This window comes from Kitasatospora sp. NPDC101801 (assembly GCF_044766665.1).
Classification (GTDB): Bacteria; Actinomycetota; Actinomycetes; order Streptomycetales; family Streptomycetaceae; genus Kitasatospora.
Map to the genome: position 1 here is coordinate 1 of NZ_JBIWML010000016.1, position 56,958 is coordinate 56,958.

Below are 56,958 nucleotides of genomic sequence, written 5' to 3' on the forward strand. Positions count from 1 at the left end.
GCCGAAACCCGCACCGTCCTCGCCTCCGCCCTCGCCATGCTCCGCACCAAACACGCCGACCTGCCGAGCCGCAAGCACGGCAACCCGCCGATGTAGTCGAGGAGACCAGCCATGACCATCACTGTCACCCGGGGTTCGCTGACCGACGAGGAGATCGCCGCGCTGACGACCGCCCTCCTCAGCCGGAGCGCGGCTGCCCGGGCGGCCGCCCCGGCGGAGGCCGTCGTCGAGCGGCAGCGCGCCTGGCACCGCACCGACTACGCGCCGCCGTCCAGTTGGCAGACGGCGGCCTGACGTGCGGGGCCGCGCTCCGCGGAGGGTGTCCAGGATTGTTCGAGCGGCTCTTTAGTGCGCCGGTGCACCCTGCGGCGAGACGCCACTGCGAAGGAGCATCTGATGACAACCTCAGGTTCGGTTGATCGAGAGCAGGACATCAAGAGCTGGCTGACCGAGCGGCTCGCCAGCCACCTTTCCCGACCGGAGTCGGAAATCAACGCGGAGGTGCCGTTCGTGGAGTACGGCCTCGACTCCGTCGCCGCGCTGAGTCTGTTCGGCGACATCGAGGAGAAGTTCGCCCTCTACCTCGAGCCGGCGGTGGCCTGGGAGCACCCGACGGTCACCGCGATGGCCGCATTCCTGGACCAGGAGCAGCGGGCCTCCGCCAACGTCGGCTGACCCGTACGCCAAGGCCCGTTCACCCCGTCCTCGGACGGGGTGAACGGGCCTTCTGGGTATGCCTTCCGACACCGGGCCGGCCTGACGGGTCAGGCGTCCACCGACTCCCCGGTGGTGCGGCCGCCGAGCAGCAGCACGGTGGCGGTCAGCAGCCCCATCGCGGTGGCGATGACGGCGAACAGCGGGCCCGCGCCGTGTGACTGGAGGACGGGCAGCAGGACGAACGGAAGCGCGGCCGCGCTGAGCTTCGACAGCGAGTACGCCGCACCGGACGCGGCGGCGCGGATCGCGGTGGGGTACTGCTCGGCGAGGTACACGTGGGAGACGGTGGAGAAGACGTTGCTCGCGACGGTGTAGCCGAAGCCGAACAGCACGACGAGCTCCACCGAGCCCGCGTAGGCGAAGCCCAGCCCGGCCAGCGCCATGGCCACGGCCGAGAGCGCCACCAGGACCTTCCGCTCGACCCGGTCCATGATCGGCACGGACAGCAGCGAGCCGATCGGGTAACCGACGAAGGAGAGCGCGGTGTAGCCGAGGCCGGCCACGATGCCGTAGCCCTTGGCGGCCAGGATCTGCGGGGCGAGCGCGCCGAAGCCGTAGTAGCCGATCACCGACAGGATGCAGAAGATCCAGAGCATCGCGGTCCGTCGGAGGTACGGCGGGCGGAAGATCTCCCGCACCCGGGCCCGGACGGTGAGCGGCTCGGCCTGGACCGGACCGACCACCACCTCGGTGGCCGGACGTCCCTCCAGGCGGGCGACCAGCAGCTCGGCCTCGGCGTGCCGGCCGACCGAGGCGAGCCAGCGCGGTGACTCGATCAGGTTCCGCCGCAGGACCCACACCACGGCCGAGCCGAGCGAGCCGAGGATGAACAGCCAGCGCCAGCCGGCGATCCCGAGCGGCGTCAGCGGTACCAGCCAGAGGGCGGCGAAGCCGACGGCCGGCACGCCGCAGAACGCGATGGTGTAGGCCCAGGCGGTGTACCTGCCCCGCTTGCCGGCGGGCAGTACGTCCGCCAAGTAGCAGTCGGAGAGCGCCTGTTCGGCGCCGATGCCGATGCCGGCCAGGAACCGGGTGGCGATCAGCCACTCGGCGTCGGGGGAGAAGGCGCCGAGCAGCGAGAACCCCGAGTACAGCGCCAGGTTGATCAGGAAGGCGCGGCGCCGTCCGATCCGGTCGGCCACCCGCCCGAGGACCAGGGCGCCGATGAACTGGCCGACGAACGCCGAGGCCAGTACCAGCTTCAGGGTGTTGCCGCCGAACGCGAACTCGTGCTGGAGGACCTTCGAGATCGTCCCGGAGAGGTTGTTCTCGAAGGTGTCGAAGAGCAGGCCGACGCCGACGATGGCGGTGAGCCTGCGGTGGACCGGGGTGATCGGCATCCGGTCGAGCCGGGTGCCGATCGAGGGCCGGGCCGCCGGCCCCGCCACGCGGATGGATTGGTCGAGCATGGGAACGTACCGGCTCCTCTGCTGAACCGCCCCGGCACGTCGGCCGGGGCGGTGGGTGGTCGGGGTCGAAGGACGGGTACGGTCAGGCGGCCCGCAGGGCCTCGGCCGCGAGCGCGTCGCCCTCGCCCCGTCGGACGGGTGCGCTGACCTCGTGCAGGAAGCTCGCGACCTCGCGGTACGAGGCCCAGAAGCCGACCTCGCGGTACGGCACGCCGCGCTCCGCGCAGTACTGCATGGTCAGCTCCCGCGCGCGGGCCAGGTGCTTCTGCGCCATGGCGGGGAAGAGGTGGTGCTCCACCTGGTAGTTGAGGCCGCCGTAGAGGAAGTCGATCAGCGGCGAAGGGTTGATGTTGCGTGAGGTGAGGACCTGGCGCTCCAGCCAGTCGAGCGTCTCCTCCTCGCCGTCCCGGACCTCCATGCCCTTGTGGTTGGGGGCGAAGAGCATGCCGAAGTACACGCCGAGCACGGCCGTCTGGACCAGGATGAAGGCGACGCCCAGCGCCGGCGGCAGCACCACGAACACGGCGCCCAGGTAGAGCGCGGCCCGCAGCGCGATCAGCGCGGACTCCAGCACCGGGTACTTGGTCTCGCCCTTCGCGATCGCCTTGACGGCGGTCCGCTGCATCTTGAAGCCCTCGAGGGTCAGCAGGACGAAGAACAGCACGCTCTGGTAGCGCACGATGAAGCGCTGCACACCCCGGCGGGTGGCGTACTGCTTGATGTCGAAGATGGCCGTGCGGCGGCCGATGTCGGGGTCGAGCTCCAGGTGGTTGGGGTGGCTGTGGTGCCGGTTGTGGTGGTTGACCCACCAGCCGTAGCTGACCCCGTTCACGAAGTTGGCGTGGAAGTAGCCGACGATCGAGGCGGCCTTCTTGCTGCGGAACATCGACTTGTGGCCCGCGTCGTGCCACATGAACGAGCTCTGCGCACCGCACAGGCCCATCCAGGCGGCGACCAGCAACTGCCACCAGGAGTCACCGAGTTCGAAGAAGGCGACCAGGCCGCCCAGGATCATGGTGGTGTTGAGGACCAGCCGCCGGACGTAGTAGCGGGGGTCGAAGTCCAACAGTCCCTCGGCCTTCACCCGCTTCAGCAGCTCGGAGAAGGTGGCGGAGGCCCCGGCCCCCGCCGCAGCGGCCTGCTTCGGGGCGCCGGGAGCGTCGAGGGTGTCGAGGGCGCCAGGTTCGGCCTGGCTGACGTGCGGAGACTGCATGCCGTGAGCTCCTTGGGGCAGGCGCCCGGTCGTGGCTGACGGCGCTGCCGTCAAGTGACGCGAGGCGCGGCGGGAAGGTGGGATCCGCTGGCGGCGTACGGGCTCGGGTGGCCGAGAGGCGCGAAGATCGCGGTGCCGGACGCCGGACAGGGCCCAGAATCCGGCACCGCGCTGATGCGGTGCTGATCTGTCCCTGACCCGGCGTCACCATCCGTGCCGGTAGCCGCTGGTGGGGCGGGGGGACGTTCAGGCCGCGACCGACTCGGCGGCGAGCCGCTCGTCGAGGGTGCGGACCACCCGGTCGGCGGCCCGGGCGACCTCCAGGTCGTCCGGTGCCCCGATGATGGCCATGAACGCCTCCACCAGGGACTGCTTGAGCGTGTCGGTGTCGGGTGCTTGCTGCTCGGACATCCGGGGTTCTCCTCTTGGGGTGCGATCGGAAGGCGTCGGGTCAGAAGGCGTTGCAGGCACGGAAGATGTGCGCGAAGGAGGCGAGCGAGGCCGGCCCGTCGAACGCGACGTACTCGGGAAGCAGCACGTCCGGTGCCCACTTGTCCTTGTAGGCGAGCTGGGTCTGGGCCGGGTAGATCGCCTCGCCCTCGGCCCACAGGAAGTGCATCAGCCACTGGAACGAGGCGCTGTGGCCCGGGAGTTCGTGGGCCGCGTCCAGGCCGGTGAACGGGGTGAAGCCGAAGTGCAGCCAGTCCACCCCCTCGCTGCGGAAGACGTCGATGGCGGAGGAGTTGATCGCCTCCATCAGGCCGGGCGAGCCGCCCGGGATCCGGCGGCTCAGGTCGTGCATCCAGCCGGCCCGGCTTCCGTACACCGGCGAGTACGAGATGTAGCCCACCGGGGCGCCGTCGATGGTGCCGACGAAGAGCCGGCGGTGCGACTGGACGGGACCGCCGATCTGGCCGACCAGGAACTCCAGTTGACGGGCGTGGTCGCCCTTGGAGCCGAGCCAGGCCCCGTCGATCTCCTGCAGCGCGCCCTCCCACTGGTCGGCCGGGACCTCCTGCACCTGCAGGCCGTTGCGGAAGGCCCGGGAGATCTTGTTGCGCAGCTGCATGAACCGTGAGCCGCGCAGGGTGAAGTCGGGCAGGTGGACGGCCCAGGACGCCCCGAGCTGGTTCACCGTGAAGCCGCGAGCGGCGTAGTGGTCGGCGTCCTGGCGCTGCAACTGGACGCTCACCAGCTGGAGTTCCTGCTCCCGGGCGAAGGCGGTGAAGCGGTCGAGCAGCGGGCCGTACGCCTCGGGGGAGGCGAACGGGCCGCCGAACTGGACCAGGTGGCGGCCGGTGCGGCGGTAGACGATGACGCCGTCGGTGCCCGGGACGGTGAACACGCTGTTGCCGCTGTTGAGGGCGAGGAAGGCGCTGGGGTTCTCGGAGCCGGTGTGGCTGCGAACGGCCTGGAGGACCGGATTGTCGGTCTCGGTGGCGGTTGACATCAGGCGTCGGTCCCTTCCGGATCGAATGTGCGGTGAGAGAGAGTAGAGCACCTGGAAATGGCGTCGGGAAAGGGGTGGAAATGTCTTCCGCGGTACGTCAGCAGGGCGTCAGGGGGATATCAGGGACGGCAGGCAGTGTTATCCCTGTGAACGGCACGGGGAACCGGGTCGGGAACAGGGAGAGGTGCCCGGAGTGGTTTATCGGGGGCCGGGGCTTCGGCTCCGGTCGGGTTTCTGCCCGCGCAGGTTCGAATCCTGCCTTCTCCGCGTCCGAATCGGCCGTCGGCTCCCGCCGGCGGCCGATTGAGGCTGTCGGCATCGTGTCTGGAGACTTGTGAGCATGGGATCCGCAGCTGTCCGGCAGCCCCGGCAGGCCCTGATCATCGCCAACCCGACCGCGGGGACCACGCATGCGGCACTGCTCGAAGAGGTCACCGGGCTCTGCGCGGCCCGGTTCGACTCCGTCGTCCTGCACCACACCACGCACCGGGGCGACGCCACCGACACGGTGCGGGCCGCGCTCCGGGGCGAGAGCGACCTGGCGGTCCCGGACCTGGTGGTCGCGGTGGGTGGCGACGGCACGGTGCGTGAGGTGGTGGAGGGGATGACCCGGCCCGGCCACGGGACGGCGGCCGCCCTCGCCATCGTCCCGGCCGGCACCGGGAACTCCGACTACCGGATGCTGTGGGGCGAGCGCCCCTGGGCCGAGGCGCTCACCGCGGCGCTGGACGGCGCGGGCGAGGCGGAGCTGCGCCGGATCGACCTGGCCCGGCTCGCGGAGACCGACGAACTGGTCCTGCTCGGGGCCTGCTCCGGGGTGATCGCCGAGGCGCTGGTCACCGCGCGGGGCATCCCGCTCACCGGACGGGCCCGCTACGCGAGGGCCTTCGCCGACACCGCCGCGGCGTTCACCCCCTACCCGGGCCGGGTCACCGTCGACGGAGTCGTGCTGCACGAGGGTGACACCGTGCTCGCCAACGTCGGTGGCGGCCGCTACCGCGGTGGCCAGTACCAGGTCCTGCCGCACTCGGAGCTCGACGACGGCCTGCTCGACGTCTGCGTGATCGGCGCCGAGGTGCACCCGACCCAGGTGCCCGAACTGACCCGGGAGGCCCGCCACCTCGATCTGCCGGGGGTCGCCTACGGGCGGGGCCGGAAGATCGTGGTCGAGCGACTGGACGCCACGCCGCTCTGCTTCGAGCACGACGGCGAGCTGCAGGAACGCCGCTGGCCCTCGATGACCCTCGAAGTCCTGCCCGGCGCCCTCCCGGTCTGGGGCTCGACCCGGCGGTAGACCTCGACAGTGCAACTGGCTGCGGCCCCGGGGCCGTTCAGTGCCGGGCCGCCCGATCCTCAGGGAGCCCCACCGTGCCCGTCCTCAAGGAACTCGCGACATGGGCGGCCTGGCTGCGCCCGGAAGACATCCCCGACCGGGTGCGCTCGCTGGCGGCCAGTCAGGTGCTCTCCCAGCTGGCCTCGATCCGGGCCGGCGCCGAGCATCCGCTCGGCCGCCGGATGATCGAGGCCTTCGGCCCGCCGCTGCAGCACGACGCCCGGCTGTCCGCCTGTGTGCTGTCCGGGCTCGGGTCGTTCCTCAACCTGGACGACACCGCGTACGCGGGCCATCTCTCCAACTCCACCGTCGCGGTGCCGCTCGCCTACGCGTACGACCGTCGGCTGGACGGCGCCGCGCTGGTCGCCGCCGTGGTCGCCGCCAACGAGTGCGCGGCCAGGATCACCGCTGCCGCCACCCTCGGACCGCTGCGTGGCCACAGTGCGGTCCACACCCACCTGGCCGGGGCGGTCTGCGGCCGGCTGCACTGCGAGGGCGCCGACGACGTGGTGTGGACCAGTGCCGTCGGCCTGGCCTTCGCGATGCCCAACTGGCCGCTGATGCGGGCCTTCCTGGCCAGTGACGCCCGACTGTTCAACTCCTTCACCCCCGTCCGCACCGCGATGGACGCCTGTGACGCGGCCCGGGTGGGCCTGCGCGGTGCGACGGACATCCTGGAACACCCGGACGGCTTCCTGGACCGGTTCTCCGCCGTCCCGCTGCCGGACGCGGTCAACGCCGGTCTCGGCGAGCGGTGGCACACCGAGACCCTCTCGTTCAAGATGCACCCGGGCGGCCCCGGCGTGGACGCCGCGGTGGACTGCGCTGCCGCCCTGCGCCGGGAGTTGGGCCCGATCCGCCCCGACGAGATCGCCGAGGTGGTGGTCGAGGCGTCGCTGTACACGCTGTTCGCCGGCCGCAAGGCCGCCTCGTACGTGGTCGGCCCCGGATCACCGCTCGGCGCGCTGGTGCTGCACACGCCGTACCCCGTGGCCACCGCGCTGCTCACCGGCGGGCTCACCGTCAACGACTTCTCGGCGCCGCTGCTGAACGACCGGGGCCGCTGGCAGGTCGCCGAACGCGTCCGGCTGGTCCACGACCCCGAGTTCACCAGGGCGCTGTTCGCCTCCGAGGCCCCGTTCGGCGAGGCACTGCGGCAGGCCGGGGACGCGGCCGAGCCGTGGCTGCGCGAGTTCGCGGGCGAGGCGGAGGCGAAGCTCGCGGTGGACGCGGCGAACAGCCGGGAGTCGGGCGACTTCTCGGCGTCCACCAAGGCCACCGGAGCCCGGGTGACGGTCCGGCTGACCGACGGTCGTACGGCCTCCCGGGAGCGCCTCGTCCCGCTGGCGGCGGCCGGCCCGCACACCCGGGCGAACCACGCCGAGCTGATGCGGGAGAAGTTCGTCGAGTTCGGCGGCGCCAAGGACGTCGCGGCCGCCGCCGACCGGCTGGACGCGATGACGGCCGACGAACTGCAGGAGTGGATCTCCGCGGCCCTGCGCTGATCAGCTCCGCGTCAGCGGGGGGTCAGAATGCTCTGTCACCATCAATTCGCTTCAGCCAAAGAATTCCTCGGAAAGGCCTGATGATGCTTCTTGACGAATCGGCGGTGGGAATCGTCTCCGGGAATTCCGGTGCTCCTGGTGCCGCTGCCGAAAACGGGCGGGAAAAGCCGCTCCGCAGCTATCCGCTGTATATCGCCGGAAAGGACATCGACGGCGACGGATGGGTCTACACGGTCAGTGCCAGGTCGCTGCTGGAGGACGTCTTCACCAGCGTCAGCCTGAAGCGCGCCCTGGAGCAGGACCCGGACTCGGACGCGGCGGACCACCCGTACGTGGTGGGCCGGTGCGCCATCGCGAGCAACGAGGCGATCGACCTGGCGACCGAGGCGGCCGCCGCTGCCGCGCCCGGTTGGGCGGCCGTGCCGCTGGAGCGCCGGATGCGGCTCGGCACCCTCTTCCGCGAGGAACTGATCCGCCGTCAGGACGAGTTCATCGACATGCTGGTCTCCGAGGCGCACCCGGTGCGGCTGGCCCGCTGGGAGCTGAGCTGCCTGCTGCAGGTCTACAGCGAGGAGAGCATCTACTGGTACCGCCAGCGGATGCACACCGAGTTCGAGCACGCCGGCCGCCGGCTGATCGTCCGCCGCCAGCCCGACGGTGTGGTGGGCTTCAACCCGCCGCAGAACGCCCCGGCGCCGAGTGCCGCCCTGGCCGTCCTCGCGCTGATGGCCGGCAACGCCGTCGTGGTGCGCGCCCCCCGGAGCATCCCGCTCAGCACCATGTGGATCCTGCGCGACGTGGTGGCGCCGCTGCTGGACGAGGTCGGTGCTCCCCCCGGTGTGCTGAACGCGGTCTGCAGCAACCCGAAGCAGACCCTGGACCGCTGGGTGGAGAGCCCGCTGGTCAACGACATCTTCTACATCGGCGGCAGCCAGGAGGGCCTGCGCTTCCAGGAGCAGTGCGTGGCGCACGGCAAGAAGCCGATCCTGGAGCTGGCCGGGAACGACGGCATCATCGTCTGGGAGGGCGCGGACCTCAAGTACGCGGCCGAGGCGATCGCCGAGTCCTTCTACGGCTCCGGCCAGATCTGCATGGTGCCCAACTACGTGCTGGCGCACCCCGCGATCGCGGACGAGCTGATCGAGGAGGTCAAGAAGCAGGTCGCGACCGTGCTGCCGGGTTACCCGGAGGACGAGAACGTGCTGCTCTCCCCGGTCCGGCGGAGCGAGAAGTTCTTCGCCCTGCTGAAGCAGTCGCTGGCCCGGGGCTCCGAGATCGTCACCGGCGGCGAGCGCACCGAGCTGGACGGGACCCCGTCCGAGACCGGCGTCTTCCTGCAGCCCACGGTGCTCCGGGTGAACGGTCTGGCCGGGGCGCGTGAGCACGACGTCGTCCGGCACGAGACCTTCTTCCCGCTGCTGCCGATCGTGGTGCCGGACGCGGGCGACAACGACGAGTTGCTCGACAGCTTCATCTCCTTCGTCAACAGCAACGAGTACGGCCTGCGCAACTCGCTCTGGGCCAAGTCCGCGCGGGTGATCAACGCCTTCGTGCAGCGCGTCACCAACGGCGGCCTGCTGAAGATCAACGACTCGCACATCGGTTTCCTGCCGTACCTGCCGAGCCACGGCGGCACCGGCCTGACCGGCGGCGTCTACGGCGAGGCGAACTACCCGATGCTCAAGACCTCCCACATCCAGGGCGTCAGCATCGCCCACGACGTGAGCCCGCGTGAGGCGGTCTTCGGCTCCACCCCGTCCTGATCACCCACGACCGGAGGTTCTCTGCCGTGCGCTCCCTCGATTCCGCCCGCGAGACCTGCGAGCGGTACCACCCCGGGCTGATCAAGGCCCTGGCCGACATCCCCTACGCCGAGCGGGAGGCACCGGGCAGCCCGGTGATCGACCTGTTCCGGGCCCATGGCGGGGTCGCCCTGCTGGTGCCGACCCAGTACGGCGGCCACGGGGCCGACCCGGTCGAGGCGGTCCGGGTGCAGCGGGCGGTCGGATCGCTCTCGCCCTCGCTGGCCGCCGCGGTGACGATGCACCACTTCACCGCCGCGATGCTCTACTCGCTGGCGGACGACACCGGCCGGCTCACCCCCGCGCAGCTCGACCTGCTGCACGGCGTGGTGCCCGACCAGCGGGTGATGGCGTCCGGCTGGGCCGAGGGCCGGACCCAGCAGAACATCCTCACCCCGGTGGTCGCGGCGGTCCCGGTCGACGGCGGCTACCGGCTGGGCGGCTCCAAGAAGCCGTGCAGCCTGGCCCGTTCGATGGACCTGCTGACCGCGAGCATCACCGTCCCGGGCGCGGACGGCAGCCCGGAGATGGCGCTGGCCCTGGTGCCGGTGGGGTCCCCTGGGCTCACCGTCCACCCGTTCTGGGCCAACGACGTGCTGGCCGCGGCGGAGAGCGACGAGATCCGCTTCGACGACGTCTTCGTGCCGTCCGACCTGGTCATCCGCACCTCCGAGGCCGACCCGCACCGGATCGACGATCTGCAGACGGCCGGCTTCGTCTGGTTCGAGATGCTCATCTCGGCCGGTTACGCGGGCACCGCCTCCGCACTGGTCGAGCACGTGCTCGAACGGGAGAAGGGCGGGACCAGCGAGCGGGCTGCCCTCGCGGTCCGGGTGGAGGCCGCGTTCGCCCTGCTGGAGGGCACGGCCCGCGCGGTGCGGGACGGAGTGGCGGGTGAGGAGGCGGTCGCCCAGGTGCTGGTGGCCCGGTTCGCCGCCCAGGAGGCGTTGTCCGAGGTCGCCGCCCAGGCCCTCGAACTGCTCGGCGGGCTGGACTTCATCCGCTCCTCCGAGCACGCCCGACTCGCCACCGCGGTACGGCCGCTGGCCTTCCACCCGCCGTCCCGGAGCGGCGCGGCCGAGCCGCTGCTGAAGTACTTCGGCGGCGGCCCCCTCGAACTCTCCTGACCGACGTACGCCCTGAAAGGGAGTCATCCGTGACCGTGATGCAGACCGCCCCGATCAACGCCGGAAGGGTCGACGCCGGCGGCGTCGACACCGAGGAGAGCATCCTCAACCTCTACCGGGCCCACCTCAGCAAGGGCCGGGCGACCCTCGCCGAGCTGTTCGGCAGCCACATGGAGGTCGAGTCCTCCGGCGCCTGGGTGACCGCCAGCGACGGTGAGCGCTTCCTCAACGCCGGCGGCTACGGCGTGTTCATCATGGGTGCCAGGCACCCGATCGTGATGGAGGCGGTGCTCCGTCAGCTGACCACCCATCCGGTGGCCACCCGCATCCTGCTGGAGCCGACCGTGGCCCGCGCCGCCGAGGCGCTCACCTCGATCACCCCGCCAGGACTGGACCGGGTGCACTTCGCGCTCTCCGGTGCCGAGGCGGTGGAGACCGGCCTCAAGCTGGCCCGCGCCAACGGCTACAAGCGCACCGTCTCGATGCGCGGCGGCTACCACGGCAAGACCCTCGGCGCGCTGTCGGCGACCGCCAAGGAGGTCTACCAGGCGCCGTTCCGCCCGCTCATCCCGGACGTCTCGCACCTGCCCTTCGGCGACCCGGACGCGTTGCGCGACGAGCTCCGCGCGCACCCGGGCCAGGTCTGCGTGATCCTGGAGCCGGTCCAGGGCGAGGGTGGCGTGATCATCCCGCCGAAGGGCTACCTCAAGCAGGTCGAGGAGCTGGTCCGGGAGTTCGACGGTTTCCTGATCCTGGACGAGGTGCAGACCGGCTTCGGCCGGCTCGGCGAGTGGTGGGGCGTCGACACCGAGGGCGTGCAGCCGGACGTGCTGCTGGCCGGCAAGGCGCTCGGCGGCGGTGTGGTGCCGGTGTCGGCGGCCATCGCCACCCGGAAGGCGTTCAAGCCCTTCGACAAGGACCCGTACATCCACACCGCCACCTTCTCCGGACAGCCGCTGCTGATGGCCGCCGTCCAGGGCGCCGTCCAGGCGATCAAGGAGGAGCGGCTGGTGTCCAGGGCGATGGACCTCGGTTCCCGGCTGCTGCCGCGGATCGCCGAGATCGCCTACCGCAACATCCCCGAGCTGGTCGTCGACGTCCGGGGCCAGGGTCTGCTGATCGGGGTGGAGCTGGTCGAGGCGGGCCTGGCCGGAGAGCTCCTGATCGAGCTCTTCAACCACGGCGTGGTGGCCAACCACTCGATGAACGGCAGCTCGGTGGTCCGGTTCACCCCGCCGGCGATCCTGACCGACTCGGAGGTCGAGTTCCTGCTCGACTCCTTTGACAAGGCCACCCTGGACCTGGTCCGGGGCTCGGCCAAGATGCCGGAAGGCGGTAACTGACCGTGCGACACGTCGAACTCGACGCCGTAGTGCGCAACGACAAGGCCGAGGACGTCTTTACGGCCGTGGCGAAGTGGGAGCGCTACCCGGAGCTGGCCCCGCACGTGCGGGCCACCACCGTGCACTCCACCCTGCCCGAGCCGGTGGGCAGTTCCAGCTGGGAGCTGCACTTCCGCAGCGGCCTGCTGCGCTGGACGGAGACGGACACCTTCCACCAGGACCGGCTGGAGATCCACTTCGAGCAGACCGACGGCGACTTCGACAGCTTCGTCGGCAGGTGGGTGCTGCGCCAGGACGGCGCCGACGTCGCGGTGCACTTCGAGGCGGACTTCGACTTCGGCATCCCGAGTCTCGAGGGCATCCTCGACCCGATCGCCGAGCGGGTCATCAAGGAGACCGTGGCCTGGGCCGTCACCGGCCTGTTCGCCGACACCGCCGTCCTCGGCGACCACGGGCTCGCCGAGCCCCAGCCGGTGGCCGCCGCGGGCTGACCGACCGGCGGCGGTGCCGGGACCCCGCCCGGCACTGCCGCTCCCGCCCACGACCCTTCCCCGCACCTCGAACCCGCCACGCTGCTCCAGGAGTTGAAACAGTGGACCAGGCCAATCCCTTCGAGACCCCGAGCACCTTCTCCCTGCACCGCGCCGAGTACCTGGTCGGCTTCGCGGTCAGCACCGGGCTGCTCGCCGCGCACCTCGGCGAGATCCGCTGGCTGCCGGCGATCGGGCTGTTCCTCTACATCGACCTGATCGGGTACATCCCGGGCGCGCTCGCCTTCAAGAAGGCGGGCGGCCGGCCGATCTCCAAGACGTACTACGTGCTCTACAACGTCATGCACAGCCTGATCACCCAGGCGGCGGTCGCCGCGCTGTGGTGCTGGCTGGTCGAGCCGGAGTGGGCGCTGCTGGTGCTGCCGTTCCACCTCTTCGGCGACCGGGCGCTGTTCGGCAACTTCATGAAGTCCTTCGCGCTGCCCTTCGAGCCGGTCCGCCAGCAGGGCTACCTGCGGCTGCTGGACGACCTGGGCCTGCCGCACCCCAAGCCGGTCGGCCACGCGATGACGCCGACCCCAGTCGGGCACGTCCCGGCAGCCGCCGCACCGCAGGTCCGGGAGGCCAGGGAGCTGGTCGCCCAGGAGGTGGTCCGGTGAGCACCACGGCCGAGCCGATCCGGCGGACCACCGCCGACCCGGTCCAGCGGCGCCGCGCCCTGCGTCATCTCGCCTGCCCCGTCTCGGTGCTGACGGTCAGTCATCAGGGGCGGCTGCACGGCACCACGGCCAGCCAGGTCACCACCGTCTCGCAGCGACCGCTGATCGTCGGCGCCAGCCTGAAGGCCGGCTCGGTGCTGGCCGAACTGGCGGCCGGGGCGGGCCGGTTCGGGATCAACGTGGTCGGCGGCGGCCAGAGCGGCACGGCCCGCTGGTTCGCCGACAGCTCCCGCCCGGACGGCGCCGCGCAGTTCGCCGGGCTCGACTGGCGGCCGGCCCGGTACTCCGGGGCGCCACTGCTCGACGGCGCACTCGCGCACATCGACTGCCGGGTGGCCGGCCGGATCCGGGTCGGCGACCACGAGGTGCTGCTCGGCCGGGTGGTGCACGCCACCGCGGGCGAGGGCGAACCCCTGCTCAGCTTCGCCGGCGGTCTGTACGTCGGCGCGCTCCTGCCGGTCCCCGTCCAGGGGCCCGGTGTCAGCGGAACCAGGAAGGAGAACGTGGGACTATGACCAACACCGTGGCGCACGAAGCCGGTTGGGACACCGCACCCGGGCTGCTGGACGGGGCGAAGCACCTCACCCTCGGCCCGGAGCAGTGCAATCTGGCCTACTGGTTCACCGAGGTCGCCCAGGGCACGCTCCGCGACCGGGGCGAGACCGGGCACCACAAGGACGCCGGTGTGCCCGACTTCCTGAAACAGCCGGGCCCGCTGCGCGACGCCCTGGTCCTGGAGTTCGGCTACCGGAGCCTCTCCGAGGAGATCGCCACCCGGCTGCTGGCCCACTACGTGGCCATCGCGCCCGGCATCCCGGAGCTGGAGTTCTACGCCACCCAGCTGATCGACGAGGCCAGGCACGCCCGGGTGTTCCGCAACCACCTGGTGGAACTCGGCCTCCCCGCCGCCACCCTGGTCAAGGACATCGACGAGATGGCCGCCGACTACCGGCGCCGGGTGCTCCAGCCGGTGGAGGACTTCACCCTGGAGATCGTCCGCGACCAGGCGGACTTCATGGGCGGCGTCGCGGTCTTCGCCATCGTCATCGAGGGCGTGCTCGCCCCCGCCGCCGAGCTGAGCGAGCGCAAGTGGACCCCGCTGTCGCCCGCCACCGGCGAGATCTCCCGGGGCACCGCGATCGACGAGATCCGCCACCTCACCGTCGCCAGCACGATCCTGAAGGACCATCTGGCGGCCGAGCCCGGGTACCGGCCGAGGCTGCTGGAGATCCTGCGGGCCGGCGTCAAGCTCTGGGACGAGGTGCCCGACAAGGAGTTCGTGATCCACCGGGAGGAGCTCTTCCAGCAGGGCATGGCGGAGCACGCCGACCGGATCGGCGACCACGAGATCTGGCCCGGCGTCCGGATGCTCGACACCACCCCCGAGCAGCGCTACGACATGGCCGAGCAGTGGACCGACGAGATGGCCGCCGAGCGGATGGCGTACATGGGCCTCCCGGTGGAGGTTCTCAGCAGCACCGGGGGTGACGCGGTATGACCATCGGCCTGGCGGACCCGAGTCTGCGCCCAGGACCGCCGCAGGGCCGCGCCGCGGTCATCGTCGGAGTCGGCGCCTACGTCCCACCGGACCTGGTCAGCAACGCCGACCTGGAGTCCCGGCTGGACACCTCGGACGAGTGGATCCGTACCCGCACCGGGATCTCCACCCGGCACGTGGTCTCGCCCGGTACCGCCACCTCCGACCTCGCGGTGGAGGCCGGCCGGCGGGCCCTCAAGTCGGCCGACGACTCGCAGGTCGACGCGGTGGTGCTGGCCACCACCACCCCGGACCGCCCCTGCCCGGCCACCGCGCCGGAGGTGGCGGCCAGGCTCGGCCTCGGCGGTGTCCCGGCCTTCGACGTCTCCGCGGTCTGCACCGGCTTCCTGTACGGGCTGGCCACGGCGGCGGGCCTGATCGCCTCGGGCATCGCGGAGCGCGTCCTGCTGATCGCCGCCGACGCGTTCACCACCATCATCGACCCGACCGACCGCACCACCGCCGTGATCTTCGCCGACGGCGCGGGCGCGGTGGTGCTCCGGGCCGGCGAGAGCTGGGAGCCCGGCGCGGTCGGCCCGATCGTGCTCGGCAGCGACGGCGACCAGAGCGATCTGATCACCGTCCCGGCCGGCGGCTCGCGCCAGCGCTCCTCCGGCGAGCCCGCCAAGCCCGGTGACGAGTTCTTCCAGATGGCCGGCCGGGCGACGTACCGGCACGCCGTCGAGCGGATGACCGAGGCCTCGCTGCAGGCCGTCGCCGCAGCCGGCTGGGCCATCGAGGACGTGGACCGGCTGGCGGCCCACCAGGCCAACGCCCGGATCCTGGAGGCGGTCGCCGACCGCCTGGCCGTCCCCGCCGAACGCAGGCTCTCCAACATCGCGCGGGTCGGTAACACCGGCGCCGCCTCGATCCCGCTGCTGCTCGCGCAGGCGGTCGAGAACGGCGGGTTGGAGGCCGGTCAGCGCGTGCTTCTCACCGCGTTCGGCGGCGGGCTCGCCTGGGGCGCCGCCACCGTCACGTGGCCCGCACTCGGCTGAGCTCCACCCCACCAGCAAGCTCCCGAACGACCCCAACTCCCGAAAGGCCCTGATCATGTTCGAGATGCTCAAGGAAATCCTGGTCAGCAAGCTCAAGGTGATGCCGGAGCAGGTCACCCCCGAGGCCACCAAGGAGGACGTCGAGCTCGACTCGCTCGCCGTCGTCGAGCTGTCGCTGCTGCTGGAGGCCGAGCTCGGCATCTCCATCAGCGACGACCAACTGCTGGAGGCGGAGACCATCGGTGAGATGGCCGCCCTGATCGAGGAAGCGGGCGCACGGGTCTGATGGCCGGCATCGACGTTGCAGTGACCGGCCTGGGGCTGGTCACCCCCGCCGGCATCGGGGTCGCCGCGAGCTGGGCGGGCGTCTGCGACGGCCGTCCGACGGCCGCGCTCGACCCGGTGCTGGACCGGAACCCGGTCCGGATCTCCTGCCGCGTCCCGGGCTTCGACGCCGCCGAGCTGCTCGGCGGCCGTCGGGCCCACCGGCTGGACCCGTTCACCCAGTTCGCCCTGGTGGCCGCCCGGGAGGCGATCGCCGACGCCGGACTCGACCCGCAGACCTGGGACGGCGCCCGGGTGGGCGTCGTCCTGGGGTGCGCCGACGGCGGCCCCGGGACGGTGGAGGCGCAGCACCGGGTGCTGGTGGAGCAGTCCGCCGCCCGGGTCTCCCCGCTGCTGCTGCCGATGCAGCTGCCCAACATGCTGGCCGGGCAGACCGCGATCGAGTTCGGCGCCACCGGCCCCAACCTGGTGGTGGCCACCGCCTGCGCCTCGGGCGCCACGGCCATCGGCACCGCCCGCGACCTGCTGCTGCTGGACCGCTGCGACATCGTGATCGCGGGCGGCAGCGAGGCGATGATCACGCCGCTGGTGATGGCCGGCTTCGCCCAGATGGGTGCGCTCTCCCGGCGCCAGGACGACCCGGCGGGTGCCTCCCGGCCGTTCGACGTCGACCGCGACGGCTTCGTCGCGGGCGAGGGCGCCGGCGTGGTGGTCCTGGAGCGGGCGGCCGACGCCCGGGCGCGCGGCGCGCGGATCCGGGCCCGGATCGCCGGGTACGGGGCCACCGCCGACGCCCATCACATGACCACCCCGCACCCGGCGGGCCTCGGCATCGAGTCCGCCGTCCGGGCGGCGCTGGCCGACGCGGGGGCCGGCCCGGGCGACGTCCGGCACGTCAACGCGCACGGCACCTCCACCCCGCTGAACGACCTCGCCGAGGCCCGGATGATCCGCCGGGTGTTCACCGACGACCCACTGGTCACCTCCACCAAGGGCGTCACCGGCCACCTGCTCGGCGCGGCGGGTGCGGTGGAGGCGGTCTTCACGGTGCTCTCGGTGGAGCAGGGCGTCGTCCCGCCCACCGCCAACCTGCGCACGCTCGACCCCGAGATGGAGATCAAGGTCGCCACCTCGGCCACCGGGACCCGGGTGGAGTTCGCGCTGAGCAGCTCGCTGGGCTTCGGCGGACAGAACGCCGTCCTGGCGATCGCCGCCGCCTGACCAACCCTCCGGACGGGCCTGCGCCCGGGGCCCCACACCCGGCCGCAGGCCCGTCGTCATGCCCTCCCCGATCCACCGTCCTTTGGCGCCCTCCCTCCTAGGAGCCCCGATGACCGTCACCAGGCCCTCGGCCAGATCAGCGAGCGCGGCCGCTGCGGCCGGTTCGCCCTCCTCCGGACGTCTGACCACCAGTCACATCGTCTTCCTGATCGTCGCCGCCGCCGCACCGCTCTCCGCCATGGTCGGCACCGTCCCGCTGGCCTTCGCCATCGGCAACGGCGCCGGCGTCCCCGCCGCGTTCGCGTTCGCCGGGGTGACCCTGCTCTGCTTCTCGGTCGGCTACGCGGTGAGCGCCCGCCGGACCGGCGGTTCCGGCGGTTTCTACGCCTCCATCGCCGACGGGCTCGGCCGCCCGCCCGCGGTGGGCGGCGGCTTCATCGCCCTGCTCGCCTACAACTGCGCGACCATCGGTCTGGTCGGCGCCCTGGGCTACTTCACCCAGCTCGTGCTGGCCGACCACGGCCTGGACCTCCCGTGGGAGCTGTGCGCCGCGGTCGGGCTGGCGGCCGTCGCGCTGCTGGGCTACCGCGACATCGCGGTGAGCGCCCGGGTGCTCGCCGTCCTGATGATCGGTGAGATCGGCGTGCTGGCCGCGCTGGACCTCGCCGTCCTCGGCCGGCACGGCACCGCCGCCCTGCCCACTGCCTCGTTCTCCCCGGACGTCGTGTCCGGCCCCGGGCTCGGGGTCTCCCTGATGTTCGCGTTCGTCTCCTTCATCGGGTTCGAGTCCGCCGCGCTGTACGGCAAGGAGGCCAAGGACCCGCGGCGCAGCGTGCCCCGTGCCACCTACCTGGCCGTCCTGCTGATCGCCGGGTTCTACGCGCTGACCAGCTGGGCGGCGGTGGGCGCGATCGGCGCCGACCAGGTCCGCGAGGTCTCCTCCGACCAGTTGGGGGAGCTGTTCTTCACCCTGGGCACGGACTACCTCGGCTCGACCGGCGCCACCCTGCTCCAGATCATGCTCTGCACCAGCCTGTTCGCCGCCACCCTGGCCCTGCACAGCGCGGCCAACCGGTACACCCAGGTGCTGGCCGCCGACGGGCTGCTGCCGGCCGGGCTGGCCGTGGTGCACCGCAGGCACGCCTCCCCGCACCGGGCCAGCGTGGTCCAGAGCGTGGTCAGCGCCGTCGCGGTGACCGGCTTCGCCCTCGCGGGCCTCGACCCGTACGCGGACCTGACCACCAGCATGCTCGGCCTCGGCACCCTGGGCATCGTGGTGCTCCAGGCCCTGGCCGCGCTGTCGGTGCTCGGCCTGGCCCGGAAGGGGCTGCGGCTCGGCTGGTGGCAGGGTGCCGTCGCCCCGCTGCTCGGCTTCCTGGGGCTGGCGGCCACGGTCTGGCTGGTGGTCGGCAACTTCGAGCTGCTGACCGGCACCGGGAACTCGCTGGTCGCCGCGCTGCCCTGGGTGGTCCCGGTGGTGGGCGCGCTGGGGCTCGGCTACGCCTGGTGGCTGCGGTCCGCGCAGCCGGCCCGGTACGGGCGGCTCGCGCAGAGCCACCGGGCCGTGGCACCGCTCACGGAGCCCGTCCAGCCGGTGAAGGTGCCCGCTTCCGTCTCCTGAGAACACCCCCAGACGTCGCAACGCTCCGAAGGAGAGTGCCGTGCACGATGTACGTGAGCTGATCGAGCTGGGCCCGGAGGCCGTCCGCCGGCTGGCCCGCCGCCGGTACCAGCTGGAGCTGGACCCGCTGGCGGCCGCGCACCGGCGCAGGTCCGCCGCCGTGGAGACGGTCGCCCGGCTGCGGGCCGAGCTCAAGCGGGCCTCGCGCGGGAGTGGGGCGCCCACCGAGCAGGCGCGGGAGGAGTCGCGCCGGCTGCGGGAGGCCGTGCAGCAGGCCGAGGCCGTGGTCCGGGAGGTCGAACTCGACCTGGAGCAGCGGATGTCGGGCATCCCGAACTTCCCGCTGGACGAAGTCCCGGACGGCGACAGCGAGAAGCAGGCGGTGGAGATCCGACGGGGTGGCCCGGCACTCCGGCCCGCCGCCGGCCAGGCCAGGCACCACGCGGACCTCGGCGAGTCGCTCGGCATCCTGGACGGGCCGAGGGCGGCCCGGCTGTCCGGTGCCCGCTTCACGGTCAGCCGGGGCGCGGGCGCGCGGCTGGAGCGGGCCCTGACCTCCTTCCTGCTCGACCTGCACACCGAGGAGCACGGCTACACCGAGTACTCCGTGCCGCACCTGGTCAGCCGGGAGACCATGACCGGCACCGGCCAACTGCCGAAGTTCGAGGAGGACTTGTTCGCCACCAGGGTGGGGGACCGGGAGCTCTTCCTGATCCCGACCGCCGAGGTCCCGCTGACCAACCTGGTGGCCCGCGAACTGCTGGACGAGAGCGCCCTGCCGCTCGCCTTCACCGCCCGGACGCCGTGCTACCGCGCCGAGGCGGGCTCGTACGGCCGTGACACCCGGGGCATCCTGCGGCTGCACCAGTTCGAGAAGGTCGAGCTGGTCCGGATCTGCGCGCTGGAGGACGCCCAGCGCGAGCTGGAGCTGATGGTCGGTCAGGTGGAGGAGTGCCTCCGCAGGCTGGAACTCTCCTACCGGGTGGTCCTGTTGCCGGCCGGGGACATGGGCTTCTCGGCCCGGATGACGTACGACATCGAGGTCTGGCTGCCCGGCAGCGACTCCTACCGGGAGATCTCCTCGGTCTCGGACTGCGGCAGCTTCCAGGCCCGCCGGGCGGGCATCCGGCACCGGGTGGGGGGTGGCGGGAAGCTGCCCGCCGCCACCCTCAACGGCTCGGCGCTGCCGGTGGGCCGGACCATCGCCGCCCTGCTGGAGCAGGGTGTCCAGGAGGACGGTTCGGTGCTGCTGCCGGACGCGCTCGTCCCGTACGCCGGATTCCGGCGGATCCTGCCGGGGGGTGCCACCAGCGGCAGCTGAGTGGTGCCGCCCGAGGGGCGGGGGGGGGGGGGGGGGGGGGCGGGGGGGGGGGCCCCCCCCCCCCGCGCCCCCCCCCCCCCCCGCGCCCCCCCCGGCCCGCCCCCCCCCCCCCCCGCCCTTCAGGCCGATTTGAGCTGCTGCAGCGGGTTGGGGTGGTAGAGACCGGGCGCCTGGTTGAGGACCTCCCGGAAGAGGTTCTTCAGCTGCGGGGAGGGCTCCATGCCGAGCTCGTCGACCAGCCGCTCGCGGGCGGTGTTGTAGGCCTCGATCGCCTCGGCCTGCCGGCCGCTGCGGTACAGCGCCAGCATCAGCATCTCGGTGATCCGCTCGCGCCATGGGTGGGTGATACTCATCCGCTTCAACTCGCCGATCACCAGCGACGGTTCGGGGCAGCAGGTGCCGAGCCAGAGCTTGTCCTCGAGCGCCGCGAGGTACTCCTCCTCCAACTGGAGCGCCTCGCTCTGGCAGAGCGGTCCTGCGGCCACGTCCTGCAGCGGGGAGCCCTGCCAGAGTGCGAGGGCCTCCTCCAGCAGCTCGCCCGCCACCTCGCTGTCGACGGTCATCGCCCGCCTGGCCTGGGCCAGCCGTTCCCGGAACAGGTTCACGTCGATGTCCTCGGGGGCCGCGTCCAGGATGTACCCCGACGCCTGCGTGATCAGCGGAGGTACGTCCCCGTGCGGGCCGCCGAGTTTGCGCAGCGTGCGGCGCAGGCGGGAGACATGGGCCTGGAGGGAGTTCTCCACGGTCGCGGGCGGGTTGTCGCTCCAGAGCTCGGTGTAGAGCTGTTCGGCGGGCACCAGGCGCCCGGGCCGGGTCAGCAGGGTGGCCAGCAGGGTGCGCTGCCGGGTTCCCGGGACCGTGCAGAACCGGCCGTCGACGACTGCCCCGACCGACCCGAGAATCCTGAACTGCATTGTTGTCTCCCTGTGGTGAGGAACCGTTGATCCTTCACTCGTACGAGGTGAACCAATCCCGACTGGATTGGGTGTTCGGATTGTCGGTCCGTCAACTCGACTACCACTGGAGCGATTTCGTCACGTCGGGTGGCCGGCGGCCGAAGGCTCCGGACAGCCCGAAGCCCCGCCCCCGGTGTGCCGGGGCGGGGCTTCGGGGCCGGTACGCCTACCAGGTGACGAGCAGCTTGTGCACGCCGTAGAGCAGCATGTCGTCGCGGAACGGGACCTCGTCCAGACCGGTCGCCAGGCTCAGCCCGGGGAAGCGGTCCAGCAGCGCGCCGATCGCGGTCTCCAGCTCCAGGGTGGCCAGCGGGGCGCCCACGCACTTGTGGATGCCGTGACCGAAGGCCAGGTGCTGGTGGGCGTCCCGGGTGATGTCGAGGCGGCCGGGGTCGGGGAAGGCCGTCTCGTCGTGGTTCGCCGAGGGGAGCGCGAAGATGATGCCCTCGCCCCTGGCGATCGGCACGCCGCCGATCTCCATGTCCTCGGCCGCCGTCCGGATGAAGTCGTGCTGCTTGATGGACGCGAAGCGCAGCAGCTCCTCGACGGCGCTCGGGATCAGGCTGCGGTCCGCCCGCAGCAGTTCCAGCTGGCCGGGGTTCTCCAGTAGGAACAGCACGCTGATGGCGATCTGGTTGGCGGTGGTGTCGTGACCGGCGAAGAGCAGCAGCCGGGCCATCGCCAGCAGGTCGTCGTGGCTGATCTCGCCCGGGATCAGGTACTTGACGCAGAGCCGGCTGATCAGGTCGTCCTGCGGGTCCTTGCGCTTGTCGTCGATCAGCCGGCTCATGAACTCGGTCAGCGTGACGAAGGCGGCGCCGGCCTCCTCCGCAGTGGCGGTCGGCGAGGTGACGATCCGGCCGTTCTCCTGGAAGACCTCGTGGTCCTGGTACGGCACGCCCAGCAGCCGGGCGATCACCAGCGTGGGCAGCGGGTCGGCGAACGCGGCCATCAGGTCGGCGGGCTTGGGGCCGGCGGCCAGCGCGTCGAGCAGGTTCCCGGTGATCCGCTGCACGTCGGGCTGCATCGCCCGGGTGGCCCGGGCGGTGAACTCCGGGATGACCATCCGGCGCAGGGTGGCGTGGTCGGGGTTGTCCATCCGGAACATCGACAGCGCCCGGGGGCTCGGCGGCAGCGGGATGAGCGCCGGGAAGTTCGGCGCCATGTCGTCCGAGCTGACCCGGGGGTCGGCGATCGCGGAGCGGACGTCGTCGTACTTGGTCACCAGCCAGGCCCGGCGGCCGCCGTTGACCCTGACCAACTTCGGCGGGCCGTTGCGCAGTTCGGTGTAGGCGGGCGGCGGGAGCAGCGGATCGGTCCGCGGCAGCGGGTAGTCCAGGAGCGTCTCGGTGTCGGTCACGGCTCTTCCTCGGGGCGTGGTCGTGCGGGACGGATGAGTGGGGTCTCGCCGGTGACGGAGGGTCAGGCGGGCAGGTCGGTGATCTCGATGACGGCGGCCGCCATGGTGAACCCGACCCCGACGCTGTAGAGCAGGACCCGGTCGCCGACGGCGAGCGCCCCGTCCTGGAGCAGCCGGTCGAGCCCGGCGAACGGGTCGCCCGCGCCCAGGTGCCCGACCTGCCGGCCGAGCTCGCGCCAGACGGTCTGCTCCTCGGTGAGGCCGAGCAGGTCGTGCAACTCGGCCTGGCCGCCGCCCCGGTGGACGAACGGCAGGACGGCCCGCGTGATGTCGCCCAGCTGCACCCCGGCCTCGGCCAGCACCTGGTCCCGGGCCGCCAGCACGGCAGCCGTCCACCGTCCGAACTCGGCCTCGGCGCCCGGGGTGGCGGCGTGCTGCTCGAACCGCTTCTCGACCTGGACGGGCTTCTCCTGCAGCGGCCCGGCGGCGAACGGGGTGGCGCCGCGGTCCCACCGCTCCAGGCTGTTGTCGCTCACCACGACACTGGACAGCAGCCTGGCGAACCCGGCCTCGGTGGAGAGCGCCAGCGCGGTGCCGCCGTCGCCCCAGATCGCCTGGACGTAGGAGTTCCAGCGGTCGATCGCGGGGCCGTCGAACCGGTCCCCGGTGGTGATCAGGGCGTTGCCGACGGTGCCGCAGGTCAGATAGGCGGCGGCCAGGTGCAGTGCGCCGAGACCGCCCGCCGACCGCTGGTCGACGCTGTACGCGATGGCCTGCGGGCCGACCGAGTGGTTGGCCACGTACGCGGCCGGGGCCCAGCAGTCCAGGCCCTGGAACCACACGCTGGCGTGCAGGTGCAGGCCGAACTCGGCACCGGCCCGGCCGGACCGGTGGACGGCCTGCCGGGCCGCCGCGACCGCCATGTCGACCGGCGCGGTGCCGGACTCCTCGACGGCGATGGACTCGTAGCCGAGGTCGCGGTGGCTCTCGCCGACGAGTCCGGCGGCGACGGCGTCGGCCAGCGGCCGGCGGTGGTCGGGCAGCCAGGTGCCGGTGGCCGTCAGATAGATGTCCGTGGTGTGACGCATGATGGGGTCTCCGGAGTCAGACGGTGCGGATGCCGGTCGGTCTGGCGCAGATCCGGGTCACCAGGCGGGAGTTTCGGTGATCTGCAGGACGGCGGCGGAGAAGTTGAAGCCGACGCCGCAGCCGTAGGCGAGCACGTGGTCGCCGGGCGCGACCAGCTTGTTCTCCAGCAGGTGGTTGATCCCCGCGAACGGGTCGCCGGCCCCGATGTGGCCGGTGTGGCGGCCGAGTTCACGCCAGACGGTCTGCTCCTCGGTGAGGCCGATCAGGTCGTGCATCTCGGCCTGGCCGTCGCCGCGGTGCTGGAAGGGCATGGCGGCGCGGACGATGTCCTTGATCCCGATGCCGGCCTCGGCCAGCACCTCGTCCTTGAGCCGCACCATGCTGTCGACCCACAGCTTCCAGTCGTTGGCCGCCTCCGGCGCGGTCATCCGGGCCTCGACGCGCTCGAAGACCGGCACCGGGGAGCTCTGGCCGGGGAAGTCGAGGAACGGCTCGTCACCGCGGGTCCAGGTCTCCATCTCGTTCTCGCCGAACGCCACGGTGGCCACCAGCTTGGCGACCCCGCCGGTGCGGGACAGCACGGCGGCGGTGGCGCCGTCACCGAAGATCAGCTGCCGCTGGGTGTTCCAGCGGTCGATCATCGGGGCGGTGAACCGGTCGGCGGTGGTGATCATCGCGGTGGAGGCGGCGCCCGAGCTGAGGTAGCCGGCGGCCAGGTGCATCCCGCCGAGCGCGGTCAGCGAGCGCTGGTCGAGGGCGAAGGCGACGGCCTGGTTGCCGGACGACCGGGCGGCGACGTAGTTGGCCGCCGACCACCAGTCGTGACCCTGGAACCAGAGGTGCGCGTGCAGGTGCAGCCCGTACTCCTCGGTGGGGATGCCGGCCCGCCGCAGGGCCTGCCGGGCGGCGTGCACGGCCATGTCCGGGGCGGCCGTACCGCTGCGCTCGATCAGTACCGACTCGTAGCCGAGGCCGCTGTTGAAGTCACGGACCAGACCCTGCTCGATCGCGTCCGCCACCGGGAACCGCTCCGGCAGATACGTTCCGGTGCCCGCGATGTAGATGTCCTGCCAACGCATTCCGCGTCTCCCTGTCCTCGCCCCCGTGTGGGTGGCACAAGTGTGGGAGGCGGCGGTGACGCGCCCCTGACCACCGGCTGACGCGGTGACCGGGGCGGGTGCGGACGCCGCAGCGCCCGTGGCACGGGTGCCACGGGCGCTGCGATGTGACGGTGGATCAGCCGCGCGCTGCGGGCTTGGGCAGCAGCTGCACGGAGACCGCCACCACGACGGCCAGCGCGGCCAGCACCTCGCAGCCCAGCACGAAGGCGTGGGTGAACGAGGAGGGCTGGACGGTGGTGCCGAGCGCGTTGTAGAAGAGGTTTCCGATGATCGCGACGCCCAGGGCGGTGCCGACCTGGACGGCGGTCGACATCACACCGGAGGCCGCGGCGGCGAACTGCGGCGGGATACCGGCCAGCACGGTGGCGGACAACGGAGCCATCACCATGCCCATCCCGAAGCCGGCCACCAGCAGCGCCGGGGTGATCCAGCCGATCGCCCCGTCGGTGCCGAGCCCGTCGGCGGTGATCTCCAGGACGACCAGACCGACGGCCAGCACGACCGAGCCGACCGCGAGGGCCTGCCGGCCGAGCTTGGCGCCGATCTGCTTGGCCAGCATCGAGGCCAGGAAGAAACCGGTGCCGAGCGGGACGAAGATCAGACCGGACTCGAGCGCGGACAGGCCGTGGCCCTGCTGCAGGTAGAGCGCGAAGACCAGGAAGAAGGTCGACATCACCGCGTAGAACAGCATGGTGGTGATCAGACCGACCGAGAAGGCGCGCTGCCGGAACAGCGCCATGTTGACCAGCGGTGCGCCGCCCTTGGCGCCCAGCAGGCGCTGGTGGACCGCGAACCCGGCGAGCAGCACGGCCGAACCGGCCAGGCACTCCCAGGTCCAGGCCGGCCAGCCCTCCTCGCGGCCCTTGATCAGCGGCAGGATGACGCCGACCAGACCCAGCGTCACCAGGGCGGTGCCGACCAGGTCGAGCTTCGAGCTGCCGGTGCCCTTGGACTCCGGGACGTGGCGCGGGGTGAGCAGCAGGACGACGGCCCCGATCGGCACGTTGATCAGGAAGATCGCCCGCCAGCCGAGGCCGAACAGGTCGGCCTTGATCAGCACGCCGCCGATCAGCTGTCCGAACACGCCGGCGAAGCCCATCGCGATGCCGTACGCGTTGAAGGCCTTGAGGCGGTTCGCACCGGTGTACGCGATGCTCAGGATGGCCAGTACCTGAGGCATCATCAGGCCGGCCGAGACGCCCTGGGCGACCCGTCCGACGATCAGCTCGCCGGCGTTCGGCGCCACGCCACAGCCGGCGGACGCCACGGTGAACAGGGCCAGGCCGATGGCGAACATCCGCCGCCGGCCGTAGATGTCGCCGAGCCGGCCGGCCGTGATCAGCACGGCCGCGACGGCGAGGCTGATGCCGGCCACGACGAACTGGATCGCCCCCGTGCCGGCGTGCAGGTCCTCCTGGATGGACGGGATCGCGACGTTCACGATGAACATGTCCAACGTGATCATAAAAGTGGGCGCCAGTACCACCGGCAGGGTCGCCCAGTTGGGGCGGTCTTCGGCCGGGGTCGCGGCCGGCCCCGCTTTCGTGCTCAGGTCCGCGGTGTCGGTCATCGGTGCGAACTCCTTGTCTCACGTCGGAGGTTGTTCGAATACGGTCTGTGATCGTCTGAATACAGCACTGTTTCCGGGATGGTCCCCGACCGCGCTGGAGCGGCACTGGAGGGGCCCTGGAGCGTCAGTGCCCGGTCACGACCGCCCGCCGCAGGTGGCGCACCAGGTCGGAGGTGACGGCGAGGGCGTGTTCGGCGTGGTCGATGTAGAAGTGGTCGCCGACGAACTCGCTGTTGCCGAGGTAGTCGGGGGAGCGCTTGTCCCAGGAGGCCATCGCCCCCGGGTCCATCAACGGGTCGGACTTGCCGCTGTACGCCACGATCGGGCAGTTGGTGGCCGCTCCGTCGTCGACGTAGGTGGAGACCACGGCCAGGTCGGCCCGGAGCGCCGGGACGATCATGCTCAGCAGGTCCTGGTTGCCGTAGACCTCCTCGGGGAACGAGCCGAGCGTCCGCATCCACGTCACCAACTCGGGCTCCGGCATCAGGCTCTGTTCGTACGTCACCTGCGAGAACCCCTCGGGCGCCCAGCCCGAGGCGCCGATCAGCACCGGCGCGGGCTGCCCGTCCCTGGCCATCAGCAGCGAGACCCGGTAGGCCAGCTGGGCGCCCAGGCAGTGCCCGAAGAAGGCGTAGGGCCGGTCGTCGAGGTCGTCCGCGATCGCCTCGTAGGCCGCCTCCACCAGCGGCTCGATCTCGGTGAACGCCGTCTCGCCCAACCGCTTCTCGCGGCCCGGAAGTTGGACGATCTGGTGGGCGATGTCGGACGGCAGGTACTCGTGCCAGTTGCGGTAGATCGTGCCGCCGCTGCCCGCGTGCGGGAAGAGGAACAGCCGGATCGTGGCGTCGGGGCGGATCTCGGCGGGCTGCAGCCACTGGCCGGTGGCGGTCGGGGTCGTCATGCTCTCTCCTGGGGTGAGGCGGTGGTGGTCAGCCGACGCTGGCGCGGACGGCCGGCAGGACGTGCTCGGCGAGCTCCTTGAACTGCCGGGCGGCGTCCAACGAGCCGATCCGCAGCACCACATGGCGGGCGCCGGCCCGGACGTACCCGGTGAGCCACTCGGCGCACTCCTCGGCGGAGCCGTAGCCGTACGCCTGGATGCCGGTCATCACGTCCAGCGGGCGGCCGTAGTAGCCGCGGACGTACTCGTCCAGACCGGCGGCGGCGCGGGCCCGGCCGGGGTCGACGTTCAGGGTGGCGTACAGGCCGGGGACGACCGCGTCCGCGGGCCGGCCGCGCTCGGCCAGCAGCTCGCCGATCCGCCGCCAGGCCCGGTCGTACGCCTCGGTGGTGGGCAGGAACGGCAGCCAGCCGTCGTAGCCCGTGGCGACCCGCTCCAGCACCCGGGGGGTGTCGCTGCCCGCCAGCCAGACCCGCGGGCCGGCCGCGGTGGCGGCGGGCGGCAGCCGGTGCAGCAGGTCCGCCGACAGGTGCTTGCCCCGGAAGCTGCCGGCGGCCGGATCCCCGCCGCTGGCCCAGGCCTGCTTCCACAGCCGGACGGTCTCGTCCAGCCGCCCGGCCCGGCCCGCGAACGGGACGCCGACCGCGTCGAACTCGGCCTCGCTCTCCGGCATCGGAAAGCCCGCGCCGACTCCCAACTCCAGCCGGGAGCCGGCCGCGTGGTGCAGGCTGGCCACCATGTTGGCACCGACCAGCGGGTGCCGCAGGGCGGCGGTGAGCGCGCCGGTGCCCACCGAGATCCGGGAGGTGGCCCCCGCCACGGCGGCCAGCACGATCAGCGGGTCGAGCCGGGGGCGGGCGGTGAGCGAGTCGCCCGTCCACACCGAGTCGAAACCCGCCGCCTCGGCCTCCCGGGCCAGCTCCAGCAGCGGCCCGACGGCGTACTCGCCCGTCATCGCCATCTCCCGGGTGGGTAGCAGCAGCCCGAAGCGCAGCGGTTGGGTCGTGGTGCTCATTGCGGACTCCTCGTCCTCGACGGTGGGTCAGACCTGCGCGGGGACGGCGGCCCGGGCGGCCAGGTGGCGTTCCCGCAGCACCCGGCGCAGGATCTTCCCGGTGGGGTTGCGCGGGATGCTGTCGACGAACTCCCAGCGGCTGGGGGCCTTGTAGTCGGCGAGCCGGCCGGAGAGGAAGCGCAGCAGGTCACGCGGCCCGGCCTGCTGGCCCGGCCGCAGCACCACGCAGGCCAGCACGGCGTCGCCCCACAGCTCGTCGGGCACCCCGAGGGCCGCCACCTCGGCCACCGCCGGGTGCTCGCCGAGCGCCTTCTCGATCTCGGCGGGGTAGATGTTCTGTCCGGCCGCGATGATCGTGTCGTTGATCCGGTCGCACAGGAACAGGTAACCGTCCTCGGTCAGGTAGCCCGCGTCCCCCAGGTGCAGCCAGAGCCCGACCAGCGTCTCGGCGGTCGCCTCGGGCAGCTGGTGGTAACCCAGCATCCTGGCCGGGGTGAACACGCAGACCTGGCCGATCTCGCCGGGCGGCAGGGTGCGCCCCTCGCCATCGACGATCTTCAATTGGTGCCCGGGGCAGGCCTTCCCGGCCGAACCGAGCACCGGGCTGCCGGGGTAGTGGTCCTCCGGCGGCAGGCAGACCGCGACCGTCCCGGTCTCGGTGCTCGCGTAGATCTGCGCGAACTCGCACCCCAGCATGGCCAGGCAGCGCTTCAGCAGGGACTCCGAGATCGGCGCCGCACCGTAGGCCACTTTGCGCAGCGATCCGAACGTCGCCGGGGTGACCCCGGGCTCCTCGATCATCATCTGCAGCATGGCCGGTGCGGCGAAGGTGGTGGTCACCCGGTGCGTCTCGATCAGCCGGACGGCCTCCTCGCTGACGAACATCCGCATCACCACGTTGGTGCCGCCCGCCGCGAAGCCGTGCATGAACCAGCCCATGCCGGCGATGCTGAAGCCGGGCAGCGAGATCAGGTTGACGTCCTCCGGCAGCCAGTCGATCCAGTGCTGGCCGCTGCGCCGCATCGCCTCCGGCAGGGTGAAGAAGCTCCGGTGCGCGAGCACCACACCCTTCGGCGCGCCGGTGGTGCCGCTGGTGTAGATCTGCAGGACCGCGTCGTGGGAGTCGGTGCCCGGATCCAGGTCGGTGTCCGGCCGGCCGGCGTGCCAGTGCCGCTGACCGCCACCGACCGGGCCCGGAGCGGCCAATGGCACCACCGACCACAGCGAGGGCAGTTCGGCCCGGATCCGGTCCACCAACGGCCGGAACGCCTCCTCGACGAAGAGGAGTTCGGCGCCGGAGTCGCGCAGGATGTGTTCCGCCTCGCCGGAGGTCAGCCGCCAGTTGACCGGCACCAGCACCGCGCCCGCCTTGGCGCAGGCGAGCGCGATCTCGTAGTAGTGCTCGGACTCCTTGCCGAGGTAGGCGACCCGGGAGCCCCGGTGCAGACCGGCGGCCAGCAGGGCGTGCGCGGTGCGGTTGCTCTCCCGGTGCAGCTCCGCGTAGGTGGTCACCCGGCCCTCGCAGATCACTGCCGGGTGCCCGGGGCGCTGCCGGGCGTGCCGGGCGGAGACGGTGACGAGGGTCTGGACGGTGCTTTCGGTCATGGCCGCTGCGGACCTTTCACTCGAAGTTGCGGTCGGCCTACTGGCCCTGCGGGTCGCCCGGTACGAGCCCGAGCTGGGTGTCGACATGGGCGGCCAGTAGGGCGGCCGTCGGGTAGTCGAAGGCCATCGACGGCGGGAGCGGGACGCGGAGCGCCGCCTCCAGCGCGTTCTTCAGGTCGATCGCCACCAGCGAGTCCAGGCCGACCTGGGCGAACTCGGTGTTCGGGCCGACGTCGTCCGGGTCCTCGATGTGCAGGACCTCGGCGACCCGGAACCGGATGAAGTCGGTGATCCCGGCGATCCGCTCCGGCTCCTGGAGGGTGCGCAGCCGCGCCACGTCGATCGTCCGCGAGCCGCCCTGCTCCGCCCGCACCAGGGCGCTGTACAGCGCGTTCACCACCGGCTTGGCGGCCGAGAAGCGGTCCCAGTCGCACTCGCCGGCCACCAGCTGCGCGGGGCCGTCGCCGCGGCCCAGCAGCGACACCAGGGTGTCCAGGGCCCGGGTGGGGGTGAAGAAGGTGATGCCCTCCCGCTCCAGGGCCTTGACGTGCTGGGCGCTCAGCCTGGCCGACATGCCGACCTCCGACCACGGGCCCCAGTTGACGCCCAGCGCGGGCAGCCCCTGGCCGGCCCGCCAGTGCACCAGCTGGTCCACGAACGCGTTGGCGGCGGCGTAGTTGGACTGCGAGGCGCCGCCGACCACTGCGGCCGCCGACGAGAACGCGACGAAGAAGTCCAGCTCGGGGAAGTCCGCGGCGGCCTCGTGCAGCAGCCAACTCCCGTACACCTTGGCGCCGAACAGCCCGTCGATGCTCTCCCAGGTCTGGGCCGAGACCGGGGCGTCGGCCAGCGCACCGGCCGCGTGCACGATCCCGCCGAGCGGCTGCTCCGCCTGCCGGAGCGTCGCCAGCACCCGTCGGGTGTCCTCGGCGCTGCCGATGTCGCCCTGAAGCACGATCAGTTCGGCCTCGGCGCCCAGCTGTTCCCGGATCGCGGCGGTCTCGGCCGCCGTCAGCGGGCGTCGGCCGAGCAGGGCCAGGTGCCGGGCGCCCTCCTTCACCAGCCGCTGGGCGGTCACCAGGCCCAGCGCGCCGAAGCCGCCGGTGACCAGGTAGGTGCGGTCCGGGCGGATCGGCGGGCCCTCGGCCGGCCGGGTGGCCTGCTCGGCGGGCAGCAGCCGCCGGACCCGGCGTACGCCGTCGCGGTACGCGACCTGGAAGTCCCCGGTGTCCTGGGCGAGCCACTCGGCGGCCAGCGCCTGGTCCCCGGCCGCTCCGGCGGGCAGGTCGACCAGGGTCACCCGCAGCATCGGGCGCTCGTTCAAGAGGACATGGCCGAAACCCCACAGGGTGGCCGCGGCGAGCCCGCTGCCGTCGCCCGCCGGGTCGCCGGGCAGCACCTGGGCCTGCCGGGTGCCGAGCCAGAGGCGCAGCCCGACGGCCGTTCCGTCCTGCTCCAACTCGTCGAGCAGGGTCAGGAGTTCGCGGTAGTTCTGCTCGCACTCGGCGCGCAGCCGGTCCACCCCGGCCGGGCCCTCGCCGGGCTGCCAGAGCCAGGCCAGGTCGGTCGCACCTTCGGTGCGCAGCAGCTTGACGGCCTGCTCGGGCGTGCCGGCATGCGACACCCGCAGACCGGGCCCGGCGGGCTCGGCGAAGGCGGCCGGGTCGGCGCCCAGCACCACCACGTGCCGGGAGGTCGGTGCCTCCGGTGCGGCGGCCTGTTCGACCCAGGTGGGCACGTGCAGGAAGTGCCGCTCGCCGGTCTCCTCCTCGGTGCCGGGGCCGCTGCCGTTCGGCAGCCAGTAGCGCTTGCGGTCGAAGGCGTAGAGCGGGAGCCCGATCCGCCGGCGGTGCTGGTCCCGGTGGAAGCCGGACCAGGAGACGGGCTGCCCCGCGGTGTACATCTGGGCCAGCGAGCGCAGGACGGTGAGTCCGTCCTGCTCCTTCGGGTGCAGGCTGCTCAGCCAGCGGTGCTCGTCCGCCGCCACGCACTTGCGCGCCAGCGTGGTGAGCGCGGTGGACGGGCCGATCTCGACGAAGACGTGCTTGCCGCGCCGCTCGACCGCTCGCATGCCGGCCTCGAAGGCCACCGGCTCGCCGATGTGCCGGACCCAGTACTCGGGGTCGGCCAGCTGGGCCGGCCGGGCCACCTTGCCGGTGAGGTTGGAGATCAGCGTCAACTGCGGCTGCTGGAAGCGGATGGTGGCCAGCACGGCGCGGAACTCGTCGAACACCTCCGCCATCAGCGGGGAGTGGAAGGCGTGCGAGACCTGCAGCTGCTTCACCGCGAGGCCGCGCTCCTGCAGCACCGCCGTCACCGCCGCCAGCGAGTCGCTGCCACCCGAAATCACGCACTGGTCAGGTGAGTTGACGGCTGCCAGAGCCAGATCCGGGTACCCCGCCAGCAGCGGGGTCACCTCGGCGGCGGGTGCCGGCACGGCGGCCATCCCGCCGGGGGCGGAGACCGACTGCATCAGCCGGGCGCGGGCGGCCACCAGGGTCACCGCGTCCTCCAGGCTGAACAGCCCGGCCACCGCCGCCGCGACCACCTCGCCGATGCTGTGTCCGATCAGGGTGCTGGGCCGGGCGCCCCAGTCCATCCACAGCTGGGCCAGCGCGTACTCCAGGGTGAACAGCGCGGGCTGGGTGAACCGGGTCTGGTGCACGGCCTCCTGGTCCGCGCCGATCCCGAGCAGCAGATCCCGGACGGACCGTCCGAGCAGCGGGGCGAACAGCCGGTCGCACTCGTCCACATGGCGGCGGAACACCGGGTAGCGGTCGTACAGCGGCCGGCCCATGCCGGGGTACTGCGAGCCCTGGCCGGTGAACAGGAACGCGGTCTTGCGGGCCTCCGGGGCCTCGACGGCCCGGCGGTCCAGCTGGGTCAGCCCCTTGGCGAGCAGGCCGTCCAGGTCCTGCCGGCCGCCGACCACGCCGGCGATCCGCAGCGGGAAGTGCGAGCGGCCGACGTTGGAGGTGTGGCAGAGGTCGGCCAGGTCGATGCCCGGGGTCCGCTCCAGGTGCTCCTGGTAGCGCTCGATCAGCTTGCGCAGCGACCGCCGGTTCTTGGCGGAGAGGGTGAACACCTGCCGTGCGCCGGGCTGTTCGGTGCCGGTGCCGGTGGCTGCTCCGGGGCCGGAGAAGTCGGGTGCCTGTTCCAGCACGACGGCGGCGATGGTGCCGCCGAACCCGAAGCTGTTGACCACGGCGCGCTTGGTCTCGGCGGGCCACGGCCGGTTCTCGGTGGGCACCGTCACCGGGTAGCGGTCCCAGGGGATCCGGCCGGACGGCGTACGGAAGTTGAGGTGCGGGTAGATCACCGACTCGCGCATCTGCAGCAGCGTCTTGATCACGCCCACCAGGCCGGCCACCGGCTCCATGTGGCCGACGTTGGTCTTCACCGAACCGACGGTCAGCGGCGCGGTCTTGGTGTGCGACTTGGCGAACACGTCGCTGATCGCACCCATCTCGATCGGGTCGCCCAGCGGGGTGCCGGTGCCGTGCGCCTCGACGTACTGGATGTCCTCCGGGCGCAGCGCGGCGCGGTGGATCGCGGCCCGCATCACCGCCTCCTGGGCCGGGCCGTTGGGCACGGTCAGGCCCGCGCTGTCGCCGTCCTGGCCGACGGCGGAGCCGCGGATCAACCCGAGCACGGTGTCGCCGTCGCGCTTGGCGTCCGACAGCCGCTTGAGCACCACCACCGCACAGCCCTCGGCGCGGACGTAGCCGTCCGCCGACTCGTCGAAGGTCTTGCACTGGGCGTCCGGGGCGAGCATGTTGGCGTTGGAGAAGATCACCGGGATCCGCGGGTGGTGCAGCGCGTTCACCGCGCCCGCCAGCGCGATGTCGCACTCCCGGTGGCGCAGCCCCTGGACCGCCGCGTGCACGGCGGTCAGCGAGGAGGCGCAGGCGGCGTCCAGGCTCACGCACGGGCCGCGCCAGCCGAGGAAGTAGGAGAGCCGGCCGGAGAGCGGGAAGAAGGTGATGCCCGAGGCCAGGTGGCCGTCCAGTTGCTCGTACGGGAGCGATTCCAGCTCCAGTGCGTAGTCGATCGAGCTGGCCCCGATGTAGACGCCGCCGTTGCCCCGGCGCAGCGGCGCGGGGTCGATGGTGGAGTGCTCCAGGGCCTCCCAGGCGGTCTCCAGCAGCAGCCGCTGCTGGGGGTCCATGTACTGGGCTTCCTTGGGGGAGATGTTGAAGAACCCGGCGTCGAACAGGTCGACCCGGTCCAGGAAGCCGCCGCCGGCGGCCCGGATCCGGCCCTGGACCGGCTCGCCGTCCGCGTCCGCCGGGTCGGTGAACCGCGCCAGGTCGAAGCGGTCCGCCGGGAAGGGCCCGATGCCCGACCGGCCGTCGCGCAGGAAGTCGGCGAACTCGTCGGGGCTGTTGCTGCCGCCGGGGAAGCGCAGCCCGACACCGACCACGGCGATGGGTTCGTACTTCTCCAGCATCAGGTCCTTGAGGAGCTCCTGCTGCTTGCGCACGGTTTCGAGGGCGCTCTGGAGCTGATCCCCCACGGGTGCGGCGGTGTCGGGCATGGGTTCCCTTCCATACGGCGGCGGGAGAGGTCCGCCGGTGCTCAGGACTGGTAGAGGTCCTTGAGGATTTCGTCGAGCAGTGCGTGGTCCTGCGCGACCGGGGCGTCGTCCGCCGGCGCCTCGGTGCCGCCGCCGGGCAGCTGACCCGACAGGTGGGTCACCAGTGCCTCGACGGTCGGCTCGTTGAACATGGTGTTGGCGCTGATCGCGAGCCCGAGCCGCTGCTCCAGCCGCCGCTTGATCTCGGTGAGCCGCAGTGAGGTCAGCCCGAGGTCGAAGTAGCTGCGGTCCAGCGGGAGTTCCTCGTCCGGCTCCAACAGCATCGTGGCCCGGAACTCGGCGGCCACCAACTCCCGCAGGGCGTCGGCTCGTTCCGGCGCCGACAGCGAGATCAGCTGCTCGGTGGCAGCGGTCGCGGTCATCGGACCGACCTCCGGGCCGGCTGGTACGGGCTCTGGTTCCTCACAGCGATCGCCTCCGTCTGCTTCGTGGACCCGCGCAGGTCGGGCACCATGCGAACACCCGCGCCTGACCCGGTCCTGACCCGAGGCTGACCGACCACCGCGGAGGCGTGGCTCCGGGCCTGCCGACGGCCGCTCCAGTGCGGGTCCAGTGCAGCTCCACCCCCCTGCGTCAAGGTGGTGTGCGTCGCTGCCCATCGGGTGGTGCCGGTGCTGAGCTTCGTAGACCGTTAGGGAGTTTTGAACATGAGTGATCTCAACGACGTGGTGACCCGTTACCTGGCCATCTGGAACGAGGCCGACGCCGGCAAGCGTGCCGCCGCCATCGCCGACCTGTTCGCCGAGGGCGCCACCTACACGGACCCGCTGGCCGACGTCGAGGGCCACGAGGGCGTCGCCGCGGTGATCAGCGGTGCGCGCGAGCAGTTCCAGGGCTTCGTCTTCAACCAGCACGGTGACGTCGACGCGCACCACAACATCGTGCGCTTCCAGTGGGAGCTCGTCCCGGCGGCCGGCGGCGAGAACGTCGTCATCGGCTTCGACGTCGCCGCCCTGGACGGCGCGGGCAAGATCAAGAGCATCCACGGCTTCCTGGACAAGGTCCCGGCCGGGCTCTGAGCCCCGCCCACCTGTCTCTTCGGCCACTGTCCGGGGCCGGGAACGAAGGAAGGCCCCCACCGTGAGGTGGGGGCCTTCCGACCGTCTGTGCGCCGCCAGGGACTCGAACCCCGGACCCGCTGATTAAGAGTCAGCTGCTCTAACCAACTGAGCTAGCGGCGCCTGTCTGACGTCGGAGACTCTACGCGACACCGGCGGGAACTCCGAAATCGTGACCGGTCGGTCACGGTCAGCTCGGGGCCTCGGCGCCCTTGCGGGCGTAGAACCACCAGCAGACCACCAGGCAGACGGCGTAGAAGCCGACGAAGACCCAGAGCGAGCTGGTGACCGGGAAGAGCGCGAACATCGCCGGGATGAAGAAGAAGCCGAAGGCGGCGATCGAGGCGGAGAAGCCGGTGACCGCGCCGGCCTCCATCTCGGCCTGGTGCCGGGCCTCCTCCTGGGCCTCGGGGGAGGGGCCCGCCGCGGCGCGGTGCTGGTTGAGGAAGATCACCGGGATCTGCCGGAAGGTCGAGCCGTTCCCGATGCCGGAGAAGAAGAAGGCGCACAGGAAGCCGCCGTAGAAGACCCAGAAGTTGCCCTGGTCACCGCCGGCCGGCAGGGCGTTGATCACCACGATGACCGAGGCGCCCATCCCGACGAACGAGATGATGGTGCACCAGGCGCCGCCGGTCTTGTCGGCGATCCAGCCGCCGAGCCAGCGGGTGAGGGCGCCGATGAACGGGCCGACCCAGGCGTACTTGGTGGCTGAGTAGGCGGAGTCGATCGGGGTGAAGGTGGTGTTGATCAGGTTCGGCAGGGCGGAGGCGAAGCCGATGAAGGAGCCGAAGGTACCGACGTAGAGCACCGTCATCAGCCAGTTGTGCTTGCGCCTGAAGATGATCTTCTGCTTGCTGAACGGTGCGGCGGCGACCTTGAGGTCGTTCATCAGGAACCAGGCGGCCAGCGCCATCACCACCAGCAGCGGCACCCAGAGGAAGGCCCCGTTCTGGAGCCAGACCTCGGTGCCGTCCTTCTGCTTCTGCGGCCCGCCGGCCGGCGGGCCGAGGATGCCCGCCGTGATCACGATCGGCGCGACCAGCTGCACCACACTGACGCCCAGGTTGCCCAGGCCGCCGTTGATGCCGTTGGCGTTGCCCTTCTTCGCCTTCGGGTAGAAGAAGCCGATGTTCACCATCGAGGAGGCGAAGTTGGCGCCGCCGACGCCGCAGAGCGCGGCGATCGCCACCATCACCCCGTACGGGGTCGAGGTGTCCTGCACGGCGAAGCCGAGCCAGAGCAGCGGACCGATCAGGATGACGGTGGAGAAGGCGGTCCACTTCCGCTCGCCGACCACCGGGCCGACGAAGGTGTACACCAGCCGGAAGATGCCGCCGGTCAGGCCGGGGATGGCGGTGAGCCAGAACTTCTGCGAGTCGCTGAAGGTGAAGCCGACCTTGCTCAGCTGAACCACCGTCACCGACCAGACCTGCCAGACCACGAAGGCCAGCAGCAGGGCGGGCACCGAGACCCAGAGGTTGCGGTCGGCCACCTTCCTGCCGGTGGCGGCCCAGAACGAAGGGTCCTCGGGCTCCCAGCGGGAGATGGTCGCGCCGGGACGGTAGCTCTCCTTGCGGTGCCCCGGGGCCTTCTCGTCGAGAGTGCTCAACTCTGCCTACCTCAGTAGCTGTTCAGTGATCGCGCGGCGAGATCCGCCACGCCAGGAGGACGACCAGGAAGGAGGCCGCCGACAGGCCGGTGCACCACCAGGCGACGGTGGTCTCGCCGCGCATCCAGGCATCGGTGGCCACGGTCAGCGCCCACAGCTGGCCGATCACCACGGTGATCGCCAGCACCAGCCGGGCGGTCAGGATCGCCGACCGCTCCGGCTGCTGCTCGCCGCCCGCGCCGGGGCCCGGGCCGGTGTGCCGGACCCGGGGGTCGGCGTAGCCGCTGGTGGCCCGGATCTGCGGATAGCGTTCCGGTACCGGGCGGTTGAGCCGGGGTTCGTCGCTGCCCGGGTGGTAGTCCGCCGGGAAGCGCGTGGGCAGTGGCTCGGGGAGCTGCTCGGGCCCGGTCATGACGCTCCGTCCGTCCGGCCGCAGCCGGCCCGTTCGGCCAGCACCGGATCGGTGTCCGACAACTGCCGGCACAACCCGGCCTCCTCCGTCTCACCGGAGCGCGCGGTGCCGATCGCCCAGACCGCGCCCCGCTCGTCCTCGACCATCACCACCCGGGGCAGCGGGCGGGGCGGCGGACCGGCCGTCACCTCGCCGGTCCGGGCGCTGAACACCCCTTCGTGGCACGGGCAGTAGAGCTCGCCCTCGGCGCCGCGCTCCTTCCGCCAGAGCACCCCGCAGGCCAGATGGGTGCAGACGGTGGAGTACCCGACCACCGAGCCGTCGGTGAGCCGGATCGCCATCGCCCGGTCGTGCTCGCCGGGGTAGTTGAAGGTGACCGCCTGTCCCTTGGGCAGGCGGTCGGCCACCTTGAGCGGGGGAGCGGTGCCGTCGCCGTGCCGGTGCAGCACCCCGGCCGAGACCACCGTGGAGCCGACCACCAGGCCGCCGGAGACGGTGGCCACGATCCGCAGGTAGTCCCGACGGGTGGTCAGCGAGTCGGCGCTGATCCGGTCGACCAGCGCCTCCTGCTCGGCCGGGGTGGGAGCCGGGGTGGGCGCGGGGGCGGGTGGGGTGGTCATGCGGGCGCTCCGTTCCCGGGCGTGGGGCGCCCGTTGACCTCGATCACTCTCAGCAGGCCGCCCGCCGGGAGCCCGTCCGAGCGGGTGGCCGCCGCCCCGGCGTCCGCCAGGACGTCCCCCACCAGCAGCCCGCCCGCAGGCAGTCCGCCGGGGACGGCGGCCCGCTGTTCGGCGGGCACCACCATCGCCACACCGGTGGAGACCGTCACGTCGCCGAAGGCGAACATGGTCGAGACGTCCACGTTCGGCCGCTCGGCCTGGAGCTCCTCCAAGGTGCCGTAGAACAGCGCCCCGGTCGGGCAGACGGTCGCGCACATCGGGGCGAGCCCGTAACTGGTGCGGTCGTAGCAGAGGTTGCACTTCATCTGGAGCTTGGCGTCCAGGTCGATCTTCGGCACCCCGAACGGGCAGGCGTTGACGCAGTTCGCGCAGCCGATGCACCGGGTCGGGTCGGCCTCCTGCACCACGCCGTCGGCGGTGATCAGGATCGCGTCCGCCGGGCAGACCTCGGCGCACGGGGCGACCGGGTCCTCGCAGTGCATGCAGACGGTCGGCAGCGAGGCCACCGAGTGCCCCTCGTCGGGGTAGTCCAGGTGGATCATCGACTTGCCGCGGTGCGAGTCGCACTCCCGGCAGGCCGAGACGCAGGCCTGGCAGCCGATGCAGCGGCCCGGGTCGATGAAGATCGTCCTGCCGAGCACGTCAGCCCCTCTCGGAGGTGCCGCGACCCTGGGGTGAGGTCGGCGGCAGCGGGTCGGTCCGGGACACCTGGGCCTCGGGGTACGCCTCCCGGCCCGGCGGGGTGGGCGGCGCGGGCACCTCGTCGAGCGCGTCCGCCCGCTCGATCCGGACCGCGCAGACCTTGTACTCGGGGATCTTCGAGCGCGGGTCCAGCGCGTCGACGGTGAGCGCGTTGGCGGCCACCGGCGAGGGCCAGTGGTACGGCACGAAGACGTGGTCGGCCCGGATCGCCTCGGTCACCAGCGCGGGCAGCACCGACACCCCGCGCCGGGTGACCACCCGGACCGGATCACCGGTGCGGAATCCGTGCGAGGGGTGCACCTCGACCCAGGGGCGCGGGGTCTGCTCCACCAGCGCCCCGAGCCGCCGGGTCTGGTTGCCCGAGAGGAAGTGCGCCACCGTCCGGCCGGTGGTCAGCGTCATCGGGTACTCGTCGCTGTACGGGTCGGCCGGCGGGTGCCACTCGACCACCTGAAGGTGCACCCGGCCGTCCGGGTGGTACGTCTTCCCATCCTCGAACAGCCTTGGCGTGCCCGGGTGTTCGAGGTCAGGGCAGGGCCAGGCGAGGCCGCCGGTGGACTCCAGCCGCTCGTACGTGATGCCGTAGTAGTCGATCACGGTGCCGCGCGACGCGGTCCGCAGCTCGTCGAAGACCTCGCGTGAGCCGGGGAAGTCGAACTTGTCGCCGACCCCGAGCCGGCGGGCCAGCTCGCACATCACCCAGGTGTCGGTGCGGACGCCGGCCGGCGGCTCCTGGGCCTTGTTGTGCTTGACCACCCGGGCCTCGGCATTGGCCATCACGCCTTCGTCCTCGGCCCAGGTGGTGACCGGGAAGACCACGTGCGCGTTGGCGGCGGTCTCGGAGAGGAAGAAGTCGAACTGGGCGTGGAACTCCAGCTTGTCGTACCCGTCCTTCACCACCGCGTAGTTGGGCAGCGAGACGAACGGGTTGTTGCAGATCCCGATCAGGCCGCGGATCTCCTGGCGCTGCATCTGCCAGACCATCTCCATCATCGAGGTGCCGGCCGGCGGAAGGTCGGCCTCGTCGATGCCCCAGATCGCGGAGATCTGCCGCCGGTGCTCGGGGTCGTTGATGGAACGTCCGCCGGGCAGCAGGTCGGACTTCTGGCCGTGCTCGCGACCGCCCTGGCCGTTTCCCTGACCGGTGATGGTGCCGTAGCCGGCCCCCGGCCTGCCCAGGTTCCCGGTCGCCGCACAGAGGTTGATGACGGTCAGGCAGTTCTCCACCCCCTGGGTGTGGTGCTCGATGCCGCGCGCGTGCCAGGCCATCGCCTTCCCGGCGGTGCCGAACATCCGGGCCGTCCGGACCACCTGTTCGGCCGGGATGCCGCAGATCGCGGCGGCCCGGTCGGGGGTGTACTCCTTGACGGTCTGCCGGACCTCGGCCCAGCCGGTGGTGTGCGCGGCGACGAACGCCTCGTCCACCAGTCCGTCCTCGATCACCACGTTCAGCACCGCGTTGAAGAAGGCCGCGTCCGTCCCGGACTTGAGCGCCACGTGCAGGTCGGCGGTCCGGGCGATCGCGGTCTCCCGGGGGTCCACCACGATCAGCTTGGCGCCGCGGTCGCGGGCGCCCCAGACGTACTGGGTCATCACCGGGAAGCACTCGCCGACGTTGGACCCGGCGATCAGCAGGCAGTCGGTCTGCAGGATGTCGGAGAACGGGTTGCCCGCCCGGTCGATCCCGAACGCCAGCTTGTTGGCCCCGGCGGCGCTCACCATGCAGAGCCTGCCGTTGTAGTCCACGTGCCGGGTCTTCAGCGCGACCCGGCCGAACTTGCCGACCAGGTAGGTCTTTTCGGAGAACAGACTGGCACCGCCGAGCAGCCCGAAGGCGTCCGCCCCGTGCCCGCCCTGGATCCGGCGGATCTCGTCCACCGTGTGGGAGAGCGCCTCCTCCCAGCTCACCTCGCGGAACGGCTCGTCCCGGGAACGCCGCATCAGCGGTGCGGTCAGCCGGTCCGGGTGGTTGACCTGCTGGTAGGCGTTGATGCCCTTGGGGCAGAGCCGCATCCGGTTGATGTCGTGGTTGCGCGGCTCGACCCCGAAGACCTTGCCCGCGCTGTTCACCCGCAGGTACATCCCGCACTGCACCCCGCAGAAGCAGCAGTGCGTCGGCACCAGCGTCTGCTCGGTCTGGTCGGCCCGCCAGGCGGCGGCCGGCAGCCCGCCCGCGTCCCGGAAGTCGCGGGTGCCGCGCGGGGCGACCGTCGGGTCCACACGCTCGCTCACTGGAAGCCCTTCTTCACCTGGGAGAGGTAGGCGCTGCCGCGCAACACCCGCTTGCAGCGCGGGCAGTACTCCGCCCACCGGTCGAAGCCGAGGCTGAGGTCCTGCATGGTGCCGCGCAGGTTCGCCACGTACTCGGGGGTGTCGATCGGCTCGCCGCACTTGCGGCAGGCGAACAGGTCGTCGGCGGCGTCGGGGGTCTTCTTCCTCGTCGTGTACTTGAACAGCTGCATGCCGACCGCGGCCGGGCGCTGGACGATGTGGAAGAACTTGCCGAACGGCAGGTAGACCAGGGTCAGCACCACCGAGGCCATGTGCAGGATCGCCAGGAACTCGTAGCCGCCGCCGTGCAGGAAGACCGAGGAGAAGGTCAGCAGCAGGCCGGTCACCGAGATGGTGATCAGCGCGAGCAGCGGGACGAAGTCGTAGCCGAAGCGCTGCCCGGTGGTGGCCGCGCGGTCCCGCATCCGGCGCCAGAGGAAGTAGCCCGCCCCGCCGATCACCATCACCGCGGCCAGGTCGAGCCCGTGGTACATCGCCCAGCCGAAGAAGCTGCCGGAGTCGAAGCCGAGCACCTTGAAGCCCCAGATCCGCATCTCGTAGCCGGGTCCGGCCGCGCTGGAGGCGGTGAAGGTGAACCAGCCCCAGGTCAGCGGGAAGGTGATCGCGGCGGCCAGCAGGCAGCCCCAGAACATCAGCTGGTGGGCCGCCCAGCGGGCGTGCGAGCGGGCGCCGAGGAACTTCTGGAAGCCCAGGTAGGTGACGATCATCCGGGGCAGCGCGGTCGGCGCGGACCGCAGGTGCCGCCAGGACAGCGCCGAGCGCCAGCCCTGCCTGAACAGCCGCCGGGCGGCGGGTGCGGAGATCCACACCACGTAGCGGTGGACCACTCCGAAGGTCAGGAAGACGGTGGCCACCGCGTACGGGACCAGCGCGGAGTCGAAGTCCCTGAGACCCCGGCTGCCGAGCACGATGGCGAGGACCAGGAGCAGCGACGCCCCGGTGGCCACCATCGTCGCCCGGACAGCCGTGGACTGTCGTTGTGCCACCTGCGCGCTCCGTTCGGTCGACTGATTCGCAAATTACTGACGGTCCGTCGGCTGTGCGCGCGGGGAGGTCCGAGTGGGTGAGTGCGGTCCCCGCGGCTCAGCGCGGCGGGGGGAGCCGGGAGAGGAAGACCCGGAAGGCTTCGGGGTCGATGCCGTACAGCCCGTCGAACGGGTAGTCCATCTCCTTGATGGTGACCAGCAGCAGGGCCATCAGGCCCGCCATGGTGACCACCATGACGATCTGCACCCGCAGGTTGGGCAGCCCGAAGAAGAAGGTGAACCCGACCGTGACCACGGCGCCGATGATCAGCGCCACCCAGAGCAGGGTGGGCACCACGTCGTCGATCTGGTTCAGCCGGGCCCGGCGCTCGCTGGCCAGCTGCTCCACGTCGGCGACCAGCTGCTGGTAGATGCCCTGCAACCGGGTGTCCTCACCGGGCTGGAAGCTCAGCGCGGTCTCCCGGATCCGGTAGATCATGGTGGTTGCGGTCGGGTCGGTGCGGTGCCGGGTCATCATCGGCCACTCCACGGTGATCACCTCGTGGGCGTAGCCCAGGGTGAGCTGCTCCAGCTCGGGGCCGGCCGGCGCCGGCATGTGCCGGGACAGCCAGTACACCCCCGCCACCGCGTCGGCCTCCTTGAAGGTGGTGGCCTTGGCCGCCTCGGTGTTCTCCCAGACCACGATGACCACGAACGCCAGCAGGACCGCGTAGAGCACGCCGACCATGGAGAACAGCACGCCGCCGACCTCGTTGAACGGCATCCGTCGCCCGTTCGGCACCAGCCGGTGGGTCAGGTAGAGGCCGAGGGCGACCAGCACCATCGGGGCCACCAGCAGCGCGACGTCCGCCGCGCTCACCGGGGCATCGGGAGTGACGGAGCGTCAGGAGATATCCACATGAGGTCATTCTGTGCACGCGGTGCCACCGGCCCGCGCGGCGGACTGCTCCAGCCGGGCCCTGGCGGGCCGGTGCCGGCCGGGACGTGCCGGCCGCACCGCCCGGGACGAAGTGCACTCCGGCCGGTGACCTTCGGCCGGTCGGCCCGGGCCCCGGACGGCGGGAGGCTGGCCTCATGCCGCACTCACCCGCGCTCGCCCTCGACGACATGCTGGCCCAGGCAGCGAAGAAGGCCGAGCTGGCCCGGCGCCGACCCGGTCGCTACCTGGTCTCGGCCGTGCAGGCCGGGGCGTACATCGGGCTCGGCGAGGTGCTGCTGCTCTCGGTGGCGGCCCCGTTCGACCTGGCGCACTCGCCCGCCGTCCGGCTGCTGGAGGGCGCGGTCTTCGGGGTGGCGCTGATCCTGGTGGTGCTCGCGGGCGCCGAGCTGTTCACCAGTGCGGCGATGGTGATGGCCTTCGGCCGGCTCGGCCGTCGGACCGGTCGGCGGGACCTGGCCCGGGTCTGGGGGCTGGCGCTGTTCGGCAACCTGGTGGGTGCGGTCGGGCTGGGCCTGCTGATGCACGCCACCGGCCTGCTCGGCACCGCGCCGGCCGGCCGGATGCTCGGCGAGCTGATCGCGGCCAAGAACGCGCTGACCGGGGGTGAGCTGTTCACCCGGGCGGTGCTCTGCAACCTGCTGGTCTGCCTGGCGGTCTGGATGGTGGCCCGGGTGCGGGGCGACGGGGCGAAGATGGCCGCGCTCTGGTGGCCGGTGTTCGCCTTCGTGGCGGCCGGCTTCGAGCACTGCGTGGCCAACATGGCGCTCTACGCGCTGGCGATCACCGACGGCCGGGCCGGGGTGGGGGACCTGGCCCGCAACCTGCTGTACGTGGTGCCGGGCAACGTGGTCGGCGGGGCGGTGCTGGTGGCCGGGGCGTACTGGTTCACCCGGCCGGTCGAGGCCCGGGCCGGGGAGTGCCCCCGGCCCTGAGGGAACCCCACCACGAACGGCACCGTCGGCCCGGTCACGCGGGCCTGCGGTGCCGTCCTGCCGCCTGCTCGTCGTGCCGCCGGCCCAGCCGGCCCATCAGGGCGAACGCGGTGACCAGCCAGACCGCGCTGAACACCGCCATGGCGATCGCGTTGTCGGTCCCCACCGCGACCAGGACCAGACCGACCGAGGCCGCCACCAGCAGCACGACGGTCATCGAACTGACCTGCTCCAGCAACTGCCAGGCGCCGCGCGGTCCACCGACCTTGCGGGGCCTGGCGTACCGCTCGGGGCCGAACTCCGCCTGGGGTTCCGTCGTCATCCCAACCACCTCCGGGCCACTCGCCTCTGGAAAGGCCGGGCGGCGGGTGACCGACCGGCTGGATACCTCCAGCCTGCGCCGATCACCCGCAGCCTGCGCGCCCGGGCCTGGGGGACCGGGGTCAGAGCAGCCGGACCGGCAGCACCGGCAGGGCCACCTCGGGGTCGTCCAGGCAGATCCCGGTCCGCAGGTCGAAGGTCTGCTTGTACATCGGGGAGGCGACCGTGGGGACGCCGTCCACGCTGCCGGTGATGCCGTCGGCGATCACGTCGGCGCCGGAGAACGGGTCCCGGTTGCCGACCGCGTGCACCCCCGCCGGCGGGGGTGCGGAACACCGCCGCCTGCTCGCCCCCGGGGAGCAGCGCCGCCACCCCGCAGGAGGGTTCGAGGTCGTCGTACGAGCAGACGGTGACCCACTCGCCGGACGTGCTGCGGACCTGGACCTGCTCGGTGCGGTTCATCAGTGCTCCTGGAGCGAGGGGGCGGCGGAGTCGAGGAAGGCGACCGACTCGTCGGGGGCGTTCACGAAGGGGGCGAAGGCGCGCAGCTTGGCCGGATCGGCCAGCACGGCCTGCCACTCGTCCCGGTAGGCGGCCACGTGCCGGTCGGCCGCCGCCTCCAGCTCGGCGGCCAGGCCCTCGGCGTCGTCCATCACGATCCGGCGGACGTGGTCGAGGCCCAGCCGCTCCAGCCAGGCGGCGGTGCGCTCCAGCCGCTCGCCGGTGCGGGCGTAGTACATCAGGAAGCGGTCGGTCAGCCGGAGCAGCTGCTCGGCGGAGAGGTCGGCGGCGAGCAGGTCGGCGTGCCGGGGGTTGGTGCCGCCGTTGCCGCCGAGGTAGAGGTTCCAGCCGTTGGCGGTGGCGATCACCCCGATGTCCTTGCCGCGGGCCTCGGCGCACTCGCGCAGGCAGCCGGAGACCCCGCCCTTGACCTTGTGCGGGGTGCGCAGGCCCCGGTAGCGCAGCTCCAGGTCGATCGCCAGCCGCACCGAGTCGCCCGGGCCGAACCGGCACCAGCGGCTGCCCACGCAGGACTTCACGGCGCGCAGCGACTTCCCGTACGCGTGGCCGGACTCGAAGCCCGCTTCCACCAACCGGCGCCAGATCGACGGGAGTTGCTCCGCCCGGGCGCCGGTGATCTTCGCGTGGAGGCCGAAGTCCCGGGCCACCGCGTACTGTTCGGCCGCCGGGCCGACCGTCCCGGCGGCGCTGGCCACCCTCCGGGCCCAGGGCCACCGGCGGATCGCGGTCGCCACCCACCTGCTCGCCCCAGGACGGTTCACCGACGCGCTGGCGGACACGGCCGCCTGGGCCGTGTCCGCTCCGCTCGCCGACCACCCGCTGGTGGCCCGGATCGTGCTCCGTCGTTACGCGCTGGGCCGGTTGGAGCCGGCCCGGCCCTGACGGCCGGTCAGCCGCTGATGCTCGGCGCGCCGGTCTCGATGTGCCCGGTGAACCGCTGCGACCAGCTCGGGTCGGAGCTGACCGTGACCGTGAAGTCGTACCAACCGTTCTGGTACGCCACCGCGTTGAAGTAGTCGCTGGTGCTGCCGCCGGGCTGGACTGTGTACGCCCAGGGACCGTCGGTGCGGTAGTTGTTCGGGGTGACCGTGAAGGTCACGGCGGAGGTGCCCGCGTTGGCCAGCCGGAACCAGAGCGCGGCCTTGCCGGTGTCGGGGGCGTTGGCGTAAGAGGCGGTCACGCCGACCGTCGTGCCGGGCTTGGTGGCGTCGCCCTTGAAGCGGCGCAGGAAGCGGTTCGGGCCGGTCACGCTCAGGTCGTACGGGCCGTTGCCGAAGTTGGTGCCGCAGTTGAAGAAGTCGCTGGTGCTGCCGCCCGGGTCGACGGTGTACTGCCACGGCCCACCGCTGCGGTAGGCGTTCGCGTAGGCCGCGAAGTGGGTCGAACGGGTGGCCACGGCACCCTCGTTGGCCATCTTGATCCAGACCTTCATCACCCCGCCGGAGGCGAACTCCAGGTGGTCCAGGTTGGCGTTCGGCTGGTACGGCAGGGCGCGGGCCGGGCGGGTGCCGGCCTCCTGCAGCGGCAGGGCGTTGTTGGTCGGCGCCGGGTTGGGCAGCGGGCCGCAGGTGGACTGGCCGATCACGAAGGAGGTGTCCGGCAGCGCGGGCATCCCGTACACCGGGTTGGCGAAGTCGAAGGCGCCGGTCAGGTCGCCGGTCACCTTGCGCCGCCAGGCACTGATGTTCGGGCAGGTGGCGGGCTTGCCGAGGGCGGCCGTCCAGCTCTCCAGGAAGCGCAGCACCGAGGTGTGGTCGAAGACCTCGGAGCTCACCCAACCACCGCGGCTCCAGGGCGAGATGGCCACCATCGGGACCCGGAAACCGAGGCCGATCGGCTGGCCGTTGTAGAACTCGCCGGCGGTGCCGGCCACCGGGACCGGCGGCGGGACGTGGTCGAAGAAGCCGTCGTTCTCGTCGTAGTTCAGGAACATCACGGTGGAGTTGAAGACCGCCGGGTCCGCGTTGAGCGCGTCCATCACCAGGTGCACGAAGTGCGCGCCGTCGTTCGGCGGCGCGTAGGGGTGCTCGGAGGAGGCTTCGTCGGCGACGATCCAGGAGACCTGCGGCAGGGTGCCGTTCAGCACGTCGGCGCGGATCGCGGCGGCGATGTCCTCGGGGGTCTTGCCGGTCACCTTGGGCACCGAACCCATGCCCTTGACCTTGAGCGGGCTGTTGGCCGGGGCGCTGGTGAACTGGGTGAAGTAGGCCAGGGCGTTGTCGCCGTAGTTGTCGGCGGCGTTCTGGTAGAGCTTCCAGCTCACCCCGGCGTTCTCCAGCGCCTCGGCGTAGGTCTGCCAGCGCAGGCCGGACTCGTCGCCGCCGTTGTAGGCCGGGCCGCCCGCCTTGCCGTCCGGGTCGATCTGCCCGCTCCAGTGGAAGGTGCGGTTCGGTCCGGTGGCGCTCAGCGTGGAGGAGAAGTAGGCGTCGCAGACCGTCCAGTTGTCGGCCAGCGCGTAGTGGAACGGAATGTCCTTGCGGTTCAGGTAACCCAGCGCCCGGACACTGGACTTGGCGGCCACCCAGTTGTCCATCCGGCCGGTGTTCCAGGCGCTGTGCTGGTCGTTCCAGGAGTGCGCGAGGTCGCCGTTGCACTGGGCCAGCCGGTCCGGGGTCTGGCCGCCCGCCGGGTTGGTGGCGCTGAACAGCCAGGGGTACTGGCGGCCGGTGCCGTTCGGCTGGTTGAAGACGCTGTGCCCGCCGGGGATCTGGATCGCGGCCCGGTCGGCGAAGCCCCGGACGCCCTTGAGCATGCCGAAGTAGTGGTCGAAGCTGCGGTTCTCCTGCATCAGCACGACGATGTGCTTGGCGTCGGTGATCGTCCCGGTCGCGTCCAGACCGAGGGCGGCCGCCTCGGCCGTGCCCCCGGCCACGGTGGCCGAGCCGGCCACCGCCGCCCCGGCCGCCGCGCTCGCCGACAGTGCCATGAACTTCCTACGACTCAGCTCGGACATCCCGCCTGCCCGTCCCTTCGATAGCGATGTTGTGCACACACGTTGTGTCCACGCCATCGTTCAGGCGGCATCTTTGTGCAGGTCCTCGCTCGGGTCCAGGACTTTCCACGAAGGCTTGTTGGATTGTTCAACGCTGATTCGCGGAGCGAAGGCCGGATGAACGGCCGGGGCTCAGTCCCGCACGACGATCCCCAGTGCCTGGGCGAACTGCGGCGCCAGCTCGAAGAGTTGGGTGGTGCCGAGGATCGCGCCGCGCAGCCCGTCCGGTCCGTCGGCCAGTCCGAGGTGGGTGGCGCCGCGCAGGTCGACCTGGCGGAGGGTGGCCCCGCCCATCCGGACCTCCTCCAGGGTGGAGCCGGGGAAGGAGAGCTCGGTCAGCCTGGCGCCGCCGAAGTCGACGTCCCGCAGCAGGCAGTCCTCGAAGACCACGTCGCGCAGGGTGGCGCCGCGCAGGTTGACCGCCTCCAGCTTGCACTGCCGGAACACCACCCGGCGGACCGCCGAGCCGTAGGCGGTCAGCCCGGCCAGCACGGTGCCGACGAAGCCGCTGTCCTGCCACTCGCTCTCCGCGCAGTCCACCGCGACCCAGCGGCTGCCCTGCACCCAGACCTCGTTGAACCGGGCCTGCCGGAGCTTGGCGCCGCTCAGCTGCACGCCGGTGAAGGCGCACTCCAGGAAGGTCGCGCCGTTCCCCGGGCCCTCCAGCTCCGGGCCCTCGAAGTGCACGGTGTCGTACCGCTCGTCCCGCCGGAGCGGGCCGGTGTGCGGGGCGAGCAGGTGCGCGTAGGGCAGATCGGCGAGCTGGTCGGGGACGGACGGCATGCGGGGACTCCAGACGTAGCGGGTCCGCCCATCCTCACATTCCGGACTGACGGGAGTGCAGCGTCACCCCCACCGCCACGGCCGCCGCACAGACCAGCCCGGTGGCGAGCACGCCCGACTCGCCGAGCAGCGTGCAGGCCAGCACGACCACCGCGGTGACCGGGAGCAGCAGCACCTGGGCCGGGCCACGCTTGTCGTGCCGGGAGTGCAGCAGCCAGACCGTGAACAGGTAGAGCGCGGTCGGCACGGTGACGGCCGCGGTGGCCGGTACCGCCCCGATGTGTGCCTGGCCGGTGGCGTACTCGATCGCGACCTCCAGGCCGGCGCCGATCGCGGCCGCCGAGCCGAGCACCAGGTAGTGGCCGTAGCCCCAGAGGAAGGACCGCCGGTTCGAGGTGAGCAGGTGGTGCACCGGCCGGGCGAAGTAGATCCACCAGGCGGCGAAGCAGATCAGGATGCCACCGGCGGCGAGCGGGATCAGCTCGCCGAGCGCCTCGTGCTCGTCGAGCGCGGCCTGCATCGCCAGGGTGGCGGCGGAGACCGTCTCGCCGAGCACGATCAGGGTGAACAGGCCGTACCGCTCGGCGATGTGGTGCGGGTGCCAGGTGCTCTGGGTGTGCAGCTCGGCCAGCGCGGGCACCGAGAGCTCGGCCACGATGCCGAGCGGCAGCACCCAGACCCGGGCGCTCTCCGGCACCAGCAGCGCCAGGCCCCAGCCGACCTGGCAGACCGTGATGCCGGCCGCGTAGCGCAGCGCCATGGTGCGCGCCCCGCCGCTCTCGCAGGCGGCCGCGCGCAGCCACTGGGTGACCATGGCGAGGCGCATCACCACGTAGCCGACCACCGACAGCGTGAGGTCCTGGTCGGCGAAGATCCGGGGCACCCCGGCGGCCAGGATCAGCACGCCGGTGATCTGCACCAGGGTGGTCACCCGGTACGGCACGTCGTCCACGTCGTAGGCGGAGGCGAACCAGCTGAAGTTCATCCAGGCCCACCAGATCGCGAAGAACGCGAACGCGTAGCTGTAGAGCCCGTGGCCGAGGTGGCCCGCCGCCAGGTCGTGCGCGAGCTGGGAGCCGGCCTGGGCGACGGCCACCACGAAGCAGAGGTCGAAGAAGAGCTCCAGGGGAGTGGCGGCCCGATGGCTCTCCGCCTTGCTCCGGGGTGCCATCCGGCGGAACGGCGCCGGGTCGGTCGGGACGGCCTGATTGCTGGTCATGCCGCGATCCTGACACCTCGTCACCCCCGGCGCACGATACCGCCACGGCATGCCGATATATCCGATTTACTCCCGTTCTGCCCCGCCGTCAGCGAGAGTTGACGGCGCAGTGCGCGAACCGGGTGACAGCGAACGGGTCCCCGGGCGTGCCCCGCCGGTGCTGTTCGGCGTGTCCGCTTCGACCGGCTAGATTCCTCGGCAGTGCAACGACGACGCGGGCGGTCTGCGAGCAACGCGGAAGGTCAAGGCCGGTGGCGGTACACGGGGGCGGGTTCGCCGCCTCCCCGTGCCGCCGGTCTCGTGATCACCGCGCTGCTCGTCAGTGCCGTCCGGCGTCCGTCAGCCCGTTCCGTTCAGGGGGTTCAGGGGATCACTTCTCCCAGCCGACCGAGGTGATGACGGTGTCGGCCAGGCTTCCCGCGCCGAAGTTGGCCAGCCCCTTGCGGACCGCGACGATGCTCGGGCGCTGGTACAGCTCGTAGGTGTGGCCGAGCTCCCAGATCTGCGCGTCGGCCTTGTTGTAGAGCTTGGCCGCCTCGGTCGGGTCGAGGGTGGCGGCGGCGGTGCGCAGCAGCTCGTCGATCTCCGGCGTGGCCAGCTTGGAGTAGTTCCCGAACACGTTGTCGCCCTGCGGCGCACGGAAGTTGGCCACCCCGGCGGAGAGCGGGAAGGAGCCGGTGTTCCGCCAGCTGGCCAGGTCGAACTTGCCCTGGTTGACGTACTTGCCGAAGTACTCCTTGCTCGGCACCTTGTCGACGGTGAGCTTCACGCCGACCTGCTGGAGCATGTTCTGCACCGCGGTGGCCATGTCGATCTGGGCCTGGGCCGAGCCGTCGCTGAGCACGAAGTGCAGCTCCAGCGGCCGGCCGTCCTTGGTGCGCGGCTGGCCGGCCGCTGCCTCTTTCCAACCCGCCTTGTCCAGCAGGTCCTTGGCGCCCGCGACGTTGTACTTGACCCAGTCGCCGGAGTTGTCCTGGTAGCCGTTCTGGTTGGTCATGAAAAGGTGGTTGCCGAGCGGCTTGAACTCCACCGGCACGCCCTGGTTGACGATCTTGATCAGCGCGGCCCGGTCCAGCGCCAGTCCGAGCGCCTGCCGGACGGGCTTGTCGGCCAGGGGCCCGTTGCCGCCGAAGGAGATGTGCACCTCGTCCCACGGGGTGCCGGTCCGGATCACGCCGTCCTTGGCGTCCTTGAGCTGGCCGTAGGCGGTGGCGCTGCCCGCCGAGGCGTAGTCCACCTCGTTGTTGAGGAACGCCTGGGTGATCGCGGGAATGGCCAGCACCCGGTAGGTGATCTTGTCCAGCTTGGGCTTCGGGCCCCACCAGTCCGGGTTCGGCACCAGGGTGATGGTCTGCGCGGTCTTGTCGATGGTGCCGACCTTGAACGGTCCGCCGACGATCGGCACCTGCTCGATCCAGCCCTGGTTGAACGCCTCCGGGGTGGCGATGCCGGCCGCCGGGATCAGCGGGTTGAACAGGTTCTGCCAGTCCGCGTACGGCTTGTCGAAGGTGACCTTCACCTCCTGGGCGTCGGCACCCTGCTCCACCGAGGAGATCTGCTCGTAGCCGGAGGAGTCGGCGATGTTGTAGGCCGGGTTCTTGCCGTTGGTGGCTTCCCAGACCGCCTTGAAGTCCTGCACGCCGATCTGCTTGCCGTCCGACCACTTGGCCTTCGGGTTGATCTTGTAGGTGACCACCTGCGGCGACTTGGAGGTCACCTCGGCCGAGGTGAGGTACTCCGGCACCGGCTTGAAGACGCCCTTGGCGTCGGTCCGGAACAGCTTGGCCTGGGTGTAGTACATGATCTCGACCGCGTCGCCGTACCGGCCGTCCACCTGGTACGGGTTCCACTGGGTGATCCACTGCTGGAGCGGTGGCCGGAACTCGCCGCCGTCCTTGATTCTGTCCAGCGGCTGCGGGTTGTTGTCCTCGGCGTCCTGGGTCGGCACCACGTTCTTGGCCACGTCACCCGAGCCCGAGCCGGCCGAGCTGCACCCGGTGACGGCCAGCGCCAGTGCGATGGCGAGGACGGCGGTGCGGCGCAGGCCGCGGGCGGTGGTGAAGGCGTCCATCAGGGGTTCCCCCGGGAAGAGTTGGTGGCCGCCAGGTGTGGCGACGCTTGAGCATGGGCAGCCAAGTCGGTGTCCGGCCGAGCCGAACGTAACAGCGGATCAGTTCACGTACCAGGGGGTCTTGTTCACATCTGATCGAATCGAAACGGGCCGCAACACTGTGGCAACACGCCGTCAGTAACCCGCTGAAACACTCTGAACTGCTGCTTCGCCGACCGGTTGGAGCGGTGTGTGTCAGAGTCCTGGACGGCCGACCGGCCATGCCGTAGAACTGCTGCGCGCGAAGCTGCTCCGAAGACCCCTAGAGCGAAGGCAATTCGTCATGCTGACCAGGTGTACGAACCTCCGGACCGGCGGTGCGGGGTGATCCGGTACCTGGCCAAACGCCTGGGCTACTACGTGGTGCTGCTGATCGTCGCGGTCTTCCTGGCGTACGCCCTCTCCAGCACCGCGCTCGGGCCACGCAGCTACTTCGAGGCCAAGCAGCCCCGGCCCTCCGCCGCCTCGGTGGACCGGCAGTTGACCGCGCTGAACATCAACGACCGCACCCCCGTGGTCGAACGCTTCGGCACCTGGGCCGACGGCCTGCTGCTGCACGCCGACCTCGGCCGGACCATCCACGACACCGCGGTGAACGAGGAGTTCGGCCGGCGGATCTGGGTCTCGCTCCGGCTGCTGCTGGTCGGCAGCCTGCTCGGCATGGTGCTCGGTGTGGCGGTCGGCGCCTGGGGTGCGGTGCGGCAGTACCGCTTCTCCGACCGGGCCAGCACGCTGGCCTCCTTCGTGCTGCTCTCCACCCCGGTCTTCCTGCTCGCGCTGCTGCTGAAGAACGGCGCGATCGCCGCCAAGGACGCGGCCGGCCACGAGGTGATCCCGTTCACCGGCTACGAGACCCCGGGGCTGGCCGGCGGCCTCGGCGCCCACCTGGCCGACTGGGGACTCCACCTGCTGCTGCCCACCATGTCGCTGGCGCTCGGCGGGATCGCGGTCTACAGCCGCTACCAGCGCGCCACCATGCTCGACGTGCTCGGCTCCGACTACCTGCGGACCGCCGAGGCCAAGGGGCTGACCAGGAACCGGGCGCTGGTGAAGCACGGGCTGCGCACCGCGGTGATCCCGATGGCCACCATGTTCGCCTACAGCTTCCTGGGCATCTTCACCGGCGCGGCCTTCACCGAGACCATCTTCGGCTGGCACGGCATGGGGGAGTGGTTCATCCAGGCGATCAACGAGCAGGACATCAACTCGGTGGTCGCGGTCAACCTGTTCGCCGCCGTGGTGGTGCTGGCGTCCGGCTTCCTGGCCGACCTGCTGACCGCCGCCCTCGATCCCCGGGTCAGGTCCTGATGACTGCCGTCCTGCCACTGCCCACCGCCGAACTCCTGGCCCCCACCGGACGGTTGCGTCTGGTCACCGGGCGCCTGCTGGCCGCCAAGGGGGTGCTGATCGGTGCGCTGACCGTGCTGCTGCTGTTCCTGCTGGCCTTCGTCGGCCCGTACCTGACGCCCTGGGACTACGCCACCCCCGACTACCTGGCGCTCCGCCAACCGCCCTCCGGCGCCCACTGGTTCGGCACCAACGGACTGGGGCAGGACGTCTTCGCGCAGACCGTCCGAGGGCTGCAGAAGTCGCTGGTGATCGGCCTGCTGGTGGCGCTGTTCTCCACCGTGCTGGCCGGGCTGGTCGGCGCCTGCGCCGGGTACTTCGGCGGCTGGGCCGACCGGGGGCTGACCTTCCTGGTCGACCTGCTGCTGGTCTTCCCGAGCTTCCTGATCATCACCATCATCTCGCCCCGGCTCAAGGGCGCGGGCTGGATCGCCTTCGTGGTGCTGCTGGCCGCCTTCAACTGGATGATCACCGCCCGGGTGGTCCGCTCGATGGCCCGCTCACTGCGCGAGCGCGAATTCGTCCGCGCCGCCCGGTTCATGGGCGTCCACCCGCTGCGGATCATCCTGCGGCACATCCTGCCCAACGTCGCCTCCTTCCTGATCACCGACGCCACCGTCGCGGTCGGCGGCGCCGTGATGAGCGAGGCGGCCCTCTCCTACTTCGGCTTCGGTGTCCGCGCCCCGGACGTCTCGCTCGGTACCCTGCTCGCCGCCGGGACGGACCAGGCACCGGTCTTCCCCTGGCTGTTCTACTTCGCGGCCGGGCTGCTGGTGCTGTTCGTGCTCGCCGTCAACCTGATCGGGGACGGCCTACGGGATGCCCTCGACCCCACCTCCGGGAGCCGGCCGTGACCGCTGACCTGCTCGAAGTAACCGACCTGGCCGTGGACTTCGGCTCCCAGCCGGCCGTCCGGGGGGTCGACCTCGCGCTCCGCCGGGGCGAGACCCTGGGCATCGTCGGCGAGTCCGGCTCCGGGAAGTCGGTCACCGCGCTGGCGGTGCTCGGCCTGCTGCCCGGCAGCGCGCGGGTCAGCGGCTCGGTGAAGCTGGAAGGCCAGGAGCTGGTCGGCCTGCCGGGCAAGGAGCTGGCCGGCCTGCGCGGGCGCAAGGTGGCGATGGTCTTCCAGGACCCGCTCTCCGCCTTCACCCCCGTCTACCGGATCGGCGACCAGATCGTCGAGGCGATCCGGATCCACCAGCGGCTGGACAAGTCGGCCGCCCGCAAGCGCGCGGCCGAACTGCTCGACCTGGTCGGCATCCCGGACCCGGCGCGTGCCCTGGACGCCTTCCCGCACGAGTTCTCCGGCGGGATGCGGCAGCGCGCGATGATCGCGATGGCGATCGCCAACGACCCCGACATCCTGCTCGCCGACGAGCCCACCACCGCGCTCGACGTCACCATCCAGGCCCAGGTGCTCGAGGTGCTGCGGACCGCGCAGCGGGAGACCGGCGCCGCGCTGGTGCTGGTCAGCCACGACCTCGGGGTGATCGCCGGTATGGCCGACCGGGTCGCGGTGATGTACGCGGGCCGGGTGGTGGAGACCGCTCCGGTGGACGAGTTGTTCGCCCACCCCAGGCACCCGTACACCCTCGGCCTGATCGGCGCCGTCCCCCGGCTGGACGCCGACGGCGGCCCGCTGGTCCCGATCCCCGGCCAGCCGCCCGCACTCGGCTGGACCGGCCCCGGCTGCCCGTTCGCCGACCGCTGCCCGCTGGTGCAGGACCGCTGCCGGACCGCCGAGCCCGAACTGACGGGAGCCGGTGACCACCTGGCCGCCTGCGTGCGGGCCGACGAACTGGCCGAGACCCGGCCCCGGCCGCAGGACGTCTACCCGGTACCGCCGCTGCCCGCCGCCGACCCGACACCCCGCGCGGAGCGCGAACCGGTGCTCCGGGTGACCGGCCTGACCAAGACCTTCCCGGTCCTGAAGGGCACCGTCTTCAAGCGCCGGGTCGGCTCGGTGTACGCCGTGGACGGGGTCGAGCTGGACATCCGCCGGGGCGAGACGCTCGGTCTGGTGGGGGAGTCGGGGTCGGGCAAGTCGACCACGCTGTTCGAGCTGCTCGACCTCGGAAAGCCGGAGGGCGGCCGGATCGAACTGCTCGGCCAGGACACCGCGAAGCTCGACCGGGCCGGGGCGCACCGGCTGCGCGGCGAGGTGCAGATCGTCTTCCAGGACCCGATGGCCAGCCTGGACCCCCGGATGCCGATCGGCGACGTGATCGCCGAACCGCTGCTCGCCCAGGGCGCCGCCCGGGACCTGATCAACCGTCGGGTCCCCGAACTGCTCCGGCAGGTCGGCCTCGACCCCGCGTACGCCGCGCGCTACCCGCACCAGTTCTCCGGCGGGCAGCGGCAGCGGATCTCGATCGCCCGGGCGCTGGCGGTGCAGCCCCGGCTGCTGGTGCTGGACGAACCGGTCTCCGCCCTGGACGTCTCGGTCCAGGCCGGGGTGCTCAACCTGTTGCAGCAGCTCAAGGCCGAACTGGGCCTGGCCTACCTGTTCGTCTCGCACGACCTCTCGGTGATCCGCCACCTCTGCGACCGGGTCAGCGTGATGTACCTCGGCCGCACCGTCGAGGCGGGCTCGGCCGCCGAGGTCTTCGCCCACCCCCGGCACCCGTACACCCAGGCCCTGCTCTCGGCCGTCCCACTGCCCGACCCGGCAGCGGAACGGGCCCGCACCCGAGTCCTGCTCCCCGGCGACCCGCCGTCGCCCACGGAGCGGCGTACGGGCTGCGCGTTCCGCACCCGGTGCCCGCTGTACGCCGCCCTGGACCTGGGCCGGCAGGCCCGCTGCGAGGGGGAGTCACCGGCCCTGACGGACGGCGTCGCCTGCCACCACGCCTAGCGGCGGTGCACCCCCAGGGGCTCGGGGGTCCGCTTTTGGCAGGTGCTCAGCCGTCTACGGTCCAGGGGCTCGGGGAACTGCGACGCCGGCCCTTGCAAGGTGATCCGTTCAGGGGTGGTCAGGCACTTTCGTAGTGACCCGAGCGCCAGATCTCCTCGCAGTTCCCCGAGCCCCTGGACCGTAAGTGGCTGAGCGCGTGCCTACAGGGCAGCCCCGCGCCCCTGGGTGGTGCATCTGGACGCCCTGCCAGAGGCGGAGGTCAGGCCGCCCGGGGGAACCACGGGTCGCCGACCAGGCGGGGGCCGTCCGGGGTGTGCAGGGTGAGGACCTGGGGGGAGGTGGAGTACTCGGCGAGGGAGACGGCGCCGTGGCGGGTCTCCAGGTCGGCCTCGACCCAGACCGGGAGTTTGCGGAGCTTGCGGCGGAGCAGCAGCGCGTCCCGCCGGCTGAACGGCAGCGGGCTGCGGAGCAGCAGCCGGAGCGGGCTCTCGGAGGCGGTGACCGGGACGCCGGTGGCGAGTTCGCAGCCGACGGCGCCGATCGGGCCCCAGCTGAGGTGGTAGCCCTCGACCACCTCGGCGGCTGCGGGGAGCGCGGCGAGGGCCGGGATCAACAGCCGGTCGGGGGACAACTGCTCCAGCCGGTCCGGGAGTTGCTCGGGCTTCAGGGTGACCGCGACGGCCGAACGGGGGGCGTAGCCGGTGGCCCGCTGCTCCAGCCGGGGGCCGCGCAGGGAGACCGGGACCCAGGATTCGGGGGCGGCCGAGGCGTCCCGGGTGCAGCGGACCCGGTCGGGCGCGAAGCCGGCCAGTACGGGGGCGCGCCGGACGGTCACCCAGGGGTTGCCACGGAGCACGGACCGGGTCCAGTGCGGCATCGGCTCGCCACCGGAG

49 protein-coding genes, 2 tRNA genes and 2 pseudogenes (1 of these 53 only partly in view) are annotated in these 56,958 nt (G+C 71.8%); 23 read left to right on the top strand and 30 right to left on the bottom strand.

Annotation, left to right across the window (positions count from 1 at the left end; genetic code table 11):
- Positions 1–111: 111 nt before the first annotated feature.
- Both ACIRPK_RS19260 and ACIRPK_RS19265 read left to right on the top strand, forming a co-directional pair.
- The gene (locus ACIRPK_RS19260; RefSeq protein WP_403040289.1) at positions 112–294 is read left to right on the top strand and encodes an acyl-CoA carboxylase epsilon subunit; all 183 of its coding nucleotides are present in this window, start codon (positions 112–114) and stop codon (positions 292–294) included.
- Between the two features lie 102 nt (positions 295–396).
- Positions 397–675 (top strand): acyl carrier protein, encoded by a 279-nt coding sequence (locus ACIRPK_RS19265; protein ID WP_403040292.1) that lies wholly within the window; start codon positions 397–399, stop codon positions 673–675.
- 89 nt (positions 676–764) lie between these two features.
- Here ACIRPK_RS19265 and ACIRPK_RS19270 read toward each other — a convergent pair whose 3' ends face one another.
- From ACIRPK_RS19270 to ACIRPK_RS19285, 4 genes are all read right to left on the bottom strand, one after another.
- Positions 765–2,126, bottom strand: a complete 1,362-nt coding sequence (locus ACIRPK_RS19270; protein WP_403040295.1) for an MFS transporter — start codon at positions 2,124–2,126, stop codon at positions 765–767.
- Between the two features lie 82 nt (positions 2,127–2,208).
- Complete coding sequence (locus ACIRPK_RS19275) at positions 2,209–3,339, bottom strand: fatty acid desaturase family protein (protein ID WP_403040298.1); 1,131 nt, start codon at positions 3,337–3,339, stop codon at positions 2,209–2,211.
- Between the two features lie 246 nt (positions 3,340–3,585).
- A complete protein-coding gene (locus tag ACIRPK_RS19280; protein WP_403040301.1) occupies positions 3,586–3,750 on the bottom strand; it encodes a hypothetical protein in 165 nt (54 codons plus the stop codon).
- Between the two features lie 40 nt (positions 3,751–3,790).
- Positions 3,791–4,789 carry a DUF2156 domain-containing protein gene (locus ACIRPK_RS19285; RefSeq protein WP_403040303.1) on the bottom strand — a complete coding sequence of 333 codons (999 nt, stop codon included), beginning with the start codon at positions 4,787–4,789 and terminating at the stop codon, positions 3,791–3,793.
- A 178-nt stretch (positions 4,790–4,967) separates the two neighbouring features.
- On the opposite strand from ACIRPK_RS19285, the gene ACIRPK_RS19290 reads away from it, so the two are divergent.
- The 15 genes from ACIRPK_RS19290 to serS all read left to right on the top strand — a co-directional run bounded on the left by ACIRPK_RS19290 (position 4,968) and on the right by serS (position 20,092).
- Positions 4,968–5,056, top strand: a tRNA-Arg gene (locus ACIRPK_RS19290).
- Positions 5,057–5,129: 73 nt separating this feature from the next.
- Positions 5,130–6,083, top strand: coding sequence for a diacylglycerol/lipid kinase family protein (locus tag ACIRPK_RS19295; protein WP_403040306.1), 954 nt, complete (start codon positions 5,130–5,132; stop codon positions 6,081–6,083).
- Positions 6,084–6,157: 74 nt separating this feature from the next.
- Positions 6,158–7,627, top strand: coding sequence for an MmgE/PrpD family protein (locus ACIRPK_RS19300; RefSeq protein ID WP_403040308.1), 1,470 nt, complete (start codon positions 6,158–6,160; stop codon positions 7,625–7,627).
- A 185-nt stretch (positions 7,628–7,812) separates the two neighbouring features.
- The gene (locus tag ACIRPK_RS19305; protein WP_403040533.1) at positions 7,813–9,390 is read left to right on the top strand and encodes an aldehyde dehydrogenase family protein; all 1,578 of its coding nucleotides are present in this window, start codon (positions 7,813–7,815) and stop codon (positions 9,388–9,390) included.
- Positions 9,391–9,416: 26 nt separating this feature from the next.
- Complete coding sequence (locus ACIRPK_RS19310) at positions 9,417–10,556, top strand: acyl-CoA dehydrogenase family protein (protein ID WP_403040311.1); 1,140 nt, start codon at positions 9,417–9,419, stop codon at positions 10,554–10,556.
- Positions 10,557–10,594: 38 nt separating this feature from the next.
- Positions 10,595–11,899: an aspartate aminotransferase family protein gene (locus ACIRPK_RS19315; RefSeq protein ID WP_403040535.1), complete on the top strand. Its 1,305-nt coding sequence runs from the start codon at positions 10,595–10,597 to the stop codon at positions 11,897–11,899.
- A gap of 2 nt (positions 11,900–11,901) precedes the next feature.
- Positions 11,902–12,390 carry a type II toxin-antitoxin system RatA family toxin gene (locus tag ACIRPK_RS19320; protein ID WP_403040314.1) on the top strand — a complete coding sequence of 163 codons (489 nt, stop codon included), beginning with the start codon at positions 11,902–11,904 and terminating at the stop codon, positions 12,388–12,390.
- A gap of 101 nt (positions 12,391–12,491) precedes the next feature.
- Positions 12,492–13,049, top strand: a complete 558-nt coding sequence (locus ACIRPK_RS19325) for a hypothetical protein (protein ID WP_403040317.1) — start codon at positions 12,492–12,494, stop codon at positions 13,047–13,049.
- Positions 13,046–13,624, top strand: coding sequence for a flavin reductase family protein (locus ACIRPK_RS19330; RefSeq protein WP_403040319.1), 579 nt, complete (start codon positions 13,046–13,048; stop codon positions 13,622–13,624). The genes ACIRPK_RS19325 and ACIRPK_RS19330 overlap by 4 nt, the downstream gene beginning before the upstream one ends.
- Entirely contained in the window at positions 13,621–14,607 is a 987-nt protein-coding gene (locus ACIRPK_RS19335; RefSeq protein WP_403040321.1) for a VlmB-like protein, read from the top strand. Before ACIRPK_RS19330 ends, ACIRPK_RS19335 begins: the two co-directional genes overlap by 4 nt.
- Positions 14,604–15,644, top strand: a complete 1,041-nt coding sequence (locus ACIRPK_RS19340) for a beta-ketoacyl-ACP synthase III (RefSeq protein ID WP_403040324.1) — start codon at positions 14,604–14,606, stop codon at positions 15,642–15,644. The genes ACIRPK_RS19335 and ACIRPK_RS19340 overlap by 4 nt, the downstream gene beginning before the upstream one ends.
- A gap of 55 nt (positions 15,645–15,699) precedes the next feature.
- Positions 15,700–15,930 (top strand): acyl carrier protein, encoded by a 231-nt coding sequence (locus ACIRPK_RS19345; protein ID WP_403040327.1) that lies wholly within the window; start codon positions 15,700–15,702, stop codon positions 15,928–15,930.
- A complete protein-coding gene (locus ACIRPK_RS19350; RefSeq protein ID WP_403040330.1) occupies positions 15,930–17,150 on the top strand; it encodes a beta-ketoacyl-[acyl-carrier-protein] synthase family protein in 1,221 nt (406 codons plus the stop codon). Before ACIRPK_RS19345 ends, ACIRPK_RS19350 begins: the two co-directional genes overlap by 1 nt.
- Positions 17,151–17,259: 109 nt before the next feature.
- Entirely contained in the window at positions 17,260–18,771 is a 1,512-nt protein-coding gene (locus ACIRPK_RS19355) for an APC family permease (RefSeq protein ID WP_403040333.1), read from the top strand.
- A 40-nt stretch (positions 18,772–18,811) separates the two neighbouring features.
- Positions 18,812–20,092: a serine--tRNA ligase gene (serS, locus tag ACIRPK_RS19360; RefSeq protein WP_403040336.1), complete on the top strand. Its 1,281-nt coding sequence runs from the start codon at positions 18,812–18,814 to the stop codon at positions 20,090–20,092.
- 119 nt (positions 20,093–20,211) lie between these two features.
- Here the strand turns inward: serS and ACIRPK_RS19365 are convergent, their stop codons facing one another.
- From ACIRPK_RS19365 to ACIRPK_RS19410, 10 genes are all read right to left on the bottom strand, one after another.
- Positions 20,212–21,006, bottom strand: a complete 795-nt coding sequence (locus ACIRPK_RS19365) for a BTAD domain-containing putative transcriptional regulator (protein WP_403040339.1) — start codon at positions 21,004–21,006, stop codon at positions 20,212–20,214.
- Between the two features lie 208 nt (positions 21,007–21,214).
- Complete coding sequence (locus ACIRPK_RS19370) at positions 21,215–22,408, bottom strand: cytochrome P450 (RefSeq protein WP_403040341.1); 1,194 nt, start codon at positions 22,406–22,408, stop codon at positions 21,215–21,217.
- A gap of 62 nt (positions 22,409–22,470) precedes the next feature.
- Positions 22,471–23,496, bottom strand: coding sequence for a ketoacyl-ACP synthase III family protein (locus ACIRPK_RS19375; protein ID WP_403040344.1), 1,026 nt, complete (start codon positions 23,494–23,496; stop codon positions 22,471–22,473).
- 57 nt (positions 23,497–23,553) lie between these two features.
- Positions 23,554–24,576, bottom strand: a complete 1,023-nt coding sequence (locus ACIRPK_RS19380) for a ketoacyl-ACP synthase III family protein (protein ID WP_403040346.1) — start codon at positions 24,574–24,576, stop codon at positions 23,554–23,556.
- A 157-nt stretch (positions 24,577–24,733) separates the two neighbouring features.
- Positions 24,734–26,188 carry an MFS transporter gene (locus tag ACIRPK_RS19385; RefSeq protein ID WP_403040347.1) on the bottom strand — a complete coding sequence of 485 codons (1,455 nt, stop codon included), beginning with the start codon at positions 26,186–26,188 and terminating at the stop codon, positions 24,734–24,736.
- Positions 26,189–26,312: 124 nt separating this feature from the next.
- The gene (locus tag ACIRPK_RS19390) at positions 26,313–27,089 is read right to left on the bottom strand and encodes a thioesterase II family protein (RefSeq protein ID WP_403040349.1); all 777 of its coding nucleotides are present in this window, start codon (positions 27,087–27,089) and stop codon (positions 26,313–26,315) included.
- A 28-nt stretch (positions 27,090–27,117) separates the two neighbouring features.
- Entirely contained in the window at positions 27,118–28,104 is a 987-nt protein-coding gene (locus tag ACIRPK_RS19395) for an LLM class flavin-dependent oxidoreductase (protein ID WP_403040352.1), read from the bottom strand.
- A gap of 27 nt (positions 28,105–28,131) precedes the next feature.
- The gene (locus ACIRPK_RS19400; RefSeq protein WP_403040355.1) at positions 28,132–29,709 is read right to left on the bottom strand and encodes a fatty acid--CoA ligase; all 1,578 of its coding nucleotides are present in this window, start codon (positions 29,707–29,709) and stop codon (positions 28,132–28,134) included.
- Positions 29,710–29,746: 37 nt separating this feature from the next.
- A complete protein-coding gene (locus ACIRPK_RS19405; protein ID WP_403040358.1) occupies positions 29,747–34,246 on the bottom strand; it encodes a type I polyketide synthase in 4,500 nt (1,499 codons plus the stop codon).
- A 41-nt stretch (positions 34,247–34,287) separates the two neighbouring features.
- Positions 34,288–34,668: an acyl carrier protein gene (locus ACIRPK_RS19410; RefSeq protein ID WP_403040361.1), complete on the bottom strand. Its 381-nt coding sequence runs from the start codon at positions 34,666–34,668 to the stop codon at positions 34,288–34,290.
- A gap of 285 nt (positions 34,669–34,953) precedes the next feature.
- Here ACIRPK_RS19410 and ACIRPK_RS19415 point away from each other — a divergent pair, with 285 nt between their 5' ends.
- Positions 34,954–35,325, top strand: a complete 372-nt coding sequence (locus ACIRPK_RS19415; protein ID WP_403040364.1) for a nuclear transport factor 2 family protein — start codon at positions 34,954–34,956, stop codon at positions 35,323–35,325.
- 88 nt (positions 35,326–35,413) lie between these two features.
- Here the strand turns inward: ACIRPK_RS19415 and ACIRPK_RS19420 are convergent.
- From ACIRPK_RS19420 to ACIRPK_RS19455, 8 genes and pseudogenes are all read right to left on the bottom strand, one after another.
- Positions 35,414–35,487, bottom strand: a tRNA-Lys gene (locus ACIRPK_RS19420).
- A 67-nt stretch (positions 35,488–35,554) separates the two neighbouring features.
- A complete protein-coding gene (locus tag ACIRPK_RS19425; RefSeq protein ID WP_403040366.1) occupies positions 35,555–36,973 on the bottom strand; it encodes an MFS transporter in 1,419 nt (472 codons plus the stop codon).
- A gap of 22 nt (positions 36,974–36,995) precedes the next feature.
- Complete coding sequence (locus tag ACIRPK_RS19430; RefSeq protein WP_403040368.1) at positions 36,996–37,385, bottom strand: DUF6755 family protein; 390 nt, start codon at positions 37,383–37,385, stop codon at positions 36,996–36,998.
- Positions 37,382–38,005: a ubiquinol-cytochrome c reductase iron-sulfur subunit gene (locus ACIRPK_RS19435; protein ID WP_403040370.1), complete on the bottom strand. Its 624-nt coding sequence runs from the start codon at positions 38,003–38,005 to the stop codon at positions 37,382–37,384. Before ACIRPK_RS19435 ends, ACIRPK_RS19430 begins: the two co-directional genes overlap by 4 nt.
- A 137-nt stretch (positions 38,006–38,142) precedes the next feature.
- A pseudogene (locus tag ACIRPK_RS19440) lies at positions 38,143–38,706 on the bottom strand (4Fe-4S dicluster domain-containing protein); the annotation flags it as partial.
- Position 38,707: 1 nt separating this feature from the next.
- Positions 38,708–40,999 (bottom strand): molybdopterin oxidoreductase family protein, encoded by a 2,292-nt coding sequence (locus ACIRPK_RS19445; RefSeq protein ID WP_403040373.1) that lies wholly within the window; start codon positions 40,997–40,999, stop codon positions 38,708–38,710.
- The gene (locus ACIRPK_RS19450) at positions 40,996–42,009 is read right to left on the bottom strand and encodes an MFS transporter (protein WP_403040536.1); all 1,014 of its coding nucleotides are present in this window, start codon (positions 42,007–42,009) and stop codon (positions 40,996–40,998) included. The genes ACIRPK_RS19445 and ACIRPK_RS19450 overlap by 4 nt, the downstream gene beginning before the upstream one ends.
- 133 nt (positions 42,010–42,142) lie before the next feature.
- Positions 42,143–42,904: a hypothetical protein gene (locus tag ACIRPK_RS19455; protein WP_403040375.1), complete on the bottom strand. Its 762-nt coding sequence runs from the start codon at positions 42,902–42,904 to the stop codon at positions 42,143–42,145.
- Positions 42,905–43,119: 215 nt separating this feature from the next.
- Here ACIRPK_RS19455 and ACIRPK_RS19460 point away from each other — a divergent pair, with 215 nt between their 5' ends.
- A complete protein-coding gene (locus tag ACIRPK_RS19460; RefSeq protein WP_403040378.1) occupies positions 43,120–43,917 on the top strand; it encodes a formate/nitrite transporter family protein in 798 nt (265 codons plus the stop codon).
- Between the two features lie 34 nt (positions 43,918–43,951).
- Here ACIRPK_RS19460 and ACIRPK_RS19465 read toward each other — a convergent pair whose 3' ends face one another.
- From ACIRPK_RS19465 to ACIRPK_RS19475, 3 genes and pseudogenes are all read right to left on the bottom strand, one after another.
- Positions 43,952–44,239: a hypothetical protein gene (locus ACIRPK_RS19465; RefSeq protein ID WP_403040381.1), complete on the bottom strand. Its 288-nt coding sequence runs from the start codon at positions 44,237–44,239 to the stop codon at positions 43,952–43,954.
- A gap of 121 nt (positions 44,240–44,360) precedes the next feature.
- Positions 44,361–44,549: a nitrite reductase (NAD(P)H) small subunit gene (locus ACIRPK_RS19470; protein ID WP_403040384.1), complete on the bottom strand. Its 189-nt coding sequence runs from the start codon at positions 44,547–44,549 to the stop codon at positions 44,361–44,363.
- 150 nt (positions 44,550–44,699) lie between these two features.
- Positions 44,700–45,407: pseudogene (locus ACIRPK_RS19475) on the bottom strand (nitrite reductase (NAD(P)H)); the annotation flags it as partial.
- Between ACIRPK_RS19475 and ACIRPK_RS19480 the strand changes: the two are divergent.
- Entirely contained in the window at positions 45,373–45,642 is a 270-nt protein-coding gene (locus ACIRPK_RS19480) for a CbiX/SirB N-terminal domain-containing protein (protein ID WP_403040386.1), read from the top strand. The pseudogene ACIRPK_RS19475 and the gene ACIRPK_RS19480 overlap by 35 nt on opposite strands.
- Before the next feature lie 7 nt (positions 45,643–45,649).
- On the opposite strand, the gene ACIRPK_RS19485 is transcribed toward ACIRPK_RS19480, so the two are convergent.
- The 4 genes from ACIRPK_RS19485 to ACIRPK_RS19500 form a co-directional block, all read right to left on the bottom strand.
- Complete coding sequence (locus ACIRPK_RS19485; protein WP_403040389.1) at positions 45,650–47,713, bottom strand: phosphocholine-specific phospholipase C; 2,064 nt, start codon at positions 47,711–47,713, stop codon at positions 45,650–45,652.
- A gap of 171 nt (positions 47,714–47,884) precedes the next feature.
- Positions 47,885–48,535 carry a pentapeptide repeat-containing protein gene (locus ACIRPK_RS19490; RefSeq protein ID WP_403040392.1) on the bottom strand — a complete coding sequence of 217 codons (651 nt, stop codon included), beginning with the start codon at positions 48,533–48,535 and terminating at the stop codon, positions 47,885–47,887.
- A gap of 34 nt (positions 48,536–48,569) precedes the next feature.
- A complete protein-coding gene (locus ACIRPK_RS19495) occupies positions 48,570–49,754 on the bottom strand; it encodes a low temperature requirement protein A (protein ID WP_403040395.1) in 1,185 nt (394 codons plus the stop codon).
- A 370-nt stretch (positions 49,755–50,124) separates the two neighbouring features.
- Positions 50,125–51,825 (bottom strand): ABC transporter family substrate-binding protein, encoded by a 1,701-nt coding sequence (locus ACIRPK_RS19500; protein WP_403040398.1) that lies wholly within the window; start codon positions 51,823–51,825, stop codon positions 50,125–50,127.
- A 363-nt stretch (positions 51,826–52,188) separates the two neighbouring features.
- On the opposite strand from ACIRPK_RS19500, the gene ACIRPK_RS19505 reads away from it, so the two are divergent.
- From ACIRPK_RS19505 to ACIRPK_RS19515, 3 genes are read left to right on the top strand one after another with little or no spacing between them, the layout of a single operon-like run.
- Positions 52,189–53,172: an ABC transporter permease gene (locus tag ACIRPK_RS19505; protein WP_403040538.1), complete on the top strand. Its 984-nt coding sequence runs from the start codon at positions 52,189–52,191 to the stop codon at positions 53,170–53,172.
- On the top strand, positions 53,172–54,065 hold the full coding sequence (locus tag ACIRPK_RS19510; protein WP_403040401.1) for an ABC transporter permease: 894 nt from the start codon (positions 53,172–53,174) through the stop codon (positions 54,063–54,065). Before ACIRPK_RS19505 ends, ACIRPK_RS19510 begins: the two co-directional genes overlap by 1 nt.
- Complete coding sequence (locus ACIRPK_RS19515) at positions 54,062–56,065, top strand: dipeptide ABC transporter ATP-binding protein (RefSeq protein ID WP_403040404.1); 2,004 nt, start codon at positions 54,062–54,064, stop codon at positions 56,063–56,065. Before ACIRPK_RS19510 ends, ACIRPK_RS19515 begins: the two co-directional genes overlap by 4 nt.
- Positions 56,066–56,324: 259 nt before the next feature.
- Here the strand turns inward: ACIRPK_RS19515 and ACIRPK_RS19520 are convergent, their stop codons facing one another.
- On the bottom strand, positions 56,325–56,958 hold the 3' portion of the coding sequence (locus ACIRPK_RS19520; protein ID WP_403040407.1) for a phosphoribosyl-dephospho-CoA transferase MdcG domain-containing protein. It continues 164 nt past the right edge of the window; the window shows 634 of its 798 coding nt (coding positions 165–798); the start codon falls outside the window, past its right edge — the gene reads right to left on this strand; its stop codon occupies positions 56,325–56,327.

Coding starts and splice junctions, on each gene's coding strand:
- ACIRPK_RS19260 (WP_403040289.1), top strand. CDS start 112: ATGACCATCACTGTCACCCGGGGTTCGCTGACCGACGAGGAGATCGCC.
- ACIRPK_RS19265 (WP_403040292.1), top strand. CDS start 397: ATGACAACCTCAGGTTCGGTTGATCGAGAGCAGGACATCAAGAGCTGG.
- ACIRPK_RS19270 (WP_403040295.1), bottom strand. CDS start 2,126: ATGCTCGACCAATCCATCCGCGTGGCGGGGCCGGCGGCCCGGCCCTCG.
- ACIRPK_RS19275 (WP_403040298.1), bottom strand. CDS start 3,339: ATGCAGTCTCCGCACGTCAGCCAGGCCGAACCTGGCGCCCTCGACACC.
- ACIRPK_RS19280 (WP_403040301.1), bottom strand. CDS start 3,750: ATGTCCGAGCAGCAAGCACCCGACACCGACACGCTCAAGCAGTCCCTG.
- ACIRPK_RS19285 (WP_403040303.1), bottom strand. CDS start 4,789: ATGTCAACCGCCACCGAGACCGACAATCCGGTCCTCCAGGCCGTTCGC.
- ACIRPK_RS19295 (WP_403040306.1), top strand. CDS start 5,130: ATGGGATCCGCAGCTGTCCGGCAGCCCCGGCAGGCCCTGATCATCGCC.
- ACIRPK_RS19315 (WP_403040535.1), top strand. CDS start 10,595: ATGCAGACCGCCCCGATCAACGCCGGAAGGGTCGACGCCGGCGGCGTC.
- ACIRPK_RS19335 (WP_403040321.1), top strand. CDS start 13,621: ATGACCAACACCGTGGCGCACGAAGCCGGTTGGGACACCGCACCCGGG.
- ACIRPK_RS19340 (WP_403040324.1), top strand. CDS start 14,604: ATGACCATCGGCCTGGCGGACCCGAGTCTGCGCCCAGGACCGCCGCAG.
- ACIRPK_RS19345 (WP_403040327.1), top strand. CDS start 15,700: ATGTTCGAGATGCTCAAGGAAATCCTGGTCAGCAAGCTCAAGGTGATG.
- ACIRPK_RS19350 (WP_403040330.1), top strand. CDS start 15,930: ATGGCCGGCATCGACGTTGCAGTGACCGGCCTGGGGCTGGTCACCCCC.
- ACIRPK_RS19355 (WP_403040333.1), top strand. CDS start 17,260: ATGACCGTCACCAGGCCCTCGGCCAGATCAGCGAGCGCGGCCGCTGCG.
- ACIRPK_RS19365 (WP_403040339.1), bottom strand. CDS start 21,006: ATGCAGTTCAGGATTCTCGGGTCGGTCGGGGCAGTCGTCGACGGCCGG.
- ACIRPK_RS19375 (WP_403040344.1), bottom strand. CDS start 23,496: ATGCGTCACACCACGGACATCTATCTGACGGCCACCGGCACCTGGCTG.
- ACIRPK_RS19380 (WP_403040346.1), bottom strand. CDS start 24,576: ATGCGTTGGCAGGACATCTACATCGCGGGCACCGGAACGTATCTGCCG.
- ACIRPK_RS19385 (WP_403040347.1), bottom strand. CDS start 26,188: ATGACCGACACCGCGGACCTGAGCACGAAAGCGGGGCCGGCCGCGACC.
- ACIRPK_RS19390 (WP_403040349.1), bottom strand. CDS start 27,089: ATGACGACCCCGACCGCCACCGGCCAGTGGCTGCAGCCCGCCGAGATC.
- ACIRPK_RS19395 (WP_403040352.1), bottom strand. CDS start 28,104: ATGAGCACCACGACCCAACCGCTGCGCTTCGGGCTGCTGCTACCCACC.
- ACIRPK_RS19400 (WP_403040355.1), bottom strand. CDS start 29,709: ATGACCGAAAGCACCGTCCAGACCCTCGTCACCGTCTCCGCCCGGCAC.
- ACIRPK_RS19405 (WP_403040358.1), bottom strand. CDS start 34,246: ATGCCCGACACCGCCGCACCCGTGGGGGATCAGCTCCAGAGCGCCCTC.
- ACIRPK_RS19410 (WP_403040361.1), bottom strand. CDS start 34,668: ATGACCGCGACCGCTGCCACCGAGCAGCTGATCTCGCTGTCGGCGCCG.
- ACIRPK_RS19415 (WP_403040364.1), top strand. CDS start 34,954: ATGAGTGATCTCAACGACGTGGTGACCCGTTACCTGGCCATCTGGAAC.
- ACIRPK_RS19430 (WP_403040368.1), bottom strand. CDS start 37,385: ATGACCGGGCCCGAGCAGCTCCCCGAGCCACTGCCCACGCGCTTCCCG.
- ACIRPK_RS19435 (WP_403040370.1), bottom strand. CDS start 38,005: ATGACCACCCCACCCGCCCCCGCGCCCACCCCGGCTCCCACCCCGGCC.
- ACIRPK_RS19450 (WP_403040536.1), bottom strand. CDS start 42,009: ATGGTGGCCACCGGGGCGTCGCTGCTCCTGGTCCTCGCCATCGTGCTC.
- ACIRPK_RS19460 (WP_403040378.1), top strand. CDS start 43,120: ATGCCGCACTCACCCGCGCTCGCCCTCGACGACATGCTGGCCCAGGCA.
- ACIRPK_RS19465 (WP_403040381.1), bottom strand. CDS start 44,239: ATGACGACGGAACCCCAGGCGGAGTTCGGCCCCGAGCGGTACGCCAGG.
- ACIRPK_RS19485 (WP_403040389.1), bottom strand. CDS start 47,713: ATGTCCGAGCTGAGTCGTAGGAAGTTCATGGCACTGTCGGCGAGCGCG.
- ACIRPK_RS19490 (WP_403040392.1), bottom strand. CDS start 48,535: ATGCCGTCCGTCCCCGACCAGCTCGCCGATCTGCCCTACGCGCACCTG.
- ACIRPK_RS19495 (WP_403040395.1), bottom strand. CDS start 49,754: ATGACCAGCAATCAGGCCGTCCCGACCGACCCGGCGCCGTTCCGCCGG.
- ACIRPK_RS19500 (WP_403040398.1), bottom strand. CDS start 51,825: ATGGACGCCTTCACCACCGCCCGCGGCCTGCGCCGCACCGCCGTCCTC.
- ACIRPK_RS19510 (WP_403040401.1), top strand. CDS start 53,172: ATGACTGCCGTCCTGCCACTGCCCACCGCCGAACTCCTGGCCCCCACC.